At 44.0% G+C, this 56,066-nt stretch carries 61 protein-coding genes, 5 tRNA genes and 1 pseudogene (2 of these 67 cut by a window edge); 47 read left to right on the forward strand and 20 right to left on the reverse strand.

The window, feature by feature from the left end; translation table 11 throughout:
• The 10 genes from murD to lpxC all read left to right on the forward strand — a co-directional run.
• On the forward strand, positions 1-780 hold the 3' portion of the coding sequence (gene murD / locus K6984_RS07835; protein WP_221895012.1) for a UDP-N-acetylmuramoyl-L-alanine--D-glutamate ligase. Its footprint begins 603 nt before the window's first position; the window shows 780 of its 1,383 coding nt (coding positions 604-1,383); the start codon falls outside the window, past its left edge; its stop codon occupies positions 778-780.
• Positions 777-1,967 (forward strand): putative lipid II flippase FtsW, encoded by a 1,191-nt coding sequence (gene ftsW / locus K6984_RS07840; protein ID WP_221895013.1) that lies wholly within the window; start codon positions 777-779, stop codon positions 1,965-1,967. The genes murD and ftsW overlap by 4 nt, the downstream gene beginning before the upstream one ends.
• Positions 1,960-3,015 carry an undecaprenyldiphospho-muramoylpentapeptide beta-N-acetylglucosaminyltransferase gene (gene murG / locus K6984_RS07845; RefSeq protein WP_221895014.1) on the forward strand — a complete coding sequence of 352 codons (1,056 nt, stop codon included), beginning with the start codon at positions 1,960-1,962 and terminating at the stop codon, positions 3,013-3,015. The genes ftsW and murG overlap by 8 nt, the downstream gene beginning before the upstream one ends.
• Positions 3,012-4,448, forward strand: a complete 1,437-nt coding sequence (gene murC, locus K6984_RS07850; protein ID WP_221895015.1) for a UDP-N-acetylmuramate--L-alanine ligase — start codon at positions 3,012-3,014, stop codon at positions 4,446-4,448. The genes murG and murC overlap by 4 nt, the downstream gene beginning before the upstream one ends.
• Complete coding sequence (gene murB, locus K6984_RS07855; RefSeq protein WP_221895016.1) at positions 4,445-5,341, forward strand: UDP-N-acetylmuramate dehydrogenase; 897 nt, start codon at positions 4,445-4,447, stop codon at positions 5,339-5,341. The genes murC and murB overlap by 4 nt, the downstream gene beginning before the upstream one ends.
• Positions 5,338-6,270: a D-alanine--D-alanine ligase gene (locus K6984_RS07860; protein WP_221895017.1), complete on the forward strand. Its 933-nt coding sequence runs from the start codon at positions 5,338-5,340 to the stop codon at positions 6,268-6,270. The genes murB and K6984_RS07860 overlap by 4 nt, the downstream gene beginning before the upstream one ends.
• Before the next feature lie 81 nt (positions 6,271-6,351).
• Positions 6,352-7,086, forward strand: a complete 735-nt coding sequence (locus tag K6984_RS07865; RefSeq protein WP_221895018.1) for a cell division protein FtsQ/DivIB — start codon at positions 6,352-6,354, stop codon at positions 7,084-7,086.
• A gap of 67 nt (positions 7,087-7,153) precedes the next feature.
• The gene (gene ftsA, locus K6984_RS07870; RefSeq protein ID WP_221895019.1) at positions 7,154-8,380 is read left to right on the forward strand and encodes a cell division protein FtsA; all 1,227 of its coding nucleotides are present in this window, start codon (positions 7,154-7,156) and stop codon (positions 8,378-8,380) included.
• 32 nt (positions 8,381-8,412) lie between these two features.
• Positions 8,413-9,570, forward strand: a complete 1,158-nt coding sequence (ftsZ, locus tag K6984_RS07875; protein ID WP_221895020.1) for a cell division protein FtsZ — start codon at positions 8,413-8,415, stop codon at positions 9,568-9,570.
• Between the two features lie 211 nt (positions 9,571-9,781).
• Positions 9,782-10,702 carry a UDP-3-O-acyl-N-acetylglucosamine deacetylase gene (gene lpxC, locus K6984_RS07880; protein ID WP_221895021.1) on the forward strand — a complete coding sequence of 307 codons (921 nt, stop codon included), beginning with the start codon at positions 9,782-9,784 and terminating at the stop codon, positions 10,700-10,702.
• Between the two features lie 863 nt (positions 10,703-11,565).
• Here the strand turns inward: lpxC and K6984_RS07885 are convergent.
• Both K6984_RS07885 and K6984_RS07890 read right to left on the reverse strand, forming a co-directional pair.
• Positions 11,566-12,099, reverse strand: a complete 534-nt coding sequence (locus K6984_RS07885; RefSeq protein ID WP_221895022.1) for a transposase — start codon at positions 12,097-12,099, stop codon at positions 11,566-11,568.
• Complete coding sequence (locus K6984_RS07890; RefSeq protein WP_221895023.1) at positions 12,021-12,503, reverse strand: hypothetical protein; 483 nt, start codon at positions 12,501-12,503, stop codon at positions 12,021-12,023. The genes K6984_RS07885 and K6984_RS07890 overlap by 79 nt, the downstream gene beginning before the upstream one ends.
• Between K6984_RS07890 and K6984_RS07895 the strand changes: the two genes are divergently transcribed.
• From K6984_RS07895 to K6984_RS07905, 3 genes and pseudogenes are all read left to right on the forward strand, one after another.
• Complete coding sequence (locus K6984_RS07895) at positions 12,460-12,609, forward strand: hypothetical protein (protein WP_221895024.1); 150 nt, start codon at positions 12,460-12,462, stop codon at positions 12,607-12,609. The two genes, K6984_RS07890 and K6984_RS07895, sit on opposite strands and share 44 nt — an antisense overlap.
• A 70-nt stretch (positions 12,610-12,679) precedes the next feature.
• Positions 12,680-14,088: pseudogene (tnpC, locus tag K6984_RS07900) on the forward strand (IS66 family transposase).
• Positions 14,089-14,124: 36 nt separating this feature from the next.
• Complete coding sequence (locus K6984_RS07905) at positions 14,125-14,640, forward strand: 5-methylcytosine restriction system specificity protein McrC (protein ID WP_221895025.1); 516 nt, start codon at positions 14,125-14,127, stop codon at positions 14,638-14,640.
• Here the strand turns inward: K6984_RS07905 and K6984_RS07910 are convergent.
• Genes K6984_RS07910 through K6984_RS32890 form a run of 3 tightly spaced genes read right to left on the reverse strand, consistent with a single transcriptional unit; the run spans position 14,635 to position 15,265 of the window.
• On the reverse strand, positions 14,635-14,922 hold the full coding sequence (locus K6984_RS07910) for a hypothetical protein (RefSeq protein WP_221895026.1): 288 nt from the start codon (positions 14,920-14,922) through the stop codon (positions 14,635-14,637). The two genes, K6984_RS07905 and K6984_RS07910, sit on opposite strands and share 6 nt — an antisense overlap.
• Before the next feature lie 37 nt (positions 14,923-14,959).
• A complete protein-coding gene (locus K6984_RS07915; RefSeq protein ID WP_221895027.1) occupies positions 14,960-15,109 on the reverse strand; it encodes a hypothetical protein in 150 nt (49 codons plus the stop codon).
• Between the two features lie 27 nt (positions 15,110-15,136).
• A complete protein-coding gene (locus tag K6984_RS32890) occupies positions 15,137-15,265 on the reverse strand; it encodes a hypothetical protein (RefSeq protein WP_263458596.1) in 129 nt (42 codons plus the stop codon).
• Positions 15,266-15,312: 47 nt separating this feature from the next.
• Here K6984_RS32890 and K6984_RS07920 point away from each other — a divergent pair, with 47 nt between their 5' ends.
• The gene (locus tag K6984_RS07920; RefSeq protein WP_221895028.1) at positions 15,313-15,723 is read left to right on the forward strand and encodes a hypothetical protein; all 411 of its coding nucleotides are present in this window, start codon (positions 15,313-15,315) and stop codon (positions 15,721-15,723) included.
• A gap of 113 nt (positions 15,724-15,836) precedes the next feature.
• Here K6984_RS07920 and K6984_RS07925 read toward each other — a convergent pair whose 3' ends face one another.
• From K6984_RS07925 to K6984_RS07950, 6 genes are all read right to left on the reverse strand, one after another.
• The gene (locus K6984_RS07925) at positions 15,837-16,022 is read right to left on the reverse strand and encodes a hypothetical protein (protein WP_221895029.1); all 186 of its coding nucleotides are present in this window, start codon (positions 16,020-16,022) and stop codon (positions 15,837-15,839) included.
• On the reverse strand, positions 16,006-16,833 hold the full coding sequence (locus tag K6984_RS07930; protein ID WP_221895030.1) for a hypothetical protein: 828 nt from the start codon (positions 16,831-16,833) through the stop codon (positions 16,006-16,008). Before K6984_RS07930 ends, K6984_RS07925 begins: the two co-directional genes overlap by 17 nt.
• Before the next feature lie 25 nt (positions 16,834-16,858).
• Positions 16,859-17,524, reverse strand: coding sequence for a hypothetical protein (locus tag K6984_RS07935; protein ID WP_221895031.1), 666 nt, complete (start codon positions 17,522-17,524; stop codon positions 16,859-16,861).
• Between the two features lie 772 nt (positions 17,525-18,296).
• On the reverse strand, positions 18,297-19,313 hold the full coding sequence (ilvC, locus tag K6984_RS07940; RefSeq protein ID WP_221895147.1) for a ketol-acid reductoisomerase: 1,017 nt from the start codon (positions 19,311-19,313) through the stop codon (positions 18,297-18,299).
• Positions 19,314-19,507: 194 nt separating this feature from the next.
• Positions 19,508-19,999, reverse strand: a complete 492-nt coding sequence (gene ilvN / locus K6984_RS07945; protein ID WP_221895032.1) for an acetolactate synthase small subunit — start codon at positions 19,997-19,999, stop codon at positions 19,508-19,510.
• Positions 19,999-21,735 (reverse strand): acetolactate synthase 3 large subunit, encoded by a 1,737-nt coding sequence (locus K6984_RS07950; protein WP_221895033.1) that lies wholly within the window; start codon positions 21,733-21,735, stop codon positions 19,999-20,001. The genes ilvN and K6984_RS07950 overlap by 1 nt, the downstream gene beginning before the upstream one ends.
• A 273-nt stretch (positions 21,736-22,008) precedes the next feature.
• On the opposite strand from K6984_RS07950, the gene K6984_RS07955 reads away from it, so the two are divergent.
• The 4 genes from K6984_RS07955 to K6984_RS07970 all read left to right on the forward strand — a co-directional run bounded on the left by K6984_RS07955 (position 22,009) and on the right by K6984_RS07970 (position 24,497).
• Positions 22,009-22,395: a transposase gene (locus tag K6984_RS07955; protein ID WP_221895034.1), complete on the forward strand. Its 387-nt coding sequence runs from the start codon at positions 22,009-22,011 to the stop codon at positions 22,393-22,395.
• 221 nt (positions 22,396-22,616) lie between these two features.
• Positions 22,617-22,928 carry a type II toxin-antitoxin system TacA family antitoxin gene (locus K6984_RS07960; RefSeq protein WP_221895035.1) on the forward strand — a complete coding sequence of 104 codons (312 nt, stop codon included), beginning with the start codon at positions 22,617-22,619 and terminating at the stop codon, positions 22,926-22,928.
• A 501-nt stretch (positions 22,929-23,429) separates the two neighbouring features.
• A complete protein-coding gene (locus K6984_RS07965; protein ID WP_221895036.1) occupies positions 23,430-23,813 on the forward strand; it encodes a hypothetical protein in 384 nt (127 codons plus the stop codon).
• Positions 23,814-23,831: 18 nt separating this feature from the next.
• Entirely contained in the window at positions 23,832-24,497 is a 666-nt protein-coding gene (locus tag K6984_RS07970; RefSeq protein WP_221895037.1) for a transposase, read from the forward strand.
• Positions 24,498-24,562: 65 nt separating this feature from the next.
• Here K6984_RS07970 and K6984_RS07975 read toward each other — a convergent pair whose 3' ends face one another.
• Complete coding sequence (locus tag K6984_RS07975) at positions 24,563-24,838, reverse strand: hypothetical protein (protein WP_221895038.1); 276 nt, start codon at positions 24,836-24,838, stop codon at positions 24,563-24,565.
• Here K6984_RS07975 and K6984_RS07980 point away from each other — a divergent pair.
• The 6 genes from K6984_RS07980 to K6984_RS08005 all read left to right on the forward strand — a co-directional run bounded on the left by K6984_RS07980 (position 24,795) and on the right by K6984_RS08005 (position 29,075).
• Positions 24,795-24,941 carry a hypothetical protein gene (locus K6984_RS07980; protein ID WP_221895039.1) on the forward strand — a complete coding sequence of 49 codons (147 nt, stop codon included), beginning with the start codon at positions 24,795-24,797 and terminating at the stop codon, positions 24,939-24,941. The two genes, K6984_RS07975 and K6984_RS07980, sit on opposite strands and share 44 nt — an antisense overlap.
• Positions 24,896-25,432, forward strand: coding sequence for a hypothetical protein (locus tag K6984_RS07985; protein ID WP_221895040.1), 537 nt, complete (start codon positions 24,896-24,898; stop codon positions 25,430-25,432). The genes K6984_RS07980 and K6984_RS07985 overlap by 46 nt, the downstream gene beginning before the upstream one ends.
• A 161-nt stretch (positions 25,433-25,593) precedes the next feature.
• Positions 25,594-25,794, forward strand: coding sequence for a hypothetical protein (locus K6984_RS07990; RefSeq protein ID WP_221895041.1), 201 nt, complete (start codon positions 25,594-25,596; stop codon positions 25,792-25,794).
• A gap of 117 nt (positions 25,795-25,911) precedes the next feature.
• The gene (locus tag K6984_RS07995; RefSeq protein ID WP_221895042.1) at positions 25,912-27,795 is read left to right on the forward strand and encodes an IS1634 family transposase; all 1,884 of its coding nucleotides are present in this window, start codon (positions 25,912-25,914) and stop codon (positions 27,793-27,795) included.
• A gap of 121 nt (positions 27,796-27,916) precedes the next feature.
• Positions 27,917-28,582 (forward strand): transposase, encoded by a 666-nt coding sequence (locus K6984_RS08000; RefSeq protein ID WP_221895043.1) that lies wholly within the window; start codon positions 27,917-27,919, stop codon positions 28,580-28,582.
• A 184-nt stretch (positions 28,583-28,766) separates the two neighbouring features.
• Positions 28,767-29,075 (forward strand): hypothetical protein, encoded by a 309-nt coding sequence (locus tag K6984_RS08005; RefSeq protein WP_221895044.1) that lies wholly within the window; start codon positions 28,767-28,769, stop codon positions 29,073-29,075.
• A gap of 484 nt (positions 29,076-29,559) precedes the next feature.
• Here the strand turns inward: K6984_RS08005 and topA are convergent, their stop codons facing one another.
• The 4 genes from topA to K6984_RS08025 are packed head-to-tail and all read right to left on the reverse strand — an operon-like array spanning position 29,560 to position 34,568.
• Positions 29,560-31,890: a type I DNA topoisomerase gene (gene topA, locus K6984_RS08010; RefSeq protein WP_221895045.1), complete on the reverse strand. Its 2,331-nt coding sequence runs from the start codon at positions 31,888-31,890 to the stop codon at positions 29,560-29,562.
• Positions 31,891-31,908: 18 nt separating this feature from the next.
• Positions 31,909-32,376 (reverse strand): Smg family protein, encoded by a 468-nt coding sequence (locus K6984_RS08015; protein WP_221895046.1) that lies wholly within the window; start codon positions 32,374-32,376, stop codon positions 31,909-31,911.
• 39 nt (positions 32,377-32,415) lie between these two features.
• On the reverse strand, positions 32,416-33,477 hold the full coding sequence (gene dprA / locus K6984_RS08020) for a DNA-processing protein DprA (RefSeq protein ID WP_221895047.1): 1,062 nt from the start codon (positions 33,475-33,477) through the stop codon (positions 32,416-32,418).
• A 53-nt stretch (positions 33,478-33,530) separates the two neighbouring features.
• Positions 33,531-34,568: a LysM peptidoglycan-binding domain-containing protein gene (locus K6984_RS08025; RefSeq protein ID WP_221895048.1), complete on the reverse strand. Its 1,038-nt coding sequence runs from the start codon at positions 34,566-34,568 to the stop codon at positions 33,531-33,533.
• Between the two features lie 153 nt (positions 34,569-34,721).
• On the opposite strand from K6984_RS08025, the gene def reads away from it, so the two are divergent.
• The 8 genes from def to K6984_RS08065 all read left to right on the forward strand — a co-directional run bounded on the left by def (position 34,722) and on the right by K6984_RS08065 (position 43,339).
• Positions 34,722-35,225 (forward strand): peptide deformylase, encoded by a 504-nt coding sequence (def, locus tag K6984_RS08030; protein WP_221895049.1) that lies wholly within the window; start codon positions 34,722-34,724, stop codon positions 35,223-35,225.
• A gap of 4 nt (positions 35,226-35,229) precedes the next feature.
• Positions 35,230-36,156, forward strand: coding sequence for a methionyl-tRNA formyltransferase (fmt, locus tag K6984_RS08035; protein ID WP_221895050.1), 927 nt, complete (start codon positions 35,230-35,232; stop codon positions 36,154-36,156).
• 136 nt (positions 36,157-36,292) lie between these two features.
• Complete coding sequence (gene rsmB / locus K6984_RS08040; RefSeq protein ID WP_221895051.1) at positions 36,293-37,576, forward strand: 16S rRNA (cytosine(967)-C(5))-methyltransferase RsmB; 1,284 nt, start codon at positions 36,293-36,295, stop codon at positions 37,574-37,576.
• A gap of 37 nt (positions 37,577-37,613) precedes the next feature.
• Positions 37,614-38,117 carry a DUF4390 domain-containing protein gene (locus K6984_RS08045; RefSeq protein WP_221895052.1) on the forward strand — a complete coding sequence of 168 codons (504 nt, stop codon included), beginning with the start codon at positions 37,614-37,616 and terminating at the stop codon, positions 38,115-38,117.
• Positions 38,108-40,255, forward strand: a complete 2,148-nt coding sequence (locus tag K6984_RS08050; RefSeq protein WP_230987981.1) for a sensor histidine kinase — start codon at positions 38,108-38,110, stop codon at positions 40,253-40,255. Before K6984_RS08045 ends, K6984_RS08050 begins: the two co-directional genes overlap by 10 nt.
• Positions 40,252-41,619 carry a sigma-54-dependent transcriptional regulator gene (locus tag K6984_RS08055; RefSeq protein WP_221895053.1) on the forward strand — a complete coding sequence of 456 codons (1,368 nt, stop codon included), beginning with the start codon at positions 40,252-40,254 and terminating at the stop codon, positions 41,617-41,619. The genes K6984_RS08050 and K6984_RS08055 overlap by 4 nt, the downstream gene beginning before the upstream one ends.
• 464 nt (positions 41,620-42,083) lie before the next feature.
• Positions 42,084-42,425 (forward strand): helix-turn-helix domain-containing protein, encoded by a 342-nt coding sequence (locus K6984_RS08060; RefSeq protein WP_221895054.1) that lies wholly within the window; start codon positions 42,084-42,086, stop codon positions 42,423-42,425.
• Positions 42,426-42,466: 41 nt separating this feature from the next.
• Positions 42,467-43,339, forward strand: a complete 873-nt coding sequence (locus tag K6984_RS08065) for a transposase (protein WP_221895055.1) — start codon at positions 42,467-42,469, stop codon at positions 43,337-43,339.
• A gap of 169 nt (positions 43,340-43,508) precedes the next feature.
• Here the strand turns inward: K6984_RS08065 and K6984_RS08070 are convergent, their stop codons facing one another.
• Genes K6984_RS08070 through hemA form a run of 4 tightly spaced genes read right to left on the reverse strand, consistent with a single transcriptional unit; the run spans position 43,509 to position 47,141 of the window.
• Entirely contained in the window at positions 43,509-43,937 is a 429-nt protein-coding gene (locus K6984_RS08070; RefSeq protein ID WP_221895056.1) for a M67 family metallopeptidase, read from the reverse strand.
• A gap of 8 nt (positions 43,938-43,945) precedes the next feature.
• Positions 43,946-44,791 (reverse strand): peptide chain release factor N(5)-glutamine methyltransferase, encoded by an 846-nt coding sequence (gene prmC / locus K6984_RS08075; RefSeq protein ID WP_221895057.1) that lies wholly within the window; start codon positions 44,789-44,791, stop codon positions 43,946-43,948.
• Positions 44,792-44,796: 5 nt separating this feature from the next.
• Positions 44,797-45,885: a peptide chain release factor 1 gene (gene prfA / locus K6984_RS08080; protein ID WP_221895058.1), complete on the reverse strand. Its 1,089-nt coding sequence runs from the start codon at positions 45,883-45,885 to the stop codon at positions 44,797-44,799.
• Entirely contained in the window at positions 45,882-47,141 is a 1,260-nt protein-coding gene (gene hemA / locus K6984_RS08085) for a glutamyl-tRNA reductase (protein WP_221895059.1), read from the reverse strand. Before hemA ends, prfA begins: the two co-directional genes overlap by 4 nt.
• A gap of 430 nt (positions 47,142-47,571) precedes the next feature.
• On the opposite strand from hemA, the gene K6984_RS08090 reads away from it, so the two are divergent.
• The 15 genes from K6984_RS08090 to rplK all read left to right on the forward strand — a co-directional run.
• Complete coding sequence (locus K6984_RS08090) at positions 47,572-49,299, forward strand: tetratricopeptide repeat protein (RefSeq protein ID WP_221895060.1); 1,728 nt, start codon at positions 47,572-47,574, stop codon at positions 49,297-49,299.
• Positions 49,299-49,859: a lipoprotein insertase outer membrane protein LolB gene (gene lolB / locus K6984_RS08095; protein ID WP_221895061.1), complete on the forward strand. Its 561-nt coding sequence runs from the start codon at positions 49,299-49,301 to the stop codon at positions 49,857-49,859. Before K6984_RS08090 ends, lolB begins: the two co-directional genes overlap by 1 nt.
• Positions 49,856-50,734: a 4-(cytidine 5'-diphospho)-2-C-methyl-D-erythritol kinase gene (gene ispE, locus K6984_RS08100; RefSeq protein ID WP_221895062.1), complete on the forward strand. Its 879-nt coding sequence runs from the start codon at positions 49,856-49,858 to the stop codon at positions 50,732-50,734. Before lolB ends, ispE begins: the two co-directional genes overlap by 4 nt.
• A 2-nt stretch (positions 50,735-50,736) precedes the next feature.
• Positions 50,737-50,811 (forward strand) — tRNA-Gln (locus K6984_RS08105).
• Positions 50,812-50,857: 46 nt separating this feature from the next.
• Entirely contained in the window at positions 50,858-51,814 is a 957-nt protein-coding gene (locus tag K6984_RS08110; RefSeq protein ID WP_221895063.1) for a ribose-phosphate diphosphokinase, read from the forward strand.
• Between the two features lie 55 nt (positions 51,815-51,869).
• Positions 51,870-52,511: a 50S ribosomal protein L25/general stress protein Ctc gene (locus tag K6984_RS08115; RefSeq protein WP_221895064.1), complete on the forward strand. Its 642-nt coding sequence runs from the start codon at positions 51,870-51,872 to the stop codon at positions 52,509-52,511.
• Positions 52,508-53,077: an aminoacyl-tRNA hydrolase gene (pth, locus tag K6984_RS08120; protein WP_221895065.1), complete on the forward strand. Its 570-nt coding sequence runs from the start codon at positions 52,508-52,510 to the stop codon at positions 53,075-53,077. The genes K6984_RS08115 and pth overlap by 4 nt, the downstream gene beginning before the upstream one ends.
• 58 nt (positions 53,078-53,135) lie before the next feature.
• Positions 53,136-53,220 (forward strand) — tRNA-Tyr (locus tag K6984_RS08125).
• A gap of 16 nt (positions 53,221-53,236) precedes the next feature.
• Positions 53,237-53,310 (forward strand) — tRNA-Gly (locus K6984_RS08130).
• 13 nt (positions 53,311-53,323) lie between these two features.
• Positions 53,324-53,398 (forward strand) — tRNA-Thr (locus K6984_RS08135).
• Between the two features lie 43 nt (positions 53,399-53,441).
• Positions 53,442-54,662, forward strand: coding sequence for an elongation factor Tu (gene tuf, locus K6984_RS08140; RefSeq protein WP_221895066.1), 1,221 nt, complete (start codon positions 53,442-53,444; stop codon positions 54,660-54,662).
• Positions 54,663-54,711: 49 nt separating this feature from the next.
• Positions 54,712-54,787, forward strand: a tRNA-Trp gene (locus K6984_RS08145).
• Positions 54,788-54,880: 93 nt separating this feature from the next.
• Positions 54,881-55,210, forward strand: coding sequence for a preprotein translocase subunit SecE (secE, locus tag K6984_RS08150; RefSeq protein WP_338024470.1), 330 nt, complete (start codon positions 54,881-54,883; stop codon positions 55,208-55,210).
• Between the two features lie 12 nt (positions 55,211-55,222).
• On the forward strand, positions 55,223-55,756 hold the full coding sequence (nusG, locus tag K6984_RS08155; RefSeq protein ID WP_221895068.1) for a transcription termination/antitermination protein NusG: 534 nt from the start codon (positions 55,223-55,225) through the stop codon (positions 55,754-55,756).
• 100 nt (positions 55,757-55,856) lie between these two features.
• A protein-coding gene (gene rplK / locus K6984_RS08160; protein ID WP_221895069.1) for a 50S ribosomal protein L11 crosses the window boundary here: on the forward strand, positions 55,857-56,066 show its start. 222 nt of this gene lie beyond the right edge of the window; the window shows 210 of its 432 coding nt (coding positions 1-210); the start codon lies at positions 55,857-55,859; its stop codon lies beyond the right edge, outside the window.

Below are 56,066 nucleotides of genomic sequence, written 5' to 3' on the forward strand. Positions count from 1 at the left end.
CAGGACCGTTATGAAAATATAGCTGCTTATGTAACGCAAAAATTAAAAGTCTACGCTGGTAGTGGGGTTATGGTAATCAATATAGGTTACCCATACTCCGCCGAGATGAAGCAAAGCAATAGAGAAGTGCTGACCTTCGGAGTTCATGAAAACCAGGAAAATGCGGATTATCATTTGCTAGAAACAACGTCAGGAATGAGCCTTGCAGTTCGCGGGCGAGCTATTTTACCGGTAAGTGAGTTACTGGTGACGGGGGGGCATAATCAGGAAAATGCCCTGGCCGCTCTGGCTTTAGGTTCAGTAATAGGCTTGCCAGAAACTGCTATGTGCAAGGCATTACGTCAATATAAGGGCTTAAAGCATCGAGTCGAATTTGTGGCTAAAATTGCGGGTGTGAACTGGATCAATGATTCCAAGGCGACTAATGTAGGTGCATGTGTTGCTGCATTACAGAGCTTTAAAAATTCTAGTGTGTTACTAATTGCCGGCGGTGATGCAAAAGCAGCGGATATGAGTGACCTGATTCCATTATTAAAGGCAAAGGTTAAGGCGTTGCTGCTAATAGGTAAAGATAGCCAATTAATTAAGCAGGCCGTCAATGGCTGTATTCCAGTGCTGGAAGTAGGTACTTTGAAAAAAGCAGTAAAAAAAGCTCACGGAATTGCAGAGGCTGGCGATACCGTGCTGTTGTCACCCGCCTGTGCCAGTATGGATCAGTTTACTAATTATAAGGACAGGGGTGCGCAGTTTGTGACCCAGGTAAAGGCATTGCAACAATGAATATAACTGCACAGCTAAGCAAACTGATCAGTACCGATATCTATTATGATAAGGCGCTGGTTTTTGCAGGTGTGGCGCTGATTGTGATCGGGTATTTAATGGTCTCTTCTGCCTCATTGCACCTGGGGGTAAGGCTGACTGGTAATGTATTTCATTATCCCATCAGGCAGATAATACATATCGGCCTGGGCTTAGGGCTTGGCTTTCTGGTCTATCAGGTGCCGATGGATGTCTGGGAAAAGGCGGGGCCAGCCCTGTTTGTTGTAGGCTTGTTTTTTCTGCTGATCGTTTTGATTCCGGGGCTGGGAATTAAGGTCAATGGCAGTATGCGCTGGCTATCTGTAGCAGGTATGAGAATACAAGTCTCGGAACTGGTTAAATTAATCGTGGTAATTTATATGGCGAGCTTTGTTACCCGACATCACGATTTTGTGAAAGAGTCAGCGTATGGTTTGTTGCGTCCATTATTACTCTTGTCCAGTGCTTGCGGCTTATTATTACTAGAGCCTGATATGGGCTCAGCTGTGATTATTCTGACTATCGCCATGGGTGTTATGTTTCTCAGTGGCGCAAGACTAAAGCAATTCTTTTTATTGATTTTTGCCATGCTAGGTGCTGGTATTTTAGCGGTTGTTTATTCTGATTATCGATCCGCTCGTGTGACCAGCTTTTTACATCCCTGGGAAGATCCGTTTGGAAAAAGCTTTCAATTGGTGCAGGCATTAATTTCGTTTGGGCGTGGCGAATGGACCGGGGTTGGTTTAGGTAGCGGCGTGCAAAAGCTGTTTTATCTGCCGGAAGCTCATACCGACTTTTTATTTTCGGTGCTTGCTGAAGAACTAGGCTTATTAGGTGTGTTAACTGTAATAAGCTTGTTTGCGATTATCGTCTGGCGTGCCTTTGCAATAGGCTTGATGGCTGAGCAATTAGGTAAAAGATTCTCTGCCTTTATTGCCTATGGACTGGGTATCTGGTTTGCCTTTCAGTCCTTCGTCAATATGGGGGTCAATATGGGCGCGCTGCCAACCAAGGGATTGACCTTGCCATTTATGAGTTATGGTGGGGGAAGTATGATCGTAATGTGCTCTGCCATGGCGATACTGTATCGGGTAAATAGTGAGATAACTGCGCTCAAGATAGCGAATACAGAAATCAGAGTAGCGAGCGAGGTACAGGCTTATGAGTAAGCGCATTGTCATTATGGCGGGTGGCACAGGCGGGCATGTTTTTCCTGCATTGGCTGTGGCAAATTATTTAATGGAGCAGAACTGGCAGCTAAGCTGGATTGGAACACGCAAGGGAATGGAAAGCCGGGTGATTCCACAAAACAAGATACAGATAGATTGGCTAAGTGTGAATGGCTTACGCGGTAAAGGGACATTGGAGTTATTTAAAATGCCCTGGATGCTGGTTAAAGCCTGCCTGGAAGCGCGGAAAATATTACAGCAAAGACAGCCAGATGTAGTGTTGGGTATGGGCGGATTTGTTGCAGGCCCTGGCGGATTAATGGCGAAACTGATGGGCATCCCGCTGGTTATTCACGAGCAAAATAGAATACCCGGCACAACTAATCGATTACTCGCGCGTATGGCAAACAAAGTATTAGAAGCGTTTCCGGAAAGTTTTCCTGTCGTTAAAAAAGCTATTTTTACCGGCAATCCATTGCGTAAAGAGTTTATGCAAGTGACTAATAAACTGGCGCGCAACCCCAGCGATAAGCTAAATATTTTAGTGATAGGTGGCAGTTTAGGTGCACAGCGCTTAAATGAAGTTGTACCAGCAACGCTCGCTATGCAAGAAAAAGTAACCGTGTGGCATCAGACTGGTACAGCAATGTTGGAGCAAGTCACTGAGGTTTATACAGACAAGGCGATAACAGCAAAGGTCGAACCGTTTATAGAAGATGTCGTAGCGGCATATACATGGGCAGACCTAGTGATCTGCCGCGCTGGAGCAATGACGATAAGCGAAGTCGCAGCCATGGAAGTGCCGAGCATTTTAATTCCTTATCCTTATGCGATTGATGATCATCAGACTGCAAATGCGCAATACCTCGTCGATGCCGGGGCGGGCATTTTGATACCCCAGGAGCAATTAACGGTAGATTTATTAGCGACCACGATTAAGCAGCAAATAACACGGCTAGGCGATATGGCTGTAGCAGCCCGGCAATGCGCAAAACTAGATGCAACTGAGAAAGTTGCAGAGCAGTGTATGTTGGAGGCAGCGGTATGAAAGATTCGATCAGCCAGATAATTCAAGAGCGCCTGACAAATATGCAGAAAATCCACTTTGTTGGCGTTGGTGGAACGGGTATGAGTGGCATAGCCGAGGTTATGTCTAACCTTGGCTGCGAGGTTTCAGGTTCAGATATAAAAGACAGTCCGGTAACCGAGCGCTTAAGAAAGGCCGGAGTCACTGTATATATAGGCCATAAGCAAAATAATGTTGCTGATGTCGATGTAGTAGTCACATCAACGGCTGTCAATAAAAGCAATGTAGAAGTTCAGTATGCGTATGACAACCGTATTCCGGTTATTCCGCGAGCAGAAATGCTGGCAGAATTAATGCGCTTTCGCTTTGGCATTGCCGTTGCGGGTACTCACGGCAAAACCACCACAACAAGTCTGGTAGCAAGTATTCTGGCAGCAGACAAGCTGGACCCGACGTTTGTGATAGGTGGACGATTGAATAGTGCAGGCACCAACGCGCAGCTAGGGCAAGGGCAGTATTTAGTTGCAGAGGCGGATGAAAGTGATGCTTCATTTTTGCATTTGCAGCCGATCATAGCAGTGGTCACGAATATAGATCAGGACCATATGGAAACCTACGAAGGGAGTTTCAATCGGCTAAAAAATACCTTTATAGAATTTTTATATCATGTACCTTTTTATGGCCTGGCAGTGCTCTGTATTGATGACGCGGGTGTGCGTGAAATTTTACCGCAACTCTCCAAGCCGATAAGAACCTATGGTGCAGATGAAAATGCTGATATTCGTGCTATTAATGTCCAACAGCAAGGTATGTGTACCCGGTTTACAGTGACTCGCTGGGATGAGCATCAAGATCTTGAAGTGACTTTGAATATGCCGGGCTGGCACAATATGCTGAATGCCCTGGCAGCCATTGCCATTGCGACAGAGTTGAATGTAGCTGATGCAGCCATTATTAAAAGTCTAGCGGAATTTAAAGGGGTAGGGCGCCGCTTTCAGTTGAATGGCGAGATTGCATTTAAGCACGGAGTACTGACGCTGGTGGACGATTATGGCCATCATCCAAGGGAAGTCGCAGCAACGCTGGAAGCTCTAAAACAAGCATGGCCAGAAAAGCGTTCTGTGGTGGTATTTCAGCCGCATCGTTATTCTCGAACGCGCGACTTATTTGAAGATTTTGTCAACGTCTTGTCGACAGTTGATGTGCTGATTTTACTGGATGTTTATCCGGCAGGGGAAGAGCCTATACATAGCGCTGACGGGCGTGCATTAAGCAGTGCTATTCGGGCGAGAGCCCAGGTTAATCCAGTGTTTGTAGAAAATATTGAGGACCTGGCTGAAATTTTGCTCGGTATTGTGCGGCCCGATGATGTATTGCTCACTATGGGCGCTGGAAATGTGGGTCATATTGCAGCTCAGTTGCCGCAGCAATTAGTAGAGTTGATACAGCGATGAACGCCAACGACACAAAATTGCGTGGGCAAATGTTAGCTGATGAAAAGCTGGCTAAATATACTAGTTGGCGTGTCGGTGGTGTTGCAGAGCGTATGTATATCCCGGCAGACATGCAGGATTTACAGCAGTTTATTAGCAGCTTGTGGGCTGATGAGCAGGTGTTCTGGTTAGGTTTGGGTAGTAACTTATTAATCCGCGATGGTGGCCTACGCGGGACAGTCATTAATTTACGTGGCAAGGTTAAGAAAATGATCCAGCTTGATAATGCCCGTGTTTATGTGGAATGTGGTGTGCCATGTGCGCATGTGGCGAGGTTTTGTGCGGAACTGGGCCTGGCAGGTGCTGAGTTTTTAGCTGGCATACCCGGAACCATGGGCGGTGCATTAAAGATGAATGCTGGAGCTTTTGGCAGCGATACCTGGAGCCTGGTTGAAAGTGTAGAAACAATGGCGGTAGGAGGTGTAGCGGTTGCGCGTAGGCCGGATAGCTTTGAAGTTTCTTATCGCTCGGTAAAAGGTGTACAGAAGGCCTGTTTTTTATCGGCCATTCTAAAGCTAGGTACGGATATAGATCAACAGGGTCAGACAAAGATCAGGAAATTATTAGCCCAGCGCGCTGCAACCCAACCGACTAATCAACCTACGTGCGGCTCTGTATTTATAAATCCTGATCAAGATTATTCTGCGCGTTTGATTGAAGCAAGTGGTTTAAAAGGTCACCGGATAGGTGGCGCAGAAGTATCTGAAAAGCATGCCAATTTTATTATTAATACTGGCACGGCAACGGCGGCTGATATTGAAGAGTTGATTAACTATATACAAGCTGAAGTGGCCAGACAGCACGGGGTGCAGTTGCAAACTGAGGTATGCATTATTGGAGAAAAGCCGGCATGAAATTAACAAGCATACAGCATGCGGCAGACTTTGGCCGGGTAGCCGTATTAATGGGCGGCACGGCGGCAGAGCGCGAGATCTCGCTGAGCAGTGGTAATGCCGTGTATCAGGCATTATTGAACAAGCAAGTAGATGTTAGCGCTGTGGATGTTAAGAGCACAGTTTTAGAGACATTAGCAGGCAGCTCATTTGATCGCGTAGTCAATATGATACACGGGCGCGGGGGCGAAGATGGAGTATTGCAAGCGGTGTTAGAAACCCTGGAAATACCTTATACCGGGAGCGGTGTGCTGGCTTCAGCTTTAAGCATGGATAAATTGCGTACCAAACTGTGCTGGCGGGGAGCTGGGCTGAGCAGTCCCGAATGGGTGTTGTTACAAAATGAGGCAGATATTCAGCGTTGTATCGATACGCTGGATTTTCCAGTAATTGTTAAACCTGCACTAGAAGGCTCTAGTCTGGGAATGAGCAAGGCGGAGACCAGAGAACAATTAATCAAGGCCTGGCTGGAAGCCGCGCAATATCAATGTGATGTCTACGCAGAGGCCTGGGTGAATGGTCAGGAATATACCGTAGGTATATTAAATGGTGAGGCATTACCTGTTATCCGGTTAGAAACCCCGCATATTTTTTATGATTATGATGCTAAATACCAGGCGAATACCACACAGTATCATTGCCCGGCCGGACTCTCTCAGGAACTGGAAACTGAGTTAGCTGAATTAGCATTACAGGCGTGTCGCGTGCTAGGCGTAACTGGGTGGGGGCGAGTTGATGTGTTTATTGATCAGCAGGGGCAGACACAACTAATTGAGGTAAATACGGTTCCGGGTATGACAGATCATAGTCTGGTTCCTATGGCGGCAAAGCAGGCGGGTTTGAGTTTTGATGATTTAGTCTGGCACATACTGGAAACTAGCTGCAAATGATAAAGACAGGCCAGCGCTTACGGTTAGCCGCATTAGTATCACGGCAGCTATTTTTATAGATGAATAAGTGGATGCACTTTAATGTTAAAACAGCAACTTAAGCACATCTTTACCCATCAATGGAAAATAGGTGCTGTGTTTATGATTATGCTCGGCATAGTTTTCAGTTGGCCGATGATACAACAGGCCATAGCAGAAGCAGTGCCGATACGTTATGTACAGGTTGAAGGGGCTTTTCAGTATATAGATAAGCAGGATATTCAGATGAAAATTAACCCACTGGTTCAGGAGGGATATTTTTCAGTGGATTTACAAGCGATTCAGCAAGCGGTAATGAGCTTACCCTGGACAGAGAGCGCGCAGGTACAAAGAATCTGGCCGGATCGGATTAAGTTAAGACTTTACGAACAGAAACCGGTGGTGCGCTGGCAGGAGCATAGCTTATTGAATGAGCGTGGCGAGGTATTTAAACCGCTGAATATTGACCGGTTTCAATCCTTGCTGGTTTTGTATGCGCCAAACACGCAACGGCAAGAATTGCTAGAGGTGATGCATGGTTTAACTGTCAGCTTGATGGATCAAGGTTTGTACCTGACAGAATTTAGAGTGAATGAACGTCAATCCTGGTTACTCAGTATGGAAAATGGCCTGGTAATACAGTTAGGCAGATTACAGCCCCTGGAAAAATTTAGCCAGCTAATGAAGGCGTTGATCGTCATGGGAGGTGAGCTGGTGAACAAAATGATTTATGTGGATATGCGCTACCCAAATGGGTATGCAGTGCGCTGGCGGGACAATGAACAAATAAACTGGTAATGAATACCTTGATTGTGGATAGATAAAGAGATTAGCTAATTCTCATATAGTTTTAAAGGCAAATGTAATGGCAAAACAAACAGAGCGTAGTGTGATTGTAGGGCTGGATATTGGAACATCCAAGGTAGCGGCAATCGTTGGCGAGACCAACGAAAACGGCGAAGTTGAGGTGATCGGTATAGGCTCTACACCATCGCGGGGCTTAAAAAAAGGAGTGGTGATTAATCTTGAGTCTACGGTAAATTCAATTAAGCGAGCGGTGGAAGAAGCTGAATTAATGGCTGGTTGTGAGATTACTTCGGTGTATGCAGGAATAGCAGGTAGCCATATTAAAAGTTTAAATTCACATGGCATAGTCGCAATCAGGGATAAGGAAGTCTCGCAATATGATATAGATCGGGTGATTGATTCTGCGCGTGCGGTTGCTATTCCGGCGGACCAAAAGATTATTCATATTCTGCCGCAAGAATTTATTATCGACTTGCAGGCAGGTATTAAAGAGCCGATCGGGATGTCTGGAATACGCCTGGAAGCAAAAGTACATATGGTAACCGGTAGCGTTAGTGCAGCACAAAATATAATCAAATGTATACGCCGCTGTGATCTGGATGTCGATGACATCGTTTTGGAGCAACTAGCATCGTGTTCTTCGGTGTTAACTGAAGATGAAAAAGAGCTAGGAGTGTGCCTGATTGATATTGGTGGCGGAACCACGGATATAGCGATATTTTCGCAAGGCGCCATAAAGCATACTGCGGTGATTCCAATTGCAGGCGACCAGGTCACTAATGATGTCGCAGTGGCTTTACGCACGCCAACGCAAAATGCAGAGCAAATAAAGTGTGAGCATGCCTGTGCATTAACTCAATTGGCGGATGCTAATGAAATGATTGAAGTGGCAAGTATAGGGGACCGGCCTTCGCGTAATATTTCCAAGCAAAATCTGGCAGAAATTATTGAGCCGCGCTATGAAGAGTTGATGTTGTTAGTGCAGGCTGAGTTACGTCGTAGTGGCTATGAAGGCTTGATTACGGCAGGCATTATATTAACGGGAGGGAGCTCGAAGGTAACCGGTTTGGTTGAGCTGGCAGAGGAAATATTTCATATGCCAGTGCGACTGGGAATACCACAGCATGTAGTGGGTTTAACGGATGTGGTGCAGAATCCAGTGCATTCAACGGGTGTCGGGTTGTTGTTGTATGGTAGAGATCATTTGGCGAGTGGAGATCATTTAGTAGAAACGGGAGAAGGGCTTTTCGCAAGAATGAAAGCCTGGGTTCAAAATAATTTTTAAATAATAACAATATTAATAATGAGGCGAGGGTTATGAAATACGAATTAATGGATTTAGGTCTGGAAAATGCGGTCATTAAAGTTATCGGAGTAGGAGGCGGTGGCGGGAATGCAGTTGACCATATGGTTGTTAGCGAGATAGAGGGAGTCGAATTTGTTTGTGCAAATACAGATGCACAGGCGTTACGCCGACTGGAAGTGGATACTGTAGTTCAGTTAGGCGCTGAATTGACTAAAGGACTAGGCGCAGGTACTAACCCGGAAGTGGGTAGAGAAGCTGCTGAAGAGAACAAGGACATAATCCGCGATGTACTGGAAGGTACGAACATGCTGTTTCTAACCGCAGGAATGGGGGGTGGAACAGGCACAGGTGCGATACCGGTTATTGCTGAAATTGCCAAAGAGTTAAATATTTTGACCGTGGCCGTGGTAACCAAGCCGTTTGATTTTGAAGGAACCAAGAAAAAACTGGTGGCAGAGGCTGGAATTGCGGAGTTAGAGCGACATGTAGACTCGCTGATTATCATTCCTAACCAGAAATTACTTCCAGTTATGGGTGCCAATGTATCCATGAATAAAGCGTTTGCAGCAGCGAATGATGTATTACTCGATGCTGTGCAGGGCATTACCGAACTAATCACGAGTCCCGGATTGATCAATGTGGATTTTGCCGATGTAAAAACGGTTATGTCCAGTATGGGTGCAGCAATTATGGGAACGGGTATAGCTAGCGGAGAAAATAGAGCGCGGGTTGCTGCTGAAAAGGCAATTGCCTGTCCATTGTTAGAAGATATCAACCTTCAGGGCGCACGTGGCATTCTAGTGAATATTTCTGCTGCAGATATGGGTATTTCAGAGTTTGATGAAGTGGGTAATATCGTGCATGCTTTTGCTTCCGATGAAGCCATTATTAAAATTGGCACAGCAATCGACGAGGACTTAGGTGATGAAATTAAAGTGACTGTGGTTGCAACAGGGGTGGGTGGTCCACAAAAAGTAGTGAATAATACTATTCGTATCGTTCCTCCTGCAACAGCAACTGGCACAGATTATTCTGGTTTTGATGCGCCGCCACAAACACGTAAAACCCCTGAAAATAAAGAAACGCGATTTGGGGTACAGCCGAAAAATAATTCAGCTGATATGGAATATCTTGATATCCCGGCTTTTTTACGCCGCCAGGCAGATTAAGCTTATTAAAATATGCAGCGCATTGACTTTATCTCAGGCGTATGCGCTTAATTACCAGCCTTAGTTTGGGGTAATACTACACCACTTATGGTTTTGCTAGAAGTAGAGGGGGATGACGGATACGCAGAAGAATGCGCCATGCCGCAGCTAAAGAGGGTGTGCTATAATGCATCAGATTTTATAGCAGACCGAATAAGCTTAGGCATAGTAAATGATTAAACAACGAACATTAAAAAATACCATTAGAGCAACAGGTGTTGGTCTGCATACAGGAAATAAAATTTACCTGACCTTACATCCGGCTGATATCAATACAGGTATTAAATTTAGACGCGTTGATTTGGACGAGCCGGTTACCATTGATGCAATTCCGCATAATGTGGGCGAAACAAACCTGTCTACAACTCTGGTAGAGGGTGATGTAAAAATATCGACTATCGAGCATCTGCTTTCTGCGATGGCTGGCCTAGGTATTGATAATGCCTTGATTGATGTGACAGCCGCAGAAGTGCCTATTATGGATGGCAGTGCCGGGCCCTTTGTGTTTTTAATTCAATCTGCTGGTGTCCGGGAACAGGATGCGCCCAAGCAATATATTAAAATCAAGCGCGAAGTTAAAGTGACGGATGGAGATAAATGGGCAGCTTTTTTGCCAATGGATGGGTTTAAGGTCACTTTTACCATAGATTTCGAACACCCGGCCTTTGCTGAAAATGTAAAAACCGCGAGCATGGATTTTTCATCAACTACCTTTGTCAGGGAAGTCAGTCGTGCACGAACCTTTGGCTTTATGAAGAATATTGAGTTTTTACGCGAAAATAACCTGGCGCTAGGTGGCAGTTTAGATAATGCAATCGTGATTGATGACGATAAAATTCTCAATGAAGGTGGTCTGCGTTATGCCGATGAATTTGTTAAGCACAAAATGCTAGATGCTATTGGTGATTTATATTTATTAGGCCACAGCTTGATTGGTGAGTATCAAGGCTATAAATCTGGTCATGGCCTAAATAATAAGCTATTACGAGTGCTAATGGCTGATACGGATGCATGGGAAAAAGTGAGCTTTGAAAATGATGAAGATGCCCCTATTCCTTTTATGCGCTCTGCTGAAAGTCGTGCTGGTGAATAAGGCATAGCTGAAGTTTCCCAATTATTGAGTAGCTGAAATACACAATGCTGGTGTATCGAGGTTTATTTTAGGTGGTTTTGCCATGTTTATAGCAAACCCCTACTTAATTCCCCTTAGGCAATAGCATTTGAACCGAATGAAAAGACTATTTTTTTCATATAGTTGTAGCATAGTTTCAATTTTACCATAAATAATTGTTGGGAAACTTCAGTAAGGCATAGTTAACGGGCGTAGAACGGACTTTAGTCCGCTAGTTTGTAAGCCCTAGGAGTTCTAGAGCTGTTGATTGATGAGCTGTTTAATATGTCACTCTCCCTATCTCCACCATGCTTACCTCACGTGTCTTAAAGCCCGTTTCAAGCTCAATTTTCGCATGAAAATTATCCACGCCTAAAACTTCATCTCTATTAATAGGCCGTGTTATTAACTCTAATTCATATTTCTGCAAGGGACTAGTAAATAGTTCTTTATAGGACAATCTTCGGTATGATCCAATACGGGATAATTGATTATATATTACATGCTCACGAATGAGGCCATCCATTTTCCCTGGTGTATTATGATTCCTTGATTTTTCCTGGATTGCCCGATGCCCTCTGAGAGAAGGTTAGTGTGAGGGAGCTTGAACAGTTAGCATTCAATATATTCTGCTCTTTTGATCCCATTAAAGATGGGGGGCAGAACACAATGCTGTATATCTGGTAGTATTATTTACACTGTAATATGTACAGATGTGAATCATTCGCCATTTCCCAAACTTCGTCTGTTTCATGTCAGCGAATATTACATTACTACATTATCTTTTTTACCAGCAATGGACGTTAGCTAGTAGTTGTTGATGCCAATTTTAACTCTAGGCAGCATCAGTGTTCCCCTATCAATTGAGGCGGTAAAACTAACCTCGCCACAAGAGAGCTCATAAAGCACTGTAAAGACATTCCTGTTATTATTGTGTTTTGAACTGCCCGAATGGTATACGAGCTGATACGAGATATTCTTGCCTGGAAAAATAATGGATTCACAAAACGATCTCGTTTTTGAGCCTGTTGCTGCCTTATCTCCAGAGCCTCGCTATATTTTTTATCCGATGGATGAATCAATTCTGGCTGTTGTGTTTTTGAAATCTCTTCAAACACGCGCATTAAATTATAGCTCATTGCAGTCAGGCGCATTTGATTTTCAAGTGAGCGGGTATTGGAAGGCCAAGCTTTAGTTTCCTTGAAATTACTTTTAGTGTTATTGAATGTCTTTTCAATCGTCCATCGCTTGAAATACAGCATGGCAATGGTTCCAGGGTTAATAGTCATTGGCAAGGTTGTCACAAACCGGTGAAGTTTTCCGGTTTCTGGATCACGGTAATCCACCACGTTAAATTTGATGCCCCTGTTTTCGTACACACTGTATGCTTCAACCCTGTATTGATCTCATGCTGGGAGTCAAAAGGGATAGACTCAACCAGAGTCGCAATTGAATTTTCTTTTAGCATTGAAATCATGTAATTAGCATGTCGTTTCTGCCGATCCCACCAGACAAAGTCGGTGACGGCTTTATCGTAGACATAGAGATGTTTCTGAGAGCTGTTATTTCCCTCGCTGAAAATCATGGAAACTGAGCTTAGCGAAGTGGTGATTTTTAGTCCCTGATAGGCGACAGGGCAATTCGCTGATTCGACGTGTGCTAGCAGCACGCGAGAGGAGCAAGAATTGCATTCCGAATAGCCGTCCAGCCAGTGAGGTAGTAATGACGAAGCGGCTTTTGTGCGTAGTCGTTGCGGACGCAGGGCGTTCAGGGCATCTCCCATCCGCTGCGTAGGTGAACGGATTATGGCGACAGGAGCCCCGGAATTTCGTGAGGTAGCATGGCGCGCCTGCTCGAAGGACTTTTTTATTCGCCTTACAATCGCTTAAAACAAGGAAAATTCGGGATTTAAAACCCATGAGATAATAAGCCTGTCCTTAAAGCAATACAGGTTACCTTTTGAAAATAGACTTCATCGATGTTGATTCCGCAATCAGTCATGCCAAACAGTTACTTGAAACTGAGCGTGATATATCGCCTGCGCTAAAATCAGCACTGGAAGTGATTCTATTATTAGTCACGGTATTACTCAATCGAGTGACACTGAACAGCAAAAATAGCAGTAAACCACCTGCAAGTGATCCCAACCGTAAAAAAGGGAATCGAAAAAAATCAGATAAGCCTTCTGGCGGACAAAAATCGCATGTCGGCACGACACTTCAAAAAATAGATGACTCGGATGAAATCGAGATCATTACCATTGATCGCCGTACCTTGCCAAAAGGGCGATACACGGCAGATGGCTTTGAAACACGCCAGGTATTCGATATTGATATCTCAAGGGTAGTGACAGAATACCAGGCGCAACGGTTGATAAATGGAAAAGGTCAGTGTTTTATCGCTCCTTTTCCAGATGAGGTTACTAAGGCTGCGCAATATGGTAATGGGATAAAAGCCCATGTGGTTTATCTTTCGCAATATCAGTTATTGCCCTACAACCGAATACAGGAGTATTTCGCTGATCAATTAGGTATGCCGATTAGTGAAGGCTCTATCTATAATTTCAATGAACTGGCCTATGAGAAGTTGGCTGGGTTTGAAACTATCAGTAAAGAACACTTAGTCGAATCAGCGTGCATTCATGCGGATGAAACAGGCATTAATATTAATGGTAAGCGCCATTGGCTACATGGGCCTCCAATGTTCAGTGGACACACTTCTTTCCCCATGCCAAACGTGGCACAGAGGCAATGAATGACATTGGTATTTTACCCCATTTTCATGGGATTTTATGTCATGATCATTGGAAGCCCTACTATAAATATGATTGTACTCATTCGCTTTGTAATGCACATCATTTGAGGGAATTAACGCGCGCCTGGGAGCAGGATAAACAGGAGTGGGCGCTTGAAATGAAACGACTACTTGAAAAAATGAATGATGCCGTCAATGAAGCAGGTGGCATGCTACTACATAAAGAAGCAGAAAAATGGAAGGTACAATACAGAGAATTACTTGGCAAAGCGGAGATCGAATGCCCACCACCCGATAAGCCTAAAGAAGTAAAACGGGAGCGAATAAAACGCAGTAAAGCTAGAAACTTACTGGAAAGGCTGATTAATTATGAAGAGGATGTCTTGCGCTTCATGACAAATACCTGGGTGCCATTTACCAATAATGCCGCAGAAAATTCGATTCGGATGACCAAGGTTCAACAGAAAATATCCGGCTGCTTTCGTAGTACCAAGGGTGCAGAGATATTTTGTCGTGTCAGAGGGTATTTATCAACGTGCCGTAAACAAGGTCTAAGTGCAACTCAGGCAATGACCTTGGTCTTTGAGGGAAAGTTACCTGAATTTGCTTTATAATTTCATTGAACTACTCAGCTTCGCTGAGTAGTTACGATGGAATATCATGTTTATTCACCTAATGATTCTGGTGGAAGTTATCTTGTTGAAGGTGACTGTAGGCAAGTCAGGCCTGATATTTTAATTTCAAAAGATGGGGTTATTATTGCAATTTTAGATGCTAAGTATAAATGGTATAAAAAAATAGGGAAGCATGCAGATAAAAATAACTCTGTAAGTCGAGATGATTTATATCAAATGATTACTTACCTTTATCGCTATGCTGAACCTGATAAAAAAGTTGTTGGACTTTTTATATCGCCAGTAAAGAATTTTTCTGAATCTCCTGATTCGGATGTAAAATCTTTGAATAACCATGAAAACCATAAAATAGGGGTTATAAATTTAGATATTGAACAGTTTAATACAAGCGGCGATGACAATAAAACTCCATTTTCACTAAAAACAATACAGGAAGAGGAAGTCAGATTTATTGATAATATAAAAAAATACTTGATAATCTTAAATGAGCTTAACCCATCTTCGTCACTATTGATGATGTGGTTGTTATAAATCAATTGGTTGAAATTTTAAAAAGTAGCCAGTTGGCACTACAGATTTTGTGTTTTTGTATAAAACGTTGGATTTTTTAGAGTATTTTTGTCGCATGTAAATTACACTCAAATAATGATGATTTTTTTGACAAAAGTCAATGAATTTATCGACAAAAATAATATAACAGGCGCGCCATGCTACCTCACGAAATTCCGGGACTCCTGTCGCCGTAATTCGTTCACCTACGCAGCGAATAGGAGATGCTCCAGCCGCCCTGCGTCCGCCACAGACTGAGCACAAAGCAGCTCAGTCATGGCGACCACAAATGGCTCTACGGCTATTCGGGATAAAATTTTAGCCTCCCTCGCTGAAAATCAGGGAAACGTAGCCTAAGCGAAGTGAAGATTTTTAGTCCGCGATAGCCGTAGGGCCGTTGTTTTGTCGGAGTCTGAGCGTTAGCGAAGGTGGAGACAAAATAAAAGGCCATCCGACACGGCGTCAAGTCATTTGGAGCCTATGTTCCGACCCCTTGTTGGGTCGGGACGAGGTGACGAGGACGAATCGGGGCCGCCGGAGGCATAAGTGGTCGCGTTAAGTTTTTGCTGCTTGCTTGGGCTGGGATGCCCAAAACAAGCTTTCGCAAAAATAGCGACTCCCCGCTGGGATTTACATAAATTCCCTGATGGTGTTATGCAAGCATTACAACGCCCAAGTGGCGATGGTTACTCCAAAGACGTAGAGTTTTCTCTGAAAGTACAACAAATGAAAAATCAGAATGCTCAAGCCCAAGCAGCCGCAAATGCATGGAGCGATCTTAATAAGGCAATAAAAGGTGCTACACCTAAGTCAACCTACACTAATTGTTACAATACATTTGGTGGCGTAAACTGTAATTCAACTACTTATCGAAGTAGCTATATGTGCATTTCTGTAGAAGAGTGGCGATTTATTAATTCCTTTGCCCCATGGCTTTCAGTTATTGGAACATTGTTAGCAGTTTGTGCGTCGCTATATATTTCATACTCCACAAGAAAAATAGCACTAAGCATTTCTTCTGGGGTTGTCGTTTTTAATGAAAATGGAGTGGATGAAGAGTTTTAATAAAAGATGTCACCAACACTGGGTACAGAACAGTATTTTTAAATAGTCTTATCTGTATTTCATTTCACTCGATGTTCACGTTTTTCCATCCCATTGCCATCAAACTCTTACCTTCACCCAGCAGAACAATACTTTAATGATGCTGTTGGCCCTAAGCGCCCTAAATCTCTGCCAATCATATGTTTTCCTGATGGCATCAGTTGAAACACATCCTTTATTAATTCACCTAACTCTTTCAGCTTATCACCAGGATCTGGAAACTCTAGCAATGACGTGATGAACTCAAGCAGTACATCCATTTGAGACTTGCGCTGTAAGCTTCCTACGGTCGCTGAAAATCATGGAAACGTAGCTTAGCGAAGTGGTGATTTTTAGTCCCTGATAGGCGACAGGGCAATTCGCTGATTCGACGTGTGCTAGCAGCACGCGAGAGGAGCAAGAATTGCATTCCGAATAGCCGTCCAGCCAGTGAGGTAGTAATGACGAAGCGGCTTTTGTGCGTAGTCGTTGCGGACGCAGGGCGTTCAGGGCATCTCCCATCCGCTGCGTAGGTGAACGAATTATGGCGACAGGAGTCCCGGAATTTCGTGAGGTAGCATGGCGCGCCTGATACGCAGGTAGTTTGCTTTCAATGCGGGCTATTTGCTCTGGGTGAAGGAGAAGGCAATGGTCAAACAAAAGACTCAGAATCAGGCCGCGGCTTGATCCCTCTTCATCTAATTGTTTGGCCTCACGCCCCCATCCTTCATAAAGCTTCCAGTCCTCAAAGAAAACCTCAATCAGCCATCTCAACGTATAGGCTTGAATAATATCTTGTGTGCGCCAAGTCAGGTCTGTCGCCACTAAATAGCGATAGTCGTTTTCACCGTCATATTTTAAGGCAATGACAAAGCGTTTTTTACTGTGAGAACTCACCTTTAATCGTGCACTGCTGACAGTCACTTTAATCTCTTTTCCGCCACGTACACGTATTATCTGATCAATGCCTTTGTTAATCGAATTAAAGTAGCTCTCGACTGACCTTATTCTACCTCTATATTCAATATTTTGGTTTTTACGTAATTGGCTAATCACCTGCGAGCCTCCAGATTCTTTAGCGGCTTCGTCCATAAAGGCTTTTTCACCATACAGCGCATCAAGCCAGTACGCCTTTAATTTTAATCAGGCTATGCGCAACTTTAAACTCTTTTAATAAGCCTAATGCAATCTCTGTTTTGGTCGGGTAGGCACTGTCACGTTCAGGCTTAATAGGCCGATCTTTTTTTGCTATACCGCTCTTTTTCAACCGTTTATCTTCTTTATCCCACTGCTTTAAGGCTGGATCCAGCATATAAAAGAAAAAACCGACAGGCACTGTAATGGATGAGGTAACTAGCAGCAATAATACTATCGTTTGTCCATTAACATACCCGCCGGAGCCTTTGTGTTTCTGCTTGTAAACCTTATAAATACGTTTTGTAGACTTAGATCGTGCTCGGTCTGATTCATCAAAGGCCAACACACCTTCAGTAATGCCATAACGTTTTAAAATTAAGACCACACTCACCCGTAGCAACCAGTCCCAGGGTATACTTGCTTTACGAAACACCCAGGATAATGCGGCTACTTTGCAATCTCCAAGGCTTGATCGCTCAAACTTAGCCCAGCAAACAGAGTTCATTAGCAGTATGCCCGTTAAACAAGTGCCCAACCAAGCGGCTTGAATCCGTGTCAAAGCGGCTCCGGGTTTTAGCTGATTGAGCGCACCATTTAAATCGTCAATATAGCTTTGGATAAAGGTGGCTGGGGCATTCATTAACATGGGCTTACACCGATAAAATTACAACAACCTCAGAATACCTGACTTTACCTTCTCAATATCAAAAACTTGAACATCGAGTTTCAGGTAGGTTTATTTAAAAACTGAAGTTTCCCAATTATTGAGTAGCTGAAATACACAATGCTGGTGTATCGAGGTTTATTTTAGGTGGTTTTGCCATGTTTATAGCAAACCCCTACTTAATTCCCCTTAGGCAATAGCATTTGAAACGAATGAAAAGACTATTTTTTCATATAGTTGTAGCATAGTTTCAATTTTACCATAAATAATTATTGGGAAACTTCAGTTTAAAAAAAACTAATATTGGCATAGGCATAAATATATTGATAGCCATAAATCATCTAGCTTTCCATGTAAGCTGGGTGAAAACGAAACCGCTAATCTATTCGTTAAAATAAATGTAACTACTCAGCGAAGCTGAGTAGTTACAAATTAATATTGTTATCGCAAACATGCTGGGAGCGCGGATAAGAAAAGTGCCTGCGAGTGATTTATTGTTGATCAACCCCGCTACTGTGCTGCAAGACGGTTACGTTATTTTTAAGACGAAGGAGACGGGGTATTTTCTGGTTGCGGATAAGTGAAAATATAAGCTTCAAAAGATCTATAAGGCGTAGGACGTGGCTTTAGCCCGAAGGTATCGCACTATCAGCGGGCTAAAGCCACGCTCTACAGTTTGTTGGGTGGTATCTGGCAGACATAAAAAAAGCCCATCATTGATGGGCTTTTTTGTATTGCTAAAGTGAAGAAAATCCTAGTTCTTAGCTTTATCAACAATCTGATTCGCTACGATCCATGGCATCATGGCGCGAAGTTTTGCGCCGGTGACTTCAATTGGATGCTCGGCATTTAAACGGCGCTTAGCGGTCATTTCCGGGTAATTAGTCATTCCTTCCATGATAAATTTCTTCGCGTATTCACCCGTCTGGATGTTTTTCAATGCTTCGCGCATGGCCGCACGGCTTTCTTCGTTAATAACTTTAGGGCCAGTCACATATTCGCCATACTCGGCATTATTAGAAATTGAGTAGTTCATGTTCGCAATACCACCTTCGAACATTAAATCAACGATCAATTTTAATTCGTGCAAGCACTCAAAATAAGCCATTTCTGGTTCGTAACCCGCTTCAACTAATACTTCAAAGCCCATTTTGACTAAGTCAACGGCACCACCACACAATACCGCTTGTTCACCGAATAAATCAGTTTCAGTTTCATCGCGGAAAGTTGTTTCGATAATGCCCGAACGACCGCCACCGATAGCAGAAGCATAAGATAGGCAAATGGCCTTTGCTGTGCCTGATGCGTCTTGATGGATAGCAATTAAATCAGGGATGCCACCGCCACGAGTGAATTCAGAGCGTACGGTATGGCCAGGCGCTTTAGGCGCGATCATGATGACGTCTAAATCGGCACGCGGTACAACCTGGTTATAAAGAATCGCAAAGCCGTGTGCGAAAGCTAAAGCTGCGCCTTGCTTGATATTAGGCTCAATCTCTTCTTTATAAAGTTGTGACTGGAATTCATCTGGCGTTAATAGCATAACAATATCTGCACTAGCAACTGCATCGTCAACATTGGCAACCTTCAGGCCGCAAGCTTCTGCTTTGGCAACTGAACTAGAGCCGGGGCGTAAGCCAACAACCACATCAACACCTGAGTCTTTCAGGTTGTTAGCATGGGCGTGTCCTTGTGAGCCGTAGCCAATAATAGCGACTTTTTTACCTTTAATAATTGAAAGGTCGGCATCTTTATCGTAATAAACTTGCATTTTTTTTCCTGTGTAATATTTAAATGTGTACTTTGAGGGCACTTCTTTTAATTCTGTCTGAGCAGGTATGCGTTTAAAATGTTTGAGAACAAGGCGAAGATCGCAGTTAATAGCAAGCTATTAACAAGTTTTTACGCTGCTATCGAATATTTTAAATAGTTAGATGCCAGTCATGAATTTATAGAGGTCCCCCTTTATAAATGTAAACCATTTTCACCGCGTGACACGGCGGTCGGGCCAGAGCGCACGGTTTCAATAATACTGTCAGCATTGAGAGCAGCGACAAAGGCATCCAGCTTATCTGATGCGCCGGTCATCTCGATGACATAGCTATTGCAAGTGACATCAATGATTTTGCCGCGAAAAATATCCGCTAGCCGGTTAATCTCTCCACGTGTTTCGTCGCTGGTTTTAACTTTAACCAGCATTAGTTCGCGTTCTACATGTGATGCTTCGGCTAAATCAATCAGCTTGACAATATCAATCAATTTATTTAGTTGCTTGGTAATCTGCTCGATAATATCTTCACTGCCACGGGTAACCAGGGTCATGCGCGACAAACTAGCATCTTCGGTAGGCGCAACAGTGAGTGACTCGATATTATAGCCACGCGCGGAAAACAGACCTGCAACCCGCGATAAAGCACCTGCTTCGTTCTCGATAAGAATAGAAATAATATGTCTCATTATGCTAGCTCTCTATCGATAGGTGTGCCTGGTGCAATCCGTAAAGTCATTTCCTGATGACCTTTTCCCGCTTCAATCATAGGGTAAACGTTTTCTGTTCTGTCAGTGATAAAATCAATAAACACGGTGCGGTCTTTCATGGCAAATGCTTTTTCCAGGGCCGGCATAACGTCCTCTGGTTTTTCTACACGTATGCCCACATGACCATAAGCCTCAGCTAAAGCGACAAAATCAGGAATGGTATCCATGTATGAATGTGAATAGCGGCTTTCATACGAAAACTCTTGCCATTGACGCACCATACCCATATAGCGATTATTTAAGTTAATAATCTTAACTGGCGTTTTATATTGCAGGGCAGTAGCTAACTCCTGTATGCACATCTGTATGCTGGCCTCGCCGGTAATACAGGCAACATCAGCCTCGGGATGTGCCAGTTTTACACCAATCGCTGCTGGTAGGCCAAAGCCCATGGTGCCCAGTCCACCCGAATTAATCCAGCGGCGCGGCTTATCAAAATGATAAAATTGTGCGGCGAACATCTGGTGCTGACCAACATCAGAAGTAATATAGGCTTCACCTTTGGTTATTTGATACAGTTGCTCCACCACTGCCTGCGGCTTGATCAAATTACTATCACGATCAAATTCTAGAGACTTGGCATCGCGCCATTGTTCAATCCGGCTCCACCATGCTGCCAGCGCTTTTTTAGATGGCTTCTTTTTATGCTCTTTTAAGATGTCTAGCATTTGCTTCAGTACTAATTTAACATCGCCAACAATCGGCACATCGACCTTTACTGTTTTGGAAATAGACGCGGGGTCTATATCAATATGAATAATAGTCGCATGTGGACAAAATTCAGTAAGTTTACCGGTGACACGATCATCAAAGCGCACGCCGATAGCGATAATAACATCACTTTCGTGCATGCCAAGATTCGCCTCATAAGTGCCGTGCATGCCGAGCATGCCGACAAACTGCTTATCAGTTGCCGGATAAGCGCCTAGCCCCATTAAAGTATTGGTAATGGGAAAATTAAGCAATCGTGTTAGTTCAGTGAGTTCCTTACTCGCATTGCCTAAGACCACGCCACCACCTGAATAAATCATTGGGCGCTGCGCATTTAATAATAGCTCAGCGGCTTTCTTGATTTGTCCCGGGTGCCCTTTTGTTGCGGGGCTATAAGAGCGAAGCTTGATTTTTTTAGGGTACTTATAAGGTACTTTTATGTTTGGGTCAGTGATGTCCTTAGGGATATCAATAACTACTGGGCCTGGGCGACCTGTGGTTGCAACATAAAAAGCCTTTTTCATGGTTGCGGCAATATAGTTAACATCTTTAACTAAAAAGTTATGTTTAACGCAAGGACGGGTTATACCCACCATATCGACTTCCTGAAACGCATCACTACCAATGACTGCGGTAGAAACCTGGCCGGAAATAACCACCATCGGAATAGAATCCATATATGCAGTCGCAATACCGGTGACTGCATTCGTTGCGCCAGGACCAGAAGTCACCAGTACAACACCTGGTTTTCCGGTCGAACGCGCATAAGCATCAGCAGCATGAGTCGCTGCCTGTTCATGTCTGACTAAAATATGTTTTACATCTGTTTGATGAAAGATTGCATCATATAAATGTAATACTGCGCCGCCAGGATAACCAAAAAGATATTCTACACCTTCATCTTTTAGGCACTGAACGACTATCTGTCCGCCACTGAGTTCCACTTCTTATATACCCTCTTAAAACACTTAGCTATACTTGATAGTCAGAGCAGTAAGTCATAATAACTGACTTTTGCAACTAGCCTAGGTATAGCTGAAATTAAACCTGAATTGAAAAAGCACATTATTATGGGCTTGTTTCTGCACTTAGTTTATAAAAAATCTATCCAAAATAGCTGAAAATAAGCGTTTGGTCAAGAACTAAGATTTGATCTTCCCCAAATTACACGCGACAGCACTAATGTAGAGCGTAATTTTAGCCCGAAATGCATTGTCATGGGTGCTTTTTCAGGAATGATTTGGTATTTCGAACGATTATTTCTTAAATCATCTTCAGGGCGTAAACGCTACAATGTTCTCGGTGCTTATAGCAACAGAGATACCAGTCTTATTACAATCACAAATGAAGACTATATCAATTCAGATACTATTGTTAAATTATTAATCAGGATTAATAGTGCTCATTCTGACTCAAAAGTAACTTTAGTGATGGATAATGCACGCTATCAGCGTTGCAATAAAACGATGGATAAAGCAAAAGAACGTGGCATTCATTTACTTTTTTTACCCCCTTATTCACCGAATTTAGACTTGATTGAACGCTTGTGGAAATTTACAAAAAAGAAGTGGCTCTATAATAAACTGAAGTTTCCCAATTATTGAGTAGCTGAAATACACAATACTGGTGTATCGAGGTTTATTTTAGGTGGTTTTGCCATGTTTATAGCAAACCCCTACTTAATTCCCCTTAGGCAATAGCATTTGAAACGAATGAAAAGACTATTTTTTCATATAGTTGTAGCATAGTTTCAATTTTACCATAAATAATTATTGGGAAACTTCAGTAATAAACTTCAGTTACTTTAATTATATAGGAGGTGACGATGGAAACCAGCATTATCAAACAAAATCGTATTGGAGCTCGTGTGCCTCATGAGGTGTATAAAACATTGTGCCGCGCTGCCGAGTTAACGGGGGCGACAGTTAATCAATTTCTAGTGCAGTCGGCACTGAAAGAAGCTCAGGCTGTTATAGAGCAAGAAGAAATAATTCGTTTATCCCCGCGAGACTGGGACTGGCTTCTTGATTTGATGGATAAGCCGCCTAAACCCAATGCAAAGCTAGCAACGGCCATGCAACATTATCAAAACTCCCAGCGAGACGATGCAAATAATTCCTTTGACTGGAATCCATGACCGACTAGAGTTTGACTCTGGTCGCGAGGATTTAAATAGCTGGTTACAACGAGTTGCACGGCAGCACCAGGAAAAGGGCTTATCAAAGACCTTCGTAGCGACCCACGAAGATATACCGAATCGTATCTACGGGCTACTATGCATTAACACTTGCCGAGGTTGAGAACCGTCATTTACCAGAAGCTAGGCGCAAGAAGTTGCCACGCAGGATTCCGGGTGTGCGTCTGGGACGCCTGGCCGTTCATAAACAACATCATGGTCATCAGTCTTCCCATTGAAAGAAGAAGTACCTAAACAAAGCAGCCTATAACCTACCTGAAGGTAGCACCACTCGAATATTTCCATTATTTCCATCTTTTTGATTTTAATCACTTATAACAGCAAATAGACACTCTGTAGGCACCGTAAAAAAACAACAAATAATTTCAAATAAAGCTTGCAATTGCCGAAGAAATTTTCTAAAAATTTCCGTTTTAATCACCTCATAAACGGATATCACCCATGCTTAAAGACCTACCACTCTCTGAACATATTCACCAACACTGCAATGAAAGTATGGAACGTGCCCTGTTAGCAGAGCGTCATCCTTTGTGGGCTCGTTCATGCCCAGAGTTGAAGGATATCGACTTTATTCGCCTTGGGTTATTACGCTGTATCAGTGTAGTCGATAGTGGTCGCCATTTCCCCCAAACCAATGAACAGATTTATGGCCAGCTGCTTCCCCACTCAACGTATTTTAAATCACTGAAGTCGCATAGACGAACAAGTATGCTTGAGGCATTTGAACAGCAGAGCTATCATCTTCACGCTGAAACACTTCTATCACTCGATGTTCAAGTTTTTGATATTGAGAAGGTAAAATCAGGTATTCTGAGGTTGTTGTAATTTTATCGGTGTAATCCCATGTTAATGAATGCCCCAGCCACCTTTATCCAAAGCTATATTGACGATTTAAATGATGCGCTCAATCAGCTAAAACCCGGAGCCGCTTTGACACGGATTCAAGCCGCTTGGTTGGGCACTTGTTTAACGTGCATACTGCTAATGAACTCTGTTTGCTGGGCTAAGTTTGAGCGAGCAAGCCTTGGAGATTGCAAAGTAGCCGCATTATCCTGGGTGTTTCGTAAAGCAAGTATACCCTGGGACTGGTTGCTACGGGTGAGTGTGGTCTTAATTTTAAAACGTTATGGCATTACTGAAGGTGTGTTGGCCTTTGATGAATCAGACCGAGCACGATCTAAGTCTACAAAACGTATTTATAAGGTTTACAAGCAGAAACACAAAGGCTCCGGCGGGTATGTTAATGGACAAACGATAGTATTATTGCTGCTAGTTACCTCATCCATTACAGTGCCTGTCGGTTTTTTCTTTTATATGCCGGATCCAGCCTTAAAGCAGTGGGATAAAGAAGATAAACGGTTGAAAAAGAGCGGTATAGCAAAAAAAGATCGGCCTATTAAGCCTGAACGTGACAGTGCCTACCCGACCAAAACAGAGATTGCATTAGGCTTATTAAAAGAGTTTAAAGTTGCGCATAGCCTGATTAAAATTAAAGGCGTACTGGCTTGATGCGCTGTATGGTGAAAAAGCCTTTATGGACGAAGCCGCTAAAGAATCTGGAGGCTCGCAGGTGATTAGCCAATTACGTAAAAACCAAAATATTGAATATAGAGGTAGAATAAGGTCAGTCGAGAGCTACCGCTGAAAATCATGGAAACGGAGCTTAGCGAAGTGGTGATTTTTAGTCCCTGATAGGCGACAGGGCAATTTGCTGATTCGACGTGTGCTAGCAGCACGCGAGAGGAGCAAGAATTGCATTCCGAATAGCCGTCCAGCCAGTGAGGTAGTAATGACGAAGCGGCTTTTGTGCGTAGTCGTTGCGGACGCAGGGCGTTCAGGGCATCTCCCATCCGCTGCGTAGGTGAACGAATTATGGCGACAGGAGTCCCGGAATTTCGTGAGGTAGCATGGCGCGCCTGTTTAATTCGATTAACAAAGGCATTGATCAGATAATACGTGTACGTGGCGGAAAAGAGATTAAAGTGACTGTCAGCAGTGCACGATTAAAGGTGAGTTCACACAGTAAAAAACGCTTTGTCATTGCCTTAAAATATGACGGTGAAAACGACTATCGCTATTTAGTGGCGACAGACCTGACTTGGCGCACACAAGATATTATTCAAGCCTATACGTTGAGATGGCTGATTGAGGTTTTCTTTGAGGACTGGAACCTTTATGAAGGATGGGGGCGTGAGGCCAAACAATTAGATGAAGAGGGATCAAGCCGTGGCCTGATTCTGAGTCTTTTGTTTGACCATTGCCTTCTCCTTCACCCAGAGCAAATAGCCCGCATTGAAAGCAAACTACCTGCGTATACCGTAGGAAGCTTACAGCGCACGCTGTCAGCCCCGGACGGGCTGATAGTCTCCAGAAGGCGCAGGGAAATTTGCCAATCCGAAGTGCGCGATAGCGCGCGAGGGAGGCTAAAATTTTATCCCGAATAGCCGTAGAGCCATTTGTGGTAGCCATGACTGAGCTGCTTTGTGCTCAGTCTGTGGCGGACGCAGGGCGGCTGGAGCATCTCCTATTCGCTGCGTAGGTGAACGAATTACGGCGACAGGAGTCCCGGAATTTCGTGAGGTAGCATGGCGCGCCTGAGTCTCAAATGGATGTACTGCTTGAGTTCATCACGTCATTGCTAGAGTTTCCAGATCCTGGTGATAAGCTGAAAGAGTTAGGTGAATTAATAAAGGATGTGTTTCAACTGATGCCATCAGGAAAACATATGATTGGCAGAGATTTAGGGCGCTTAGCCTATCTTCGTCACTTTTATCTCTTCAAGTCATTGATTTATAATTCGCATTAAAAATTCATCGTAAAAATCCCTTTAGAATCAATGGTGTTTTTTTTGAGGGTCTCTGTAGTGCCATCTTAACTTGCTCTGACCCTTGATTTTCCCTGATTTTTCACCGATGCTAGTGGTATGTATATTCGAAGAACCAAAACAAAAAGCCTTGAAGACGGCTCAGCTTATTTCACTTACCGCATTGTAGAATCTGTGCGTATAGGAAAACAAGTCAAGCAACGTACATTGCTCAATATAGGTGCGGACGTTACGATTGATAAAAAGTACTGGCCCTTGCTGACGGCCAGAATCGAACAATTACAGCAAGGTTTGGAACCACATCAGGAAGAGCTATTCAATTTAGCCGATGATTTAAATCAACTTCTGGAAGCAACAGCCCAGCGCTATAGCTCACTGATGACTGCAAAACTGTCACAACCGCTAGATTCAAAAACAACAACGCGAGATTTTCATCATGTCGATATTAATCATGTCGAAGCCATTAATGCCCGTAGTATTGGTGTTGAAACCCTGGCACTGCATGCCGCACAGCAGTTACAGCTAGACGAAAAACTCATGGCGCTGGGCTTTAATAAAGTAGATACGGCGACGGCCCTGGGCACTATCATAGGACGTATGGTTTCACCCGGCAGTGAACTGCAAACACATGACTGGTTGCAAAATCGAACAGGCCTGGGCGAATTACTGGGTCATGACTACGGTAACACCAGCCTGACGCGATTATATACAGTCAGTGACAAGCTACTCAAACGTCAGGCAACTCTTGAATATTTTCTGGCTGACCGAGAGCAGACGTTGTTCAATTTAAACCGCAAGATTGTATTGTACGATCTGACCAATACTTATTTTGAAGGCCAGTGCGCCCGAAACCCGAAAGCGAAATTCGGTCGCTCTAAAGAGAAACGCACTGATTGCCCGTTGGTTACTCTGGGGCTGGTTCTGGATGGTGACGGCTTTCCATTGAGTAGTCAGGTTTTTCCCGGCAACGCCAGTGAGCCCGCGACCTTGAAACTGATGCTTGACGAACTGCGAGACAAGGATCCCTTTCATCAAATAAAGCCGGTGGTTATCATGGATGCCGGCATTGCCAGCGCTGACAATATTGTCTGGTTAATCGAACAAGATTATCATTATCTCGTTGTCAGTCGAGAACAACATGTAAAAAACCCAAGAGATCAGAAAACTCCGGTAGCGGTCAGGGATACCCGGGACAGCAATGTTGTTGTTTATCGTGAAGTTGATCAAGAAACCGAGGAAACCCGACTCTATTGTCATTCAGAACAAAAAGCAAAAAAAGAACAAGGTATCCGTAATCGCTTCCATGCTCGTCTGGAAGAGGCCCTGGAAAAACTGCACACAGGTCTGAGCAAAAAAGGCACCCTTAAAAAATACGACAAAATACTGGAACGTATCGGACGACTACGTGAAAAACATAGCCGTGTTGCTGCAGATTACACCATTAACGTTATCGCGGATGACAAAAAAAACAAAGCCATCGGTATAGAATGGCAACGTAAACCTGAAAGTGACCAAAAAGATAAGCACTGTGGTGTTTACTGCCTAAGAACGAATATCCCTGACTGGTCGGAAGAACAGTTATGGCTAACCTATACCATGCTGACTGAGATTGAAGCGACCTTTAGAAGCCTGAAAACCGAGCTAGGCTTGCGCCCTGTCTATCACAAAAAAGAAGAGCGGGTTACCGGACACCTATTCATCACATTATTAGCTTACCACCTGGTACATGTACTGCGTTATCAACTTAGATTTCAGGACATCCATCTAAGCTGGGAAAGCATTCGCAACAGGATGTCGACCCAGCAACGCATGACCATTACTTTACCCACGGATAACGATACAATCATTCACCTGCGAACCACAAGCAAAGCAGAAACCAGACAAAAACAAATATACACTGCGTTGAATATTAACCCCGACCCGATTGGAAAAGTTAAAACGATCGTTGATATGAAACCTGTAGTGCCAACTGGGGCCGATTGAAAAATTTAACTCATTGAAATAATGGGAAATTGACTGTATATGTCACGAAGATAGGTTAGGGCCAACACCATCATTAAAGTATTGTTCTGCTGGGTGAAGGTAAGAGTTTGATGGCAATGGGATGGAAAAACTTGAACATCGAGTATCACAAGGCATTGATTATCTTAAAGCATTCCCGGAACTTGACGAATACACCATAGAAGCAGCGGATGGACATTTTATTGATCATGCCTGCCATACTGAAAAAAACAGCAAGGGGAAAGTTTATGCGGCCGGGGGGATTTACGCGTTGAATCTCAGAAGTGGGTTGCTCAGATTTCTTTGTCTGGTGACAAACGGAACTCAGAGGCATCAAGAAATACCTGTGTTACGAGATCATATTGAAAAGCAAAACAAGGGAAATAACAGCTCTCAGAAACATCTCTATGTCTACGATAAAGCCGTCACCGACTTTGTCTGGTGGGATCGGCAGAAACGACATGCTAATTACATGATTTCAATGCTAAAAGAAAATTCAATTGCGACTCTGGTTGAGTCTATCCCTTTTGACTCCCAGCATGAGATCAATACAGGAGTTGAAGCATACAGTGTGTACGAAAACAAGGGCATCAAATTTAACGTGGTGGATTACCGTGATCCACAAACCGGAAAACTTCACCGGTTTGTGACAACCTTGCCAATGACTATTAACCCTGGAACCATTGCCATGCTGTATTTCAAGCGATGGACGATTGAAAAGACATTCAATAACACTAAAACTCGATGTTCAAGTTTTTTAACTGATTGATTTTATTGATAATTTTACTGACAAAGAAAGCATCAACATCATTGTAAATCAATCACTTATAAAACAAAGCCGTAAAAATTTACTTTTCTTAGCCCAGTTATAGCTGAAAACTTGAACATCGAGTAAAAGTAATTTCAAGGAAACTAAAGCTTGGTCTTCCAATACCCGCTCACTTGGAAATCAAATGCGCCTGCCTGCAATGAGCTATAATTTAATGCGCGTGTTTGAAGAGATTTCAAAAACACAACAGCCAGAATTGATTCATCCATCGGATAAAAAATATAGCGAGGCTCTGGAGATAAGGCAGCAACAGGCCCAAAAACGAGATCGTTTTGTGAATCCATTATTTTTCCAGGCAAGAATATCTCGTATCAGCTCGTATACCATTCGAGCAGTTCAAAACGCAATAATAACAGGAATGTCTTTACAGTGCTTTATGAGCTCTCTTGTGGCGAGGTTAGTTTCACGGCCTCAATTGATAGGGGAACACTGATGATCATGGTAAGGGTCTTGGTGAGTTGCTGTTAGTCGATGCTCTAACTCGTACGCAGCTAATCTACACTGAGGCAGGTGGTATTGGTTTATTTGTCGATGCCATTGATGAGCAGGCGGCGGGTTACTATTTACGCTTTGGTTTTGAAGCGCAGCACCTGACAATCCATTGTTGCTGTTCCTGCCGACAATTTGATGTTTTCCTCTTTAGAACAGTTTATGCACTTTATTCTAGGTGTTAACGAGATAGCTTAACAGTATGTTGAATAGTATAACTGTCAGTCACATTAAACTACTTTGTAGCCCATTATGGAGGGGATACCGGTTTTCCGCATTGCATAACAACATGCGGGCTACGTTGGCTGTGTTTCTTTCGGCCTATGTATGGGGCAAAGTCTAACTCGTGCAGCACCGTGTGGTTTGATGGATAGGGTATTTCATAAGCTGCTGATTTAAAATATATTATAATTAACTATTGCCCCGTCCTAAATAGGTGCTGCACTCGTCGACCCATTAATATCTTCAGGATCACCCTCATAAGGGGTTGCATATTTACAATCCTTTTGCGGGCAGACCTTTTCCGGGCCGAGGCTCTTGGTGCTTTTTAGCGTTAATATCGGCCAGTCACACGTCGGGCAGGGCTCTTTAACTGGGACATTCCAGAGTGCATAATCACATTTAGGATAGCCGGAGCAGGAATAGAATACTTTGTTGTTGCGTGACTTGCGCTTGAGGATGGTGCCTTTTTTGCACTTAGGGCATGCTACGCCAGTATCCAGTGGCTTCTCTAATGGCTCTATATGTTTACACTTCGGATACGAGCTACAGCCGATAAATTTGCCATAACGCCCGGTCTTGATCACTAAATCAGAGTCACATTTAGGACACTTCCGCCCCTCCACAATTTCAGGGACATTAGACTCCGTACCGTCATCATTTAAGTTGCGGGTGTAAGAACAGGTTGGGTAATCTGTGCAGCCGATAAAGCGGCCATTGCGACCTAGACGGATAGACAGTGGCTTGCCACACTCAGGGCATTTTTCGTCGATGGCTTCCTGAGTCACGTCTTTACGCTGTACCGATTGTTCTTTGTCATGAATCAGTTTGGTAAATGGCTTCCAGAAATCATGCATCAGCGGAACCCAGTCTTTTTCCCCGCGCGATACCGCATCTAATTCATCTTCCAGGTTAGCGGTAAAGTCATAATCGACATATTTTGTAAAATGCTCGGTTAGAAACTTGATAACAATCCTGCCTACATCGGTCGGGTGAAAGCGTTTACTCTCCAGCGTTACATATTCACGATTTTGCAGGGTAGAGATAATTGATGCATAGGTAGAAGGGCGGCCAATACCATGTTCTTCCAACGATTTAACCAGACTGGCTTCACCATAGGGGGGGGGAGGTTCTGTAAAATGCTGATTGGTAACAATGGCATCCAGTGGGATCGCATCCCCTTCTTCCATAGGCGGTAAAAAGGTTTCTTTATCATCGCCTTCTTTGTTGTCATCTTTTCCTTCCAGGTACACAGCCATAAAGCCGGGTTTGGCGATAACGGAACCTGTGGCACGAAAAATATCTTTATCGCTGCCACATTGCAGATCAACAGAGACGGTGTTGATGGTTGCATGAATCATTTGACAGGCAATCGTGCGCTTCCATATCAGGTCGTATAGCTTAAATTGATCGTTGCTTAAATATTTTTTAAGCTCGGCAGGGATTTGCTGTGCCAGCGTGGGCCGAATTGCCTCGTGCGCTTCCTGAGCGTTTTTAGATTTGGTTTTAAATGCGCGCGGTTGTTTGGGTACTTGGTCAGCACCGTATTTATCACTGATCAACTGGCGAATGTTTTCCAGGGCTTCATCTGCTAAATTAACCGAGTCAGTACGCATGTAGGTAATTAAGCCCGCTGCTTCACCGCCTCCGATATCCATTCCTTCGTAAAGTTGCTGGGCAACCATCATCGTGCGTTTTGTGGTAAAGCCCAGTTTACGCGCGGCCTCTTGCTGTAAAGTCGAGGTAGTAAATGGCGCAGCAGGGTTGCGCTTGCGTTGTTTTTTCTCTAATTTGGCAACGTTTAGCGTGCCGTTCGCAGCAGCAAGCAGGGCTTGTTGAGTTGCCTGTGCCTGGTCATCATTCTGGATGCTAAATTGCTCTAGCTTCTCGCCATTATAGTGGGTGAGTTTAGCTTTGAACGTTTGCTTCGCATGTGCAAGTTTTGCGGTGATACTCCAGTATTCACGCGTTTTAAATGCTTCAATTTCCAGTTCACGCTCGACAATCATACGCAGTGCCGGGCTTTGTACCCGGCCTGCGGATAAGCCACGGCGAATTTTTTTCCACAATAACGGCGAAAGGTTGAAGCCTACCAGGTAGTCCAGTGCTCTGCGGGCTTGTTGTGCATCCACTAGTGTAGTGGCAATTTCCCCCGGGTTCTGTATTGCATGGGTCACCGCTTTTTTGGTGATTTCATGAAACACCACGCGGTGAACCGCCTTGTTTTTGAGTAGTTTTTTCGCTTTGAGTATTTCCAGCAAGTGCCAGGAAATGGCTTCTCCCTCTCTATCAGGGTCAGTTGCGAGATAGAGTGTGTCTGCGCCCTTGAGCGCTTTGGTGATGGCTAGGACATGGCGTTGATTGCGCTCTTGTATCTGATACTTCATGGCGAAATCATGCTGGGGATCCACCGCGCCTTCTTTGGGAATCAGATCGCGTAAATGACCATAAGAGGCGAGTACCTGAAAGTCTTTGCCCAGGTATTTCTCAATAGTCTTGGATTTTGCGGGTGACTCTACAATGATTAAATTTTTACTCATGCGTGATATTAACCAAAATTAATTTAAAAAATCCGGTGTTTCCTGGTAGATGATGTTTTCCATATGTGCAATGGCAAGTTCTTCATCCGCCTGACTTAATAGCACGATCAGGGCTATCCATTTCAGCTCGTCGAGGGAAATATGCTTTTTCTCTACCGCCATGGCGCGATCAATCACTAATTCGCGACTGACGGGAGTAAGAATAGCCATTCCCTGCAGGTAGAGGATAAAGTTACGACACTCTAAATCTAGCTTATAACACTCTTCGGCACAAAAAATACGGAAATTATTAGCTGATTTGAATACGGGTTCTTCTTGCAGTGCCAGCGTATCTAGCCACTCAAAGGCTTTGGAAATAATGCCTGAATTAAAACCGGCTGCCTTAAGTTCTGTATGTAACATATCGGTATCCGGAATGATGTCAATCTCACTATCCATATAATTTTCAAATAGATAGATCAATACATCAAAAATATCTTCATTCATTAAAGTGCCTATAAGTGGGCTGGTCTGCCTGTTAGCAAACTATTTTATGCGAGTGTAAGTACCGCCATCGGCGGCGATAATATAACCTTGAGTTTCTAAAATGAGCAAGTGTGATGCGATATTTTCTACTGAAAACCCGCTTTCATTGACTAGCTGATCAATTGATGTGGGGCTATACAGTACATAATTCAACAGGTTTTGCTGCTGTTCGTCAAGGCTGGTCTGGCTATTTGCATTTAGGAGGTTAGTTTTCGCCGTGGGCTGCTGAAAAAACTGGCCTATCTCTTCTAATATATCCTGAGTGGTTTCAACCAGTTTGGCGCCTTCTTTGATCAGCGCATTACAGCCACGTGCCAGCGGATTATAGATAGAGCCCGGGATGGCAAAGACTTCCCTATTTTGTTCCAGCGCCATACGTGCAGTGATTAATGAGCCGCTTTGTCTAGCGGCCTCTACCACTAAAATACCCAGGCATAGGCCACTAATAATACGATTTCGCCTGGGAAAATGGTTGGCTTTGGCAACTGTACCGGGAGGGAACTCAGAAATAAGTACGCCATTTGCAACAATCTCAGTGGCAAGTTGTTTATGCGTGGCAGGGTAAACACGATCTAGACCTGTGCCGGTGACGGCAATGGTTTTTCCCTGAACAGCCAGAGCGCCACGATGACTTGCGGCATCAATGCCTAAAGCTAAGCCACTGGTAATTGTAAAGCCAGTGTTAGCCAGGCTGCTGGCAAAATCGGTCGCGATTTGTATGCCGGATGCTGATGGGTTGCGGCTGCCTACGATAGCTATTTGCGGGAAATGAATTAAATCAATATCGCCCCGGGCAAACAATACCGGTGGTGGGTCTGGAATTTCTTTGAGCTGGCTGGGGTAGTCCTGGTCGGTATACAGTAGTAAATGATTATCTTGCTGCTCCAACCACAATAAATCCTGCTTAACAGTTTTCCAGTCCGGGTTTTTAATAGCATCAATAGTGGCGGTGCGTAGACCTAGTTTGATCAGGGTCTCGCGCGATTGATAAAAAAGTTGCTCGGGAGGGCAAAAGTCCAGACACTTTAAAAAGGTCTTGCTGTCTATGCCTGGCGTGCGCATCAGCGCAAGCCAGTATTTTTGAGGCTCTTCGGTATTCAGGTGAGGGCTATTCTTCAGGTGTTTGCACCAAGATCAAATACGCTTATATTCCTGGTTGCGTTCATAACCAGTGCATAACTAACCTTGTCGAAGACACGAAAAACCATGGCTACTCCCGCTTTTTGGTCGGATAATTTAACCAGTTCGTTTTTATTCACATGAAAGGGATCTGGAATAAGTTTACCCCTTTGCATGATGGTCAAAATATTGGCAACTTCCAGGCCATCACGTGCCCCCTTGCTGAGGACAATGATGTCATAAGTACCAATTTCCTGAACGCCATTATGCACACTGATAATTGATCCCTGAATAAATTTTGCTGGGGGTTTGGGAAAGTAATCAAATACAACATCTTGTTCTGAAGTCGGCATCAGGCGGTCGCCTCGGCGTACCTCTCTTTGGGTGTTGGTAATTCGCAAAGTGGCTGGGTCACCAAGGGATATCATGACATTGTCGCCAATATATTCGGCTTCATAGCCTAAAATCTCATCAGTTTTCGGATCTATATATGTTTCACCTGGGCGATAAGTGGTATAGGCAAGATAATCAGGCTGCAGAATGGTACGTACGAAAATGTCGGTACCTGGCCCGGCGACTATATGCTCGCTAGCAAAGTCGATTATATAGGGTGAATTTACTAATTCATCTTTACTTACGACTTTAGGCGAGCTTAGGTAAGGAGCAATAGCCTCAAATGGAATCATTGCAATCGCATCTTTTTCGTCGCTAAGGCGCATATGCGGGTAGAGCTCACGCTGCTCATCATTGCTGGCATGATCAACACAGAGCATGGGCTTACCATCCACAAAGCAAAACGAGATGACATCCCCGGGATAAATAAGGTGCGGGTTTTTGATCTGACCATTATGTTCCCAGACATTAGGCCACTCCCACGGGTTTTGGAAAAATCTGGCGGATATGTCCCATAAGGTATCGCCTTTAACAACGACATAGCTGGTCGGGTGCGAAGTGTTGAATTTAACTATATCAGCCAGGCTAGAAAGGCTAAATGTCAGGGCGAGAATAAATCCTATAATTGCTTTAGAAGCCATTTTTTTATTCCAATCAATCAGAAAATTATCGGCTAAGTGTTGTTATGCATACTTTATTTTCACAAAAACGGACAACACTGAGCTTGCTAAGTATAAAGTTTAGATGAATTCGGATAGAATTCCAGTCATAAATAATTATTGTTGGAGAGTTTAGTGGGTATTTTGTCAATTCTTGAATTTCCTGATCCGCGTTTGCGCACGGTGGCGGAGCCTGTAAAGGTTGTTGATAAGGCGATCAAGAGCCTGGTTGATGATATGTTAGAAACCATGTATGAAGCACATGGAGTGGGTTTAGCTGCGACGCAGGTGGATCAGCATAAGCGTATTATCGTTATCGATACCAGTGAGGATAAAAATAATCCGCTGTGTTTAATTAATCCTGAGATTATTGAGCAGACGGGGGAGGAAGAGTCAGACGAAGGTTGTTTATCGGTGCCGGGTATTTTTGAGCTGGTAAAGCGCGCTGAAGAAATCAAGGTAAAAGCGCTAGATCAACAAGGCAAACCATTTGAATTACAAACGGGAGGGTTGCTGGCCGTCTGTATTCAGCATGAAATGGATCATTTGCAGGGCAAGCTCTTTGTTGATTATTTGTCATCGTTAAAGCGCCAAAGAATAAAAAAGAAAATGAATAAACTACATAAACGAGAAAAATAAACAGATGAAAATTATTTTCTCAGGAACGCCTGAGTTTGCCGTGCCTGCACTACAAATGCTGTTAGATTCTGAACATGAAGTGGTTGCCGTCTATACGCAACCGGACAGACCGGCAGGACGCGGCCGGAAATTGCAGCCTGGCCCGGTTAAGAGTCTGGCGTTAGCAGCGGGTATCCCTGTTTATCAGCCCTTAAACCTGAAGCAAGATGCTGATATTGCACAGGTACAAGCACTGGATGCAGATTTAATGGTGGTTGTGGCTTACGGCCTGATTCTGTCGCAGAAAGTGCTGGATATTCCCAAACTAGGTTGTATAAATATTCATGGTTCTTTATTACCACGCTGGCGCGGGGCAGCGCCCATTAACCGTGCAATTATGGCGGGGGATACGCAAACCGGGGTAACCATTATGAGTGTGGTTAAGCAACTGGATGCAGGTGATATGTTGCATAAGACTGTTTGTGAGATAGGCGCGCATGAGACTGCGAGTGAGTTACATGACCGGATGAAAGTAATGGGCGCGGAAGGATTACAGAAGACACTGGCATTAATGCAGGCGGGTCAGTTAAACCCGGAAAAACAGGATGAAGCACTCGTTACTTATGCGCATAAGCTGGAAAAAAGCGAATCCGAGCTGGACTGGACGCGCCACGCGAGTGCACTGGCACGCCAGATACGCGGGCTTAATGCCTGGCCTGTTGCGCAGACTAAATTGCAGGATAAGGTGATGCGTGTATGGCAAGCTGAGGTTGTTGCGGGTAATACTAATAATTCAATTCCCGGATCAATTTTGATGGATGAAAAGCATATCGATGTAGTTACGGGTGAGGGTGTTTTGCGCTTGTTAGAAATTCAGCTACCGGGGAAGAAACGAATGCAGGTTGCTGATTTCTTAAATGCGCATCATGTGGCTGGATTACAACTAGGTTAAATAGAATGTAGGCCAGATAAGATTTTTTATTGCAAAGCAATAAAAAACGTCATCCGGCAAAATGAGGTGGCAGTGCTAGGTTCTGCTAACTGAACTATCGCTTGAGAAGCCAAGCTACGAATATAGGGATAATGAATTGAATTCACGATTAGTCTCCGCAAATGTATTAGTGCAAGTACTGTCCGGCAGGTCGCTGACAGCCACGCTTGAATCCGTATGGGAGAATGTGAGTGATGCGCAGGACAGAGCCTTTATTCAGGCACTATGCTATGGCACAGTACGTCAGTACTATCGACTGGAATTTATTTTAAATCAGCTGCTGAATAAGCCGATTAAAGATAAAGACGTGCAAATAAAAGCCTTGGCGCTACTGGGCTTATATCAGTTGAAATATATGCGTGTCAAAGACCATGCGGCGGTGTCCGAAACTGTGGCAGTGATGAAAAAAAAGCAGTGGGCAAAGGCCTTGTTAAATGCGGTGCTGCGGCGCTATTTGCGCGAACAGGATGAGCTGGAGGCTCTGGCTGACAAGCATGTGGCTTATGCACATCCTGACTGGATGATTAAGGCGATTAAAGCAGACTGGGGTAGCGAAGCGAAGCAGATTTTCTTTGCAAGCAATTGTACGCCACCGATGACTTTACGCGTGAATGCGCGTTTTTGTCAGCGCGATACCTATTTGACAATGCTGGCAGAGCAAGAGATTGCAGCGAGTGCCACAGAACATTCAGAGCAGGGTATTATCCTCGAGACACCTGTGGCGGTAGATAAGTTACCCAAATTTACTGCAGGCTGGGTATCGGTTCAGGATGCGGCTGCGCAATTAGCCGCGGGATTGCTAGATGTACAAACTGGAGACAGGGTGTTAGATGTGTGCGCTGCACCAGGTGGCAAAACCGCACATATTCTGGAATGTCAGCCCGAAGTAAAAAGTATGCTGGCGATTGATATTGATGCGCAACGGCTGGTAAGAGTCAAAGAAAATTTAACCCGCTTGCAGTTAGATGCAGATTTATTAGCAGCCGATGCTACACATCCTGAAAACTGGTGGGATGGTGTGCCGTTTGAGCGTATTTTACTGGATGCGCCGTGCTCTGCTTTGGGGGTGGTGCGCCGCCACCCAGATATAAAATTATTGCGCCGTGCTGAGGATATTGTTCAGTTGCAGGCATTACAACAGCGGATTTTGCAGGCGGGCTGGAAAATGTTAGCGCCAGGTGGGGTGCTGCTGTATGTCACTTGCTCAATTCTACAAGATGAAAATGAGAGTCAGGTTGAGCGTTTTCTGCAACAGCAAAATGACGCACAAGAATTAGTGATCGCTGCTGACTGGGGTACTATGCGCCCATTTGGCCGTCAGATCTTGACCGGTAGCCAGGTTATGGACGGTTTTTATTATGCGCGTTTACAGAAAAAGTAAAGCGCTAAGGATAGTTTGTTATGTCATGCTGTTTTGTGTGGCATGTGATTGTCATGCTAACGGCGAATTTGTCAAAATTAAACAGGCACAATTAAGAGTAACTGATGCTCAAGCCAGCTTAAATATTAAGCTGGATTTTCAATTAAGTCCCAGTGCAGAAGAAGCCCTCTATAGCGGTATTGCTCTGTATTGGGATGTCTCGATTGTGTTTAGACAGCAGCGCGGCTTTTGGTATAAAACCTTGTTTGCGCGTACTTATCGTTACAGCCTGACATACTATACTTTGCTTAATAATTTTCGCGTTAAGGACGAGCAGCAACAAGCTTTCAGGCGGTTTTACAGTCTTGATGAAGCACTTAACTATATGCAGCATTTTCAGGCCGAGGAGATGCCATTATCTGGCTATGATAAAAATCAATGTGTTATGACTAGGCTAAAGGTGTCTTTTGATCGGGAAATGTTGCCCGCGCCGCTACGCCCCATTGCTTATTTTGATAAGCAGTGGGATTTATCGTCAAATGAGAGGCTGTGGTGCGAGTAAAAATTCCGTTTAGCATTTCTATTCTGTTTCTGCTGAGCTTTATAATTCTGTCTTTGCAGTTAATGAGTTCGGCGCTGCAAGACACGTCACAGCTGGGCGAATTGTATACCTGGCTGCTGTTAAGTAATGTTGTAGGTACTCTCTGTTTGTTGGTGTTGGTGGGTTATAACATTATTTCCCTGGCACGCAGACTAAAAAAGCGCGAAGCAGGCTCGCGCTTAACGACTAATATTGTGCTGTTGTTTATTGTTTTATCTCTGGTGCCGGCGGGTACAGTGTTTTATTTTTCCATGAAGTTTTTACATCAGAGTATTGATAGCTGGTTTAATGTGGAACTTGATGCAGCAATGGAAGATGCGCTGGAATTAAGTCACACCTCGCTGGATCAGCGCGTGCGCTGGAATTTAAATCAGTCTCAGCGCATAGCTGAGTCATTGCGTAATAAGTCTATTCAAGAAATTAGCCTGGAGATAGAACAAATACGCGAAATAGCAGCTGCCAATGAAGTGACTTTATTGTCTAAAAAGGGCAAGGTCATTGCTTTTAGTGGCGTGAACCGGAGTGATATTCTACCCAGCTTGCCGGTCAGTTCCTTATTCTTTCAGGTACAGCAAGGTGAGGATTTTGTGAATTTGGCTTCGGTAGATGACCGCCTGGTAGTGCAAACGATTGTGGCTATTAAGTCGAGAAATACGCATTTTTTACAGATCGTTTATCCCGTGCCTGAGCGTATTGATGACTTAACGGATTCAGTAGAATTCGCCTACGTCAGGTTTCAGGAAATGACCTATTTGCGCCACTCTTTAAAAATCAGTTTTTCACTGGTTTTATCGCTGGTATTGTTAATGAGCTTTCTGGCGGCAGTTTCTGCGGCATTTATCAGTGTGCGTGGGATTATTGCGCCGATACGTGATTTAGTGCGTGGTACGCAGGCAGTTGCTGCCGGATACTATGAGCAATTATTGCCGGCAAAACGACAGGATGACCTGGGCTTTCTGGTCGAGTCATTTAATGAAATGGTGCGCCAGATTTCGCGAGCGCAGGACGAGACGCGCAAAAGTACCCAGGAAATTGAGCGTCAAAGAGCATATCTGGAAACCTTGCTGACCAGCTTGACTGCGGGGGTATTGAGCTTTGATTCCAGCTTGAATATCCGCACCGCCAACCAGGCAGCCAATATTATTCTGCATGTGCAGGTCATGCGTTTTTATGGGCAGGGTCTGAGCGAACTTGCTAAGGGGCGGCCAGATTTAATGGGGCTGGTTAAGGTGGTGCAGCCTTTATTAGAAAAATCATTTGATATCTGGCAGCGTAATATCGTGGTTGACGGGCCTGATGGGCGCAAGGAATTGTTATGTCAGGGGACGCCGTTGTTTTCTATCGAAGGTGGTTATATAGGCGCAGTGCTGGTATTTGATGATATTACCGATTTGATACAGGCGCAGAAAAATGCAGCCTGGTCAGAAGTGGCGCGTCGTCTGGCACATGAAATTAAAAACCCGTTAACACCGATACAGCTTTCAGCTGAGCGTTTGCAGCATAAGTTATCGGCTAAACTTGAGGATGAAGATGCGCAGATATTGACCCGCTCCACGCGTACTATTGTTCAGCAAGTGGAAGCTATGAAGCATATGGTTGATGACTTTGCTGAATATGCACAGCCGGTAAGAAATCAGGCAACTAACCTCGACCTGTCCGCATTGGTACAGGAGGTTATTGCATTATATGCTGCGGATCCTAATGTCGAGTTTAAATTGATGCTAGGGCAGGAAATTCCGCTAATTAAAGCGGATGCTGTGAGTATTCGTCAGCTGTTGCATAATATGTTTAAAAACGCACTGGAAGCAATGGAGGGTAAAGGAACAATAAGTATTAAGTTACTGGCGGTTAGAAAAAATAATAATACGCCGGTGCAATTAGCCATTTATGATACAGGCTGCGGCATAGATATTAATCAGGCAAAAAATATTTTTGAGCCCTATGTGACGAGTAAGCAGAAAGGGACAGGGTTGGGTTTGGCGATAGTCAAAAAAGTTATTGAAGAGCATGGTGGCACTATTCGTCTGGATAGTAATTATAAACAGGGAGCTGGGTTTATTATGCAATTTCCAGCGGTATTCGAAGAGACACGGCAATGAGTGGATATAAAGCAAATATTTTAGTAGTAGACGATGAGCCAGAGATTAGGCAATTAGTGCAGGAGATTCTTCAGGACGAAGGATATGTTGTCTACATGGCGGGAAATGCCGAAGAAGCGCGAGAGATGAAACAGCGCCATCAGCCGGATTTGATACTACTGGATATCTGGATGCCGGATACCGATGGTATTACGCTATTGAAAGAGTGGGGCGAGGACGAAATGTTTGTCTCGCCGGTGATCATGATGTCGGGACATGGCACGATTGAAACTGCAGTTGAAGCAACTAAGCTGGGTGCTTATGAGTTTCTGGAAAAGCCGCTGTCTTTAGCGCGCTTGCTACTGGTTGTAGAGCGAGCGGTCGATGCACATATGTTGCAGCGTGAGAATGCTGGCTTGAAGCAACAGCTTGCGGTGGTGAGTGATCCGGTTGGCCGCAGTGCTTTTGCCGAACGTATTAAAGAGCAATTAAAACGCCTGGCGCAGCATGAAACCAAAGTGATGTTTGTTGGCGAAAGTGGCGTAGGGAAGGAGCTTTATGCGCGCTTTTTGCATGAGCATAGCGGGCGTAAAAATGGTCCTTTTGTGGATGTTGCTGTGGGCAGTATTGCTGCTGAAAATGCTGAAGTGGAATTTTTTGGTAAAGAGCTGGATGGAGTGGTTTTTCCTGGTTTGCTGGAGCGAGCTCACGGAGGGGTATTATTTCTGGCTGAAATAGCTGGAATGGATGCGCAAACGCAGCTAAAGTTCGTTAGTGCACTGGAGTCAAGTTCTTTTTTACGCGTCGGTGGAACCGAACAGGTGCATGTTGACGTTCGGGTCATGGTAACAACGCGGGTTATTCTGGAAAATGAAGTAAAACAAGGTCGTTTTCGTCAGGATTTGTATTATTTGCTAAATGAAGTTATCATGGAAGTGATGCCATTACGCGAGCATAGTGAGGATATACCCGCATTGTTGCAGTTTTATGTCGACTACTTTGTGCAGCATGAAAAGCTGGCTTATAGAAAGTTCACCATGCCAGCGCTGAATTTCTTAAGAAATTATATCTGGCCTGGCAATGTACGCGAATTAAAAAATCTGGTGCAACGCCTAATGATTCTGGGTGCGGGTGATGATATTGAGCTGGCCGAAGTAAAAACAGCGCTGGGCACAGTCTTGGACAATGTGGTTGTGAGGCAGCAGGAGAGTGTGCCAGTTTTTTTCAAGCTGTCACTTAAAGAGGCAAGAGAGCAGTTTGAAAAAGCCTATCTAGAATATCATTTTGAGAAAAACCAGGGTAATGTCGCTAAGCTGGCAACCGCAGTCGGTGTGGAACGTACACATTTATACCGCAAGTTGCATGCACTGAATATAAAAGAATAAATTATCCAGGAATCAGGTTTTGTGTTCGAGTAAACCCTCAATCTAAAAACTGTGAGCATCTGATTTTTTAGGGGCATGGTTTTGTGCATAATCTGCGCACGGAATACTGCGTTACAGTTCCTGCCAAGGGCGCTTGCGCCAGGTAAGCTGAGGCTGGTCTTTTCCCAGCCAGGCATTCTACGAAGCCTGTTCAAAGAAGGTTTCCAGGGTCGTTGGGAAATACTTTTGGGCTGCTGCTGATAGTCGCCTTAGTTTAAGTGCAAAGGTACTTCTATAAACTGAAGTTTCCCAATAATTATTTATGGTAAAATTGAAACTATAGACTTTCAGAAAATTAATTTCCGAATAAACAAAAACGACAGAGGGGAAACTGGCTTATAATTTTCGTCCCAACACTAACGGAAACAGTCAAAAATGGTATCCCTCACTTTTTCAAAGTCAATTGTAGGCCGACTAAAAAAAATATGGCGACAGCTCTCAAGCTAAGTAATATTTGTTTATATCGATTAACTCAAGCTCTACTCTGGTTCAGTGAATGCATGGGAATCAAAGAAATAGCACGCCTAATGGGAGTCTGTGAAAAAACCATTATAAATTGGCTGAAAACATTCATGCATAAAGGTGTCGGTTGGTTAATAGGGCAACACTATCAAGGACGTGGTCGGAAGTCAAAGTTAACTAAAGACCAGAAAAATAGATTGGTTGAGTTGATAAAGAAAGGCCCAGAAGACAATGGATTTCATTGTGGAATATGGAATACTGCGATGATTGCCGAGCTTATTTGGTTAAAACTTGAAGTTCGTTAAAACTTGAAGTTCGTTATAACTTGAACTATTTATCAAGCCTAATGAAAAAACTGGGCTTCAGTTATCAAAAAGCTCGTTTTGTGACTGATCGCCAAGAAGAAGAAAAGTACGAGCTTGAAAGAAAAACGTGGCTGGAAGAAACATTGCCTGCCATTATGGAAAAGGCGGTAGAAGAAAAGAGTGTCGTTTTATTCGGTGATGAGGTGTCATTTGCTATGTGGGGTTCATTGGCACGAACCTGGGCTCCAATAGGAGAGCAACCCACAGTGAAAACATCAGGGATTCGAAAAGGGTTGAAAATGTTTGGTACGATCGAACTCGAAGGAGGGAGTTTTCAATACCGAGAATCATTGGCTTATGAGATAAAACCAAAGTCACTTAGACTTTTAAAAGAAGCTGGGCTGCCTCAAGAATTTTTAGCTATTCTTAAAAGCTTAAAAAATGAGAAATATCCAACACAGAAGCTTTTTATGGAAGCGATATATTCTATTGCCGACAACGTCTTAATCGAGAGTTATAAGCCAATGATATTACAACACGCTGAAACATCTGGGCGTTTTAATGGTGAAAGCTATGTTGAGTTTTTAACACAATTGCTGGCTTATTATAAAGGCAAGATTATTCTAATTGAAGATGGTGCCCCGTATCATGGAAGCGGTGTTATTAAGGAATTTAAGTTAGCTAATGTAGATCGTTTGACAGTAGAACGTCTCCCTGCGTTCTCGCCGGATTTTAATCCGATTGAGAAATTATGGAAAAATACGAAACGCGATTCGACTCATATGGAGTATTTTAAAACTTTTGAAGATCTTCATGATTCAGTTGTGCAGACTTTTAACACTTATATGTATGATGCCAGTAAAGTGATTTGTGTTATGCAAAAATTGCGGGAAGATTTCGTTGTTACCGCCTAAGTTTAAGCGCTCCAAATTTGGAAATTATTTATCTGAGAAACTATATATGAAAAAAAATAGTCTTTTCATTCGTTTCAAATGCTATTGCCTAAGGGGAATTAAGTAGGGGTTTGCTATAAACATGGCAAAACCACCTAAAATAAACCTCGATACACCAGCATTGTGTATTTCAGCTACTCAATAATTGGGAAACTTCAGCTTCTATAAACTGTTGGCCTGTGATCTGGTAACCACGTAACTCCAGAACGCCTTTAGTTTTAAGCGTGATGATAATATATAGCGCATCTGGATAATTAGCTTGCTGTATATCTGTGCAGGACGGTATTGCTGGTTCTGTAGGATGTGAGTGATAGATAGCAAATAGCTGCTCATTGTTTTTGCGCATCTCTGCCATCGCCTGAATCTGTTGCTGAGCATCCAGATGAAAAAATCGTTCTGGGTGGTCTGCTGTGTTTTTTATAGGGTAACAGCGACAGGGCGTGTTTTTCCGGCTGCTAATCAGTCCGCAAACTTCCTGCTCGGGTGTTTGCTGGGCATGATGTAGTAGGTTTTGTACGATTTTTCTTGGGATGGTAACTTCTTGATTTTGTTCTGACATGGTAGTTATTATTCTGCTGGCCATTGCGCATAGCTTACACGCGGCTGATTAGATAAGTCGTGGAGACAATGGATATTCTGGTATTGATGCTGGTCTAATATGCTATGTACAGCGTGCTGTTGATTATAGCCATGTTCAAAGATCAGATAGGCCCCTTTATTTAGATGGCGCTGACTTTGAGCACTGATATGCATAATATCTTGCAGGCCATGCTGCTCGGCAATCAGTGCGCTAGTCGGTTCAAAGCGGACATCTCCTTGATTTAAATGGGGGTCATCGGGTGCAATATAGGGTGGGTTGCTAACGATAAAGTCGAAAGTTTCATTCTCAAGCTGGGCAAGCCAGTTACTTTGCAGAAAATGGATATTAGGCGTGTTGTTAAGCTGGGCATTATGTTGGGCAATTTTCAGCGCGGCGACGCTGCTATCTACGGCAGTTACATTAAGTTCCGGAAATTCTGCCGCCAGGGTAATGGCGATGATGCCTGAGCCCGTACCTAGGTCAATCAGTCTTGCGTTTGGTTTATGCTGAATAAGTTGCAGACACAACTCGATTAATGTTTCAGTATCTGGGCGGGGGATTAATACATTGGTATCAACATAGAAGTCCCGCGACCAGAATTCTCTGTTGCCTACAAGGTAGGCAATAGGCTGCCCTTGTTGGCGTTGTTTAAGCAAGTCTTTAAATTGGTCGAGCTCTTTTACTTTCAGTTGTCTTTCTGGCCAGGTACGCAAATAAGTACGGTTTTTTTTCAGAATATGACAAAGAAGTACTTCTGCATCTAGTTCTGCCGAGTCTGAAATATCCTGCAAGGTGCTAATTGAACTCCTTAGCACCGTTTGAATTTCGTCCATCTTAGTTAATCTTCTTCTCCTAGCTGGGTCAGTAATTCAGCCTGATGCTCATTAATTAGCGGCTGAATCACATGATCCAGGCCGCCCTGCATAATTTCATCCAGTTTATACAGGGTGAGGTTAATACGATGATCAGTCATGCGACCTTGTGGGTAATTATAGGTGCGAATGCGTTCAGAACGGTCACCGCTACCGACTTGCAGCTTTCTGTTTGCTGAATTTTCAGCATTCTGTTTATTCTGCTCAGCTGATAACAACCGGGATTGTAAAACAGCCATCGCGCGCGCTTTGTTTTTATGCTGCGAGCGCTGATCCTGACATTCAACCACGGTGCCCGTAGGCAAGTGAGTAATTCGAATAGCTGAGTCGGTTTTATTGACATGCTGCCCGCCTGAGCCAGAGGCGCGGAAAGTATCAATGCGCAAGTCCCCCGGGTTGATATCGATATTATCAACTTCTTCAGCTTCCGGCATAATTGCAACTGTACAGGCAGAAGTGTGTACGCGACCCTGAGATTCGGTTTCTGGTACGCGTTGCACGCGATGCGCGCCGGCTTCAAATTTTAACTGGGAGTAGACATCTTGTCCGGCAATGCGCAAGATGATCTCTCTGTATCCGCCGTGTTCACCGCGTGTTTCGCTGGTGGTCTCGATCTTCCAGCCCTTGTTTTCAGCATAGCGCATGTACATGCGCGCTAAATCGCCAGAGAAAATAGCGGCTTCATCGCCCCCTGTTCCGGCGCGGATTTCCAGGTAAATATTACGACTATCGTTAGGATCCTTAGGTAATAGCAGGATTTGTAGTTCATGCTCAAGTTGTTCCTGTTGCTGTCTGGCAGTGGAAATTTCCTCTTTTGCCATTTCACGGATTTCCGCATCTTCTTCGTTGAGCATTTCTTCCGCGCCGCTAATGGTCTCTGCGGCATCGGTAAATTTCTTATAGCAGTCAACTAAGGGGTTGATTTGAGAATATTCCTGGCTTAGCGCACGAAACTTGTTTTGATCGTTCTGAACCTCAGGTTGCGAGAGTAGCGCGGCAATTTCATCAAAGCGTTCACTCAGGTTTTCTAATTTTGTGTTTATAGAGGATTTCATTGAGTATCTTGTAGTTTAAAGATTTCACGCGCCGCAGCAATAAGATCGTGGCGCTCATTTTCGCTTGCTTTTCGCAGTTGGGTGCAGGGCGTGTGTGTAAGCTTATTAGTTAGCGTATGCGCAAGCTGGCGTATGATTGCATCAGGCGAGCCACCATTTTTCAGGCTTGCAAGTGCTTTATCAAGGCTTTCCTGCTGTAGTTGTGCGGCTTGCTGGCGATAGTCGACTATCGTGGATTGTACGGTCTGTGCTTTCATCCATGCGAGGAAATGTTCCACATTAGTGTCGATAATTTCCTCTGCCTGTTCAGCTGCCAGGCGGCGTGAATTCAGGTTATCACTGATAATATTCTGCAAATCATCAACCGTGTATAAATAAACATCATTGAGCTTTGCAACCTCAGGCTCAATATCACGCGGCACAGCCAGGTCAACCATGAAGATAGGCTTATGTTTGCGTTTTTTTATAGAACTTTCGACGAGCCCCTTACCTAATATAGGTAGCTGGCTGGCGGTAGATGACACGATAATATCAGCTTCCGCAATATGTAACGGCAGCTCCGAAAGGGCGATAGCATAACCATTGAACTGGCTCGCCAGCGTGTGAGCTTTGTCGTAAGTGCGGTTGGCAATAATAATGCGGCCAATACCATTTTGATGTAAATGACGTGCAGTAAGCTCTATGGTTTCTCCTGCGCCGATAAGCACGGCGGTTTGTTCGCTCAGGTCATCAAAAATCTGCTTGCTAAGTTGTACCGTTGCAAAGGCGACTGAGACTGAACTGGAGCCAATGGCGGTGTCGGTGCGCACTTTCTTGGCGGTGGAAAAGGTATGCTGGAATAGTTTATCCAGTTTTTTGCCTAAAGTGCCCGCCTGATTTGCAGTCTGGTAGGCGGTTTTCATTTGTCCTAGAATCTGCGGTTCGCCAAGAATCATGGATTCCAGTCCGCTGGCAACACGAAAAATATGTCGGATTAACGCGTTATCAGTGTGTGCATATAAATAAGGCTGAAATTCAGCCAGTTGTAGTTGACGGTTACGCGAAATCCAGTCGATAACAGGGGCGATACCCTCTTCTTGAGCCGTGCAATATATTTCAGTGCGATTGCATGTGGATAAAATTGCGGCTTCGGAGATATGCTGCTGTTGCCATAGGTCGGTGACTGCATCGCGCAGTATCTCAGCCGGGAATGCCAGACGCTCCCGAATAGAAACGGGTGCAGTTGTATAGTTGATGCCTAAGGCAAGAAGTGTCATTAATACTTGTGTGTTGTGCTGAGTGACAATGCTTATATCATTTTAAGAGTACATTTTAAGGATTTTTGCAGGTTTAGCCAAATAGAATAAGAATATGTGCTTATTTAGTGTGCTTTTTAAGCGAATTATTGCGTGCAGAAGAGCTGAAAAATGCGCGTTTATTTTTCTTTCTAAGTCTAATTGAGCGGCCTAAATATGCATAGTGAAGTTAAGAACTATCGCTGTGTCGCTTGGCAGTAGAGTGGTTCTTTTGTTATACCGTAGTGCGCATGAGGTCGTATCAATATTTATATTTAATGCGTATAATTTGCTCTTTAGCATAATAATGACCTTACCTAGTTGGTATCTGCTTATGCATAATTTTCTGGTGCTTATAGCAACGCAGGCCTGAAATTACAGGTTCAGGTTTAATTTCAAGGAAATTTCATAGATGGTTTTAAAAGTAATGATGCTGCTAGGTTTTTTTATACTGTCAGCGTGTGTAACGAAGAATTCCCAAAGTTTAACGAATCCAGCTGAAAAAGAAAGCCAGACGACATTTGCCAGTGAGCAGTTAAAGGAAAGAAACACGGAAATATCGCCAGATGTGTTGTTTCTCTTGATGACTGCCGAAATTGCCGGGCAACGTGGGGAGTATGGGCTGGCGCTGGATGGCTATTTGCGCGCATCTGAGCGGGTGAAAGATATTGAAGTGATCAAGCGCGCTGCAAAAATTGCATTGTATGTGCAGGACGATGCAAAATTAAAGCAGGTCATGGGCTTATGGCTAGAGGAAGATCCGGATAGCCTGGACGCGCGCTATCTAGTGGCAGTTTTGGCGCTTAAATCAGGCGATCGGCAAGAGGCCTATAATAATATCGAGTATATTTTGCTTAATGGCACTAGCGACTTTGATTCTCAGGCGATCTCTATGCTAAAAAACTTATCTAGCCAGCAAAGCATGGCTTTGGCATATCAGGTGTTTGTTGATTTAAGCGCTGCATACCCGGATAATGTCAGGCTATATTTTATATTGGCAGTGATGGATACTCAGGCGCACAAGTTAAGGCCGGCACAAAAAAATGTTACAAAAGCACTGGAAATTGAGCCGCAATGGAAAAAAGCACTGTTGTTACAGGCGCAAATATATATAACACAGATGAAACTGGCTGAAGCGACCGAGGTTTTACAGCAGGTAGATCAGCTGGAAGAAAGTGTGCAAATTAAAGAGCAGATAGCGCAATTATTACTCCAGCAAGGGCGCTTTACCGAAGCAGAAGTTGTATTGCTGGAATTAATTGACAAATATCCTGACAATAATGAGTTGCAGTTTAAGCTGGCATTGGTTTATTTACAAACCGGAGAAGATAAGTCTGCGCGAAATATTTTGCAGGCGCTAGTGAGCGATCAGGAATATAAAGACCGTGCTGCATTTTACCTAGGTAGTATGGACGGCAAGGCTAAGCGTAATGATGATGCTTTGGTATGGTTTGATTCAATAGCAGCGGGAGCATATAAGTATGAGGCAGGGTTCAGCTCGATCTTGATTTTAATGGACGAGCAGCGCTATCCAGAGGTTTATTCCAGAATAGCTGAGCTCAGGGCAGAGTTTCCGGATAAAAGCATAGATCTAGCATTAGTGGAAGCGGAAGTTTATACGCAGCAAGATTTATATCAGCAGGGCTTCGATGAGCTAACCACTGCGCTAGTTAAAGAGCCGCATAATAAGCGGGTGCTTTATGCTCGTGCATTAATCGCTGAGAAATTAGGCATGCTGCAAGTATTAGAAGATGACCTGAAGTATATTTTGCAGCAGGATCCTAATGATGCGAACACATTAAATGCGCTGGGCTACACGCTGGTAGATAAAACCACGCGCTACCAGGAAGCGCAAGACTACCTGGATAAGGCGATAGCCATTAAGCCACATGAGCCAATTATTATGGACAGTTATGGCTGGTTATTATTTAAGCTGGGGCGACTGGAGGAAGCTGAAGAATTTTTGCAGCGCGCCTACAACTTGGCGCCACAGGCTGAAATAGCAGGGCATCTAGTTGAAGTGTTATGGGCATTACAAGAACGCAGACAGGCAAAAGAACTACTGCGCGCAGCACTAGCAAAAGACCCCGGTGATGCTTTATTGCTGGAGTTAGAATCTCGCTTTTTGAGCGGTAATTAATGCGTGCGGGTATCGCTTGCATGATATTGCTGGTTTTGGCTGGCTGTAATTCGGTAAAAACTTATGATGCAAAATATGCTCAGCACCTAAGTCAACAGCAAAGGCTGGATATTGAGCGGTGGAATATGCAGGGCCGCCTACTGATTAGGAGTGATGAAATGCTAACCGCTAACCTCCAGTGGCAACATAATAAGCAAAAAGATATGCTGAAATTATCGGGTGCATTAGGCCTGGGTGCGATGCAGATAGAACTGGATGAGCATGAGATCGTATTGCATGATGCGCAGGGCGGGCGGCAAGCTTCACAGGATATCGATGCGTTTATTGCTCGGCAGATAGGTTTTGTAGCGCCCATCACTGCCTTGCGGCGCTGGGTGCTGGGCGCATATTTAAATGGTGTGCCGGTAGTTCTGCAGGAAAATGGCTTTCTGCAACTGGGCTGGCGTATCACGTTCAAGGAGTATATGGATACAGCAGCTGGTATTCTGCCGCACAGTATTACGATAACAAAAAATAATATTAAATTAAAACTGATAGTTGATCGCTGGGAAATAGAATGACTGCGCACATAGAATCCGAACTGGGCTGGGGGGTGCGCTGGCCGGCGCCTGCAAAATTAAACTTAATGCTGCGGGTAGTAGGGCGGCGAGAAGATGGCTATCATCTATTGCAAACCGTGTTCCAGATCATTGATATTACAGATGGCTTAATTTTTAGCAAGACAGGTGATGGCAAGGTGCGGTTAAAACAAACCATTCCTGGGGTTAAGGAGGAAGATGACCTGACGGTGCGGGCGGCGAACTTGCTGAAGCGGGAAACGGGTTATCAAGGTGGCGTTTGTATCGAGATAGAAAAGAACCTGCCTATGGGGGGTGGTCTGGGGGGCGGTAGTTCCGATGCGGCAACCGTACTGGTGGTTTTAAATCAGCTGTGGCAGTTGGGAATTACTGAGCAGCGACTGATGGAATTAGGGTTGCAACTCGGCGCCGATGTGCCCGTGTTTATAAAAGGCACGAGTACATGGGCTGAAGGCATAGGGGAGAAATTAACCACGATAGCCTTGCCTGACGCTTGGTTCGTCATTGTTAAACCAGACTGTCATGTTGATACCGGAAAAATATTTTCTGCAAATGATTTGACACGAGATAGTAAATCCATCACAATAGCCGACTTTAACTCAGGGAGTGATCAGAATGATTGTTCATCTGTAGTTAGGAAGCGCTACATTGAGGTGGATCAGGCGTTAAAGGAGCTTGATAAATATGGGCGTGCTAGACTGACAGGAACAGGGGCGTGTGTTTTTGTACAGTTTAGTGAGCAGCAGTCTGCACAGGATGTGTATGCTAAGCTGGCTTCTGATAAAGAAGTTTATTTGGCTCAGGGACTGGCTGCTTCACCGCTGCATAGGCAGATAGGTGAACTCTTTAATTTCTAAATTGGGCTGTCGCCAAGCGGTAAGGCACGGGGTTTTGATCTCCGCATACCCAGGTTCGAATCCTGGCAGCCCAGCCATTTACTCTTCCATGAAATCAGCTCGCTATAATAGAGGATATTCTAAATGAGTAGTGAAACTTCAATGATGTTTTTTTCTGGAAATGCCAATATGGAGCTGTCAAGAGGCATAGTACGGCGCTTGAGCATGCGACTTGGGATGGCTTCTGTAGGTCGCTTCAGCGATGGAGAAGTGACGGTAGAGATTGAAGAAAACGTCCGCGATAGAGATGTTTTTGTTATTCAGCCTACCTGTCAGCCTACAAATGAAAATTTGATGGAATTGCTGGTTATGATAGATGCTTTAAAACGAGCGTCTGCATCAAGAATTACAGCCGTTATGCCTTATTATGGATATTCAAGGCAGGACAGGCGTTCGCGGTCAGCGCGAGTGGCTATTAGTGCCAAGCTGGTTGCGAAAATGGTGAGTGTTGCGGGAGCCGACAGAGTGTTGACTGTAGACTTGCATGCTGATCAGATACAGGGTTTTTTTGATATACCTGTGGATAATGTCTATGCTTCACCGTTGTTACTAGGTGATGTGTGGCGTCAGAATTATAAAAATTTAATTGTTGTTTCTCCGGATGTTGGTGGGGTGGTTAGGGCAAGAGCTTTAGCTAAGCGGATGGATGATGCGGAATTGGCAATTATTGATAAGCGCCGCCCGACAGCCAATGTCGCTGAAGTGATGCATATTATCGGCGATGTGAGTGGCAAAACTTGCGTCATGATAGATGATATGGTCGATACAGCGGGGACACTATGTAGCGCTGCAATTGCATTAAAAAAGCAAGGTGCTATTAAAGTGGTTGCTTATTGTACGCACCCGGTGTTGTCGGGTCGTGCAATTGAAAATTTACGCAACTCGGTGCTGGATGAGTTGGTTGTAACGGATACTATTCCGCTGAGTAAAGAAGCGGCAGAATTGGGTAAAATACGGCAGTTAAGTGTTGCGGATATGTTGGCAGAAACAATTCGCAGGATTGCTGTGGGTGAGTCAGTTAGTTCGCTCTATGTTGATTGATAAAGCTGTTGATTGATGTTTTTAAGTTATTGTTTGTTGGGTGTGGAGATTTTAGATGTCTAGCGTTTTTGAATTTGATGCTGTAAGTAGAGCAAATACTGGTACGAGTAATGCGAAAGAAATTCGTCGAAATGGTAATATACCGGCTGTGATCTATGGCGGTTCGTCAGAGCCTCAGCTAATTGAGTTAAGTCGGAATGAAGTTACAAAAAGCCTGGCGAATGAGGCGTTTTATTCGCACGTATTGCAATTAAATGTTGATGGTAAAGCGCAGAATGCCGTACTAAAAGACCTGCAAAGGCATCCTGCAAAAGATACCATTATTCATATGGATTTCCTGCGTGTAAATATGAATGAAAAAATCAAGGTGAATGTGCCTCTGCACTTTATAAATGAAGAAACTTCGTTAGGTGTTAAAGCTGGTGGTGTGGTTACGCATTCAATAGTTGAACTGGAAATCTCATGTATGCCGGCTGATTTGCCTGAATATATAGAGGTAGATCTGGCGAATATTGAAATAGGTGGGTCTATTCATCTGGCGGAAGTTGTTGCACCTAAAGGCGTAGAAATTCTTGCGCTGACGCATGGTGATGATCACAACTTGCCTGTTGCTCAGATTATGAAGACTAGAGGTCCGGCGGAAGATGAAGGTGCTGATACTGATAGTGATGAAGGTGCTACTGAATCCGAAGAGTGATCAAGCTTCTTGTAGGTCTGGGTAACCCAGGCCAGAAATATACAAAAACCCGGCATAATGCCGGGTTTTTGTTTTTAGATGAACTAGTAAATGAAAGGGTGCTGGAGTTCTCGCGGCAGTCGCGCTTTTATGGTGATCTGGCAGAAATTAATGATGCTCGGGGCAAGCTATATTTATTAAAACCTGCTACCTTTATGAATCGCAGTGGTCAAGCGGTTTCGGCGCTAGCAAAATATTACAAAATAAAGCCGGAAGAGGTTCTGGTTGCGCATGACGAGCTGGATCTTGATGTGGGCGTATTGAAATTGAAGTCTGGAGGTGGTCATGGTGGTCATAATGGGCTGCGAGATATTATTGCCAGCCTGGGTGTAAAGGATTTCAAAAGGTTGCGCGTAGGTATAGGTAGGCCAAGGCCTGGAATGCAGGTGGTGGATTACGTTTTATCCGACTTTGGCAAAAGCGAAAGGCAGCATATTAAGGAATTGTATAGCGACTTTTTTAATTATTTGCCTTTGATACAGGGTGGAGATTTTGAAGCAGCAATGCAGAAGTTGCATTCTGATTAAAAAGATAGAAAAAATTTGACAATAAAGTTAATATCGTTCATAATTGTTTGTTCTGAACGGAGAGGTTCCCGAGCGGCCAAAGGGATCAGACTGTAAATCTGACGGCTCAGCCTTCGGAGGTTCGAATCCTCCCCTCTCCACCATTCAGATTTAAATTGTGCGGGTGTAGTTTAATGGTAGAACTCCAGCCTTCCAAGCTGATCACGTGGGTTCGATTCCCATCACCCGCTCCAAATAAAGTTTCAAGCCCATATAGCTCAGCGGTAGAGCACTTCCTTGGTAAGGAAGAGGTCACCGGTTCAAGTCCAGTTATGGGCTCCATTTATACTGATTGTTGCAAACATTTAATTAAGGTCTTTGAGAGATGGCTAAAGAAAAATTTGAACGTAATAAACCACATGTAAACGTCGGCACAATTGGCCACGTTGATCACGGCAAGACCACTCTAACTGCGGCACTGACAAAGGTGATGGCAGAAAAGCTAGGTGGTGAAGTAAAAGCATTTGATCAGATTGACAATGCACCTGAAGAGCGTGAGCGTGGAATTACAATTGCAACATCGCACGTAGAATATGAATCAGACACGCGTCACTACGCACACGTAGATTGCCCGGGTCACGCGGATTATGTGAAGAACATGATTACCGGTGCTGCGCAAATGGATGGTGCAATCCTGGTGTGTGGTGCAACAGACGGCCCTATGCCGCAAACAAGAGAGCATATCCTGTTATCAAGACAGGTAGGTGTTCCATATATCGTAGTGTTCCTGAACAAAGCTGATCTACTAGCCGAAGATTGCGGTGGTGTAGGAACAGAAGAATACAACGAAATGCTAGAGCTCGTTGAAATGGAAATTCGCGAAATTCTAGACCAGTATGAGTTCCCTGGTGATGACACGCCAATTATCGTCGGTTCTGCTCTGAAAGGACTGGAAGGTGACGATAGTGAGCTAGGTGTTCCGTCAATTATTAAATTAGTAGAAGCGTTAGATAGCTATATTCCCGAGCCAGAAAGAGCGACGGAAGGTGCTTTTTTAATGCCGATTGAAGATGTATTCTCAATCTCGGGTCGTGGTACTGTTGTAACCGGCCGTATTGAGCGAGGAATTATCAAGGTTGGCGAAGAAATCGAAATCGTTGGTATTAAAGACACGGTTAAGACAACGTGTACGGGTGTTGAGATGTTCCGCAAGTTGCTTGACGAAGGTCAGGCGGGCGATAACGTTGGTATTCTGTTAAGAGGAACCAAGCGTGAAGAAGTTGAGCGTGGTCAGGTACTGGCACATGTTGGCTCAATCAACCCACATACAAGATTTAAGGCTGAAATTTATGTGCTGGCTAAGGATGAAGGTGGTCGTCATACGCCATTCTTTAATGGCTATCGCCCACAGTTCTATTTTAGAACAACTGATGTGACAGGTGCTGTAGAGTTACCAGAAGGTACAGAAATGGTGATGCCTGGTGATAACGTATCTGTAGAAGTAACCTTGATTGCGCCGATTGCGATGGAGCAAGGTTTGCGCTTTGCTATCCGTGAAGGTGGTCGTACGGTTGGTGCGGGCGTTGTTGCAGAAATTATTGAGTAATGACTTTTAATAAAGTATAATTCCTCATTGTTTCAAAGTTTGTGCGTGTAGGTCAGTGGCTCAATTGGTAGAGCAGCGGTCTCCAAAACCGCAGGTTGTGGGTTCGAGTCCCTCCTGGCCTGCCAACTCGCACTAAACATTAATTAATTTTCAAGAACTTCTCAAATAAATTCCATCAAATGAATACTCAGGCAAAGGAAGTGACGTCTAGCTTAGATGTGCTTAAATATGTTTTGTCTCTTGTGCTAGTTAGCGCAGGTGTGGTTGCGTTTTATCAGTTCTCTGATTACTCGCAGTTGTATAGAGTCTTGGGCATGGTGGCTGTCGTTATTGTTGCGTTAACAATTATGATGACTACAGCGTTAGGGCAACAGTCCTGGGTGTTTGCGCAGGAAGCGAGACAGGAAGTAAGGAAGGTAGTCTGGCCTACACGGTCTGAAACCATGCAAACAACCTTAATGGTTTTTGCCATGGTTATTATCGTGGGCTTTGTTATATGGCTACTAGATACATTTTTGTTCTGGGCGATAACATCCCTGACAGCTTAAAGAGGTTTAAGGATGGCGATACGCTGGTATGTTGTTCATGCATATTCAAATTATGAAAAGAAAGTAAAGCAGTCTCTCGAAGAGAAAATCGAAAGAGAAGGATTGGGCGAATACTTTGGGAAAATTCTTGTGCCAACAGAAGAAGTTGTTGAGATGAGAATGGGGCAGCAAAGAAAGAGCGAGAGAAAATTCTTTCCAGGCTATGTCCTAGTGCAGATGGAATTGAATGATGAGACATGGCATATAGTCAAAGATGAGCCGCGGGTATTGGGTTTTATTGGCGGTACTTCGGAGCGTCCTGCACCAATTTCAGATCAGGAAGCTGAACGAATTTTAAACAGAGTCGAAGAGGGTGTTAATAAGCCTAGGCCTAAAGTTCTGTTTGAAGTGGGTGAGGTGGTGCGTGTTAATGATGGACCCTTTAAAGATTTTAATGGGGAAATTGAAGAAATTAACTACGAAAAAAACAAGCTACGTATTTCAGTATTAATTTTCGGTAGGTCTACTTCAGTTGAACTGGGTTTCAATGAAGTAGAAAAAAGTTAAGCAGTACGACACAACAGAATTATAACGGTCCTCATCAACAGATGGTGATTTTTTATCTATGGGGAGCTGAAAAGCGTTAGTACCCAATCAGGAGTATAAAATGGCTAAAGAAGTCACGGCGTATATCAAACTGCAAGTAAAAGCAGGTGAAGCAAACCCAAGTCCACCTGTAGGGCCTGCTCTAGGTCAACATGGTGTCAATATTATGGAGTTTTGTAAGGCATTTAATGCAAAAACTTCAGATATTGAAAAAGGTTTGCCGATTCCGGTAGTTATATCTGTTTACAGTGATAGAAGTTTTACTTTTATT

Origin of the sequence: Bathymodiolus japonicus methanotrophic gill symbiont, assembly GCF_019721995.1 — a bacterium.
Classification (GTDB): Bacteria; Pseudomonadota; Gammaproteobacteria; order Methylococcales; family Methylomonadaceae; genus Methyloprofundus.

What these genes read in the sequence shown, in the direction of transcription:
- ftsW (WP_221895013.1), top strand. Translation starts at nt 777, where the DNA reads ATGAATATAACTGCACAGCTAAGCAAACTGATCAGTACCGATATCTAT.
- murG (WP_221895014.1), top strand. Translation starts at nt 1,960, where the DNA reads ATGAGTAAGCGCATTGTCATTATGGCGGGTGGCACAGGCGGGCATGTT.
- murC (WP_221895015.1), top strand. Translation starts at nt 3,012, where the DNA reads ATGAAAGATTCGATCAGCCAGATAATTCAAGAGCGCCTGACAAATATG.
- murB (WP_221895016.1), top strand. Translation starts at nt 4,445, where the DNA reads ATGAACGCCAACGACACAAAATTGCGTGGGCAAATGTTAGCTGATGAA.
- K6984_RS07860 (WP_221895017.1), top strand. Translation starts at nt 5,338, where the DNA reads ATGAAATTAACAAGCATACAGCATGCGGCAGACTTTGGCCGGGTAGCC.
- K6984_RS07865 (WP_221895018.1), top strand. Translation starts at nt 6,352, where the DNA reads ATGTTAAAACAGCAACTTAAGCACATCTTTACCCATCAATGGAAAATA.
- ftsA (WP_221895019.1), top strand. Translation starts at nt 7,154, where the DNA reads ATGGCAAAACAAACAGAGCGTAGTGTGATTGTAGGGCTGGATATTGGA.
- ftsZ (WP_221895020.1), top strand. Translation starts at nt 8,413, where the DNA reads ATGAAATACGAATTAATGGATTTAGGTCTGGAAAATGCGGTCATTAAA.
- lpxC (WP_221895021.1), top strand. Translation starts at nt 9,782, where the DNA reads ATGATTAAACAACGAACATTAAAAAATACCATTAGAGCAACAGGTGTT.
- K6984_RS07890 (WP_221895023.1), bottom strand. Translation starts at nt 12,503, where the DNA reads ATGGGAGATGCCCTGAACGCCCTGCGTCCGCAACGACTACGCACAAAA.
- K6984_RS07905 (WP_221895025.1), top strand. Translation starts at nt 14,125, where the DNA reads ATGGAATATCATGTTTATTCACCTAATGATTCTGGTGGAAGTTATCTT.
- K6984_RS07915 (WP_221895027.1), bottom strand. Translation starts at nt 15,109, where the DNA reads ATGGCCTTTTATTTTGTCTCCACCTTCGCTAACGCTCAGACTCCGACA.
- K6984_RS07920 (WP_221895028.1), top strand. Translation starts at nt 15,313, where the DNA reads ATGCAAGCATTACAACGCCCAAGTGGCGATGGTTACTCCAAAGACGTA.
- K6984_RS07925 (WP_221895029.1), bottom strand. Translation starts at nt 16,022, where the DNA reads ATGGATGTACTGCTTGAGTTCATCACGTCATTGCTAGAGTTTCCAGAT.
- K6984_RS07930 (WP_221895030.1), bottom strand. Translation starts at nt 16,833, where the DNA reads ATGGACGAAGCCGCTAAAGAATCTGGAGGCTCGCAGGTGATTAGCCAA.
- K6984_RS07935 (WP_221895031.1), bottom strand. Translation starts at nt 17,524, where the DNA reads ATGTTAATGAATGCCCCAGCCACCTTTATCCAAAGCTATATTGACGAT.
- ilvC (WP_221895147.1), bottom strand. Translation starts at nt 19,313, where the DNA reads ATGCAAGTTTATTACGATAAAGATGCCGACCTTTCAATTATTAAAGGT.
- ilvN (WP_221895032.1), bottom strand. Translation starts at nt 19,999, where the DNA reads ATGAGACATATTATTTCTATTCTTATCGAGAACGAAGCAGGTGCTTTA.
- K6984_RS07955 (WP_221895034.1), top strand. Translation starts at nt 22,009, where the DNA reads ATGGGTGCTTTTTCAGGAATGATTTGGTATTTCGAACGATTATTTCTT.
- K6984_RS07960 (WP_221895035.1), top strand. Translation starts at nt 22,617, where the DNA reads ATGGAAACCAGCATTATCAAACAAAATCGTATTGGAGCTCGTGTGCCT.
- K6984_RS07965 (WP_221895036.1), top strand. Translation starts at nt 23,430, where the DNA reads ATGCTTAAAGACCTACCACTCTCTGAACATATTCACCAACACTGCAAT.
- K6984_RS07970 (WP_221895037.1), top strand. Translation starts at nt 23,832, where the DNA reads ATGTTAATGAATGCCCCAGCCACCTTTATCCAAAGCTATATTGACGAT.
- K6984_RS07975 (WP_221895038.1), bottom strand. Translation starts at nt 24,838, where the DNA reads ATGGGAGATGCCCTGAACGCCCTGCGTCCGCAACGACTACGCACAAAA.
- K6984_RS07985 (WP_221895040.1), top strand. Translation starts at nt 24,896, where the DNA reads ATGGCGCGCCTGTTTAATTCGATTAACAAAGGCATTGATCAGATAATA.
- K6984_RS07990 (WP_221895041.1), top strand. Translation starts at nt 25,594, where the DNA reads ATGGATGTACTGCTTGAGTTCATCACGTCATTGCTAGAGTTTCCAGAT.
- K6984_RS07995 (WP_221895042.1), top strand. Translation starts at nt 25,912, where the DNA reads ATGTATATTCGAAGAACCAAAACAAAAAGCCTTGAAGACGGCTCAGCT.
- K6984_RS08000 (WP_221895043.1), top strand. Translation starts at nt 27,917, where the DNA reads ATGGAAAAACTTGAACATCGAGTATCACAAGGCATTGATTATCTTAAA.
- K6984_RS08005 (WP_221895044.1), top strand. Translation starts at nt 28,767, where the DNA reads ATGCGCCTGCCTGCAATGAGCTATAATTTAATGCGCGTGTTTGAAGAG.
- topA (WP_221895045.1), bottom strand. Translation starts at nt 31,890, where the DNA reads ATGAGTAAAAATTTAATCATTGTAGAGTCACCCGCAAAATCCAAGACT.
- K6984_RS08015 (WP_221895046.1), bottom strand. Translation starts at nt 32,376, where the DNA reads ATGAATGAAGATATTTTTGATGTATTGATCTATCTATTTGAAAATTAT.
- dprA (WP_221895047.1), bottom strand. Translation starts at nt 33,477, where the DNA reads ATGCGCACGCCAGGCATAGACAGCAAGACCTTTTTAAAGTGTCTGGAC.
- K6984_RS08025 (WP_221895048.1), bottom strand. Translation starts at nt 34,568, where the DNA reads ATGGCTTCTAAAGCAATTATAGGATTTATTCTCGCCCTGACATTTAGC.
- fmt (WP_221895050.1), top strand. Translation starts at nt 35,230, where the DNA reads ATGAAAATTATTTTCTCAGGAACGCCTGAGTTTGCCGTGCCTGCACTA.
- K6984_RS08055 (WP_221895053.1), top strand. Translation starts at nt 40,252, where the DNA reads ATGAGTGGATATAAAGCAAATATTTTAGTAGTAGACGATGAGCCAGAG.
- K6984_RS08060 (WP_221895054.1), top strand. Translation starts at nt 42,084, where the DNA reads ATGGCGACAGCTCTCAAGCTAAGTAATATTTGTTTATATCGATTAACT.
- K6984_RS08065 (WP_221895055.1), top strand. Translation starts at nt 42,467, where the DNA reads ATGAAAAAACTGGGCTTCAGTTATCAAAAAGCTCGTTTTGTGACTGAT.
- K6984_RS08070 (WP_221895056.1), bottom strand. Translation starts at nt 43,937, where the DNA reads ATGTCAGAACAAAATCAAGAAGTTACCATCCCAAGAAAAATCGTACAA.
- prmC (WP_221895057.1), bottom strand. Translation starts at nt 44,791, where the DNA reads ATGGACGAAATTCAAACGGTGCTAAGGAGTTCAATTAGCACCTTGCAG.
- prfA (WP_221895058.1), bottom strand. Translation starts at nt 45,885, where the DNA reads ATGAAATCCTCTATAAACACAAAATTAGAAAACCTGAGTGAACGCTTT.
- hemA (WP_221895059.1), bottom strand. Translation starts at nt 47,141, where the DNA reads ATGACACTTCTTGCCTTAGGCATCAACTATACAACTGCACCCGTTTCT.
- K6984_RS08090 (WP_221895060.1), top strand. Translation starts at nt 47,572, where the DNA reads ATGGTTTTAAAAGTAATGATGCTGCTAGGTTTTTTTATACTGTCAGCG.
- lolB (WP_221895061.1), top strand. Translation starts at nt 49,299, where the DNA reads ATGCGTGCGGGTATCGCTTGCATGATATTGCTGGTTTTGGCTGGCTGT.
- ispE (WP_221895062.1), top strand. Translation starts at nt 49,856, where the DNA reads ATGACTGCGCACATAGAATCCGAACTGGGCTGGGGGGTGCGCTGGCCG.
- K6984_RS08110 (WP_221895063.1), top strand. Translation starts at nt 50,858, where the DNA reads ATGAGTAGTGAAACTTCAATGATGTTTTTTTCTGGAAATGCCAATATG.
- K6984_RS08115 (WP_221895064.1), top strand. Translation starts at nt 51,870, where the DNA reads ATGTCTAGCGTTTTTGAATTTGATGCTGTAAGTAGAGCAAATACTGGT.
- tuf (WP_221895066.1), top strand. Translation starts at nt 53,442, where the DNA reads ATGGCTAAAGAAAAATTTGAACGTAATAAACCACATGTAAACGTCGGC.
- nusG (WP_221895068.1), top strand. Translation starts at nt 55,223, where the DNA reads ATGGCGATACGCTGGTATGTTGTTCATGCATATTCAAATTATGAAAAG.